30 protein-coding genes and 1 pseudogene are annotated in these 57671 nt (G+C 72.3%); 15 read left to right on the forward strand and 16 right to left on the reverse strand.

The window, feature by feature from the left end; genetic code table 11:
- Positions 1-453: 453 nt before the first annotated feature.
- Positions 454-7995, reverse strand: coding sequence for a type I polyketide synthase (locus tag BLQ91_RS29360; RefSeq protein ID WP_090101982.1), 7542 nt, complete (start codon positions 7993-7995; stop codon positions 454-456).
- A gap of 444 nt (positions 7996-8439) precedes the next feature.
- Here BLQ91_RS29360 and BLQ91_RS29365 point away from each other — a divergent pair.
- From BLQ91_RS29365 to BLQ91_RS29375, 3 genes and pseudogenes are all read left to right on the forward strand, one after another.
- Positions 8440-13614: pseudogene (locus tag BLQ91_RS29365) on the forward strand (SDR family NAD(P)-dependent oxidoreductase); the annotation flags it as partial.
- Positions 13611-17933: a type I polyketide synthase gene (locus BLQ91_RS29370; protein ID WP_090101987.1), complete on the forward strand. Its 4323-nt coding sequence runs from the start codon at positions 13611-13613 to the stop codon at positions 17931-17933. The pseudogene BLQ91_RS29365 and the gene BLQ91_RS29370, both read left to right, overlap by 4 nt.
- Positions 17934-18026: 93 nt before the next feature.
- The gene (locus tag BLQ91_RS29375; protein WP_090101988.1) at positions 18027-18956 is read left to right on the forward strand and encodes an ACP S-malonyltransferase; all 930 of its coding nucleotides are present in this window, start codon (positions 18027-18029) and stop codon (positions 18954-18956) included.
- A 4-nt stretch (positions 18957-18960) separates the two neighbouring features.
- Here BLQ91_RS29375 and BLQ91_RS29380 read toward each other — a convergent pair whose 3' ends face one another.
- The 3 genes from BLQ91_RS29380 to BLQ91_RS29390 form a co-directional block, all read right to left on the reverse strand.
- Positions 18961-19746 (reverse strand): IclR family transcriptional regulator, encoded by a 786-nt coding sequence (locus tag BLQ91_RS29380; RefSeq protein WP_176960008.1) that lies wholly within the window; start codon positions 19744-19746, stop codon positions 18961-18963.
- Positions 19747-19933: 187 nt separating this feature from the next.
- Complete coding sequence (locus BLQ91_RS43855) at positions 19934-20401, reverse strand: helix-turn-helix domain-containing protein (protein WP_090101992.1); 468 nt, start codon at positions 20399-20401, stop codon at positions 19934-19936.
- A 768-nt stretch (positions 20402-21169) separates the two neighbouring features.
- Positions 21170-21700: a hypothetical protein gene (locus BLQ91_RS29390; RefSeq protein WP_090101994.1), complete on the reverse strand. Its 531-nt coding sequence runs from the start codon at positions 21698-21700 to the stop codon at positions 21170-21172.
- Between the two features lie 544 nt (positions 21701-22244).
- On the opposite strand from BLQ91_RS29390, the gene BLQ91_RS29395 reads away from it, so the two are divergent.
- Positions 22245-23018 carry a DUF6801 domain-containing protein gene (locus BLQ91_RS29395; RefSeq protein ID WP_090101996.1) on the forward strand — a complete coding sequence of 258 codons (774 nt, stop codon included), beginning with the start codon at positions 22245-22247 and terminating at the stop codon, positions 23016-23018.
- A gap of 403 nt (positions 23019-23421) precedes the next feature.
- Here the strand turns inward: BLQ91_RS29395 and BLQ91_RS40540 are convergent, their stop codons facing one another.
- Entirely contained in the window at positions 23422-24078 is a 657-nt protein-coding gene (locus tag BLQ91_RS40540) for a hypothetical protein (RefSeq protein ID WP_143022860.1), read from the reverse strand.
- Positions 24079-24153: 75 nt separating this feature from the next.
- Here BLQ91_RS40540 and BLQ91_RS29405 point away from each other — a divergent pair, with 75 nt between their 5' ends.
- Positions 24154-24984 carry an alpha/beta fold hydrolase gene (locus BLQ91_RS29405; RefSeq protein ID WP_090102001.1) on the forward strand — a complete coding sequence of 277 codons (831 nt, stop codon included), beginning with the start codon at positions 24154-24156 and terminating at the stop codon, positions 24982-24984.
- A 391-nt stretch (positions 24985-25375) separates the two neighbouring features.
- On the opposite strand, the gene coaD is transcribed toward BLQ91_RS29405, so the two are convergent.
- Positions 25376-25786 (reverse strand): pantetheine-phosphate adenylyltransferase, encoded by a 411-nt coding sequence (coaD, locus tag BLQ91_RS29410; RefSeq protein WP_090102003.1) that lies wholly within the window; start codon positions 25784-25786, stop codon positions 25376-25378.
- A 289-nt stretch (positions 25787-26075) separates the two neighbouring features.
- On the opposite strand from coaD, the gene BLQ91_RS29415 reads away from it, so the two are divergent.
- Positions 26076-27998, forward strand: a complete 1923-nt coding sequence (locus BLQ91_RS29415) for an ATP-binding protein (protein WP_143022861.1) — start codon at positions 26076-26078, stop codon at positions 27996-27998.
- Positions 27999-28276: 278 nt separating this feature from the next.
- On the opposite strand, the gene BLQ91_RS29420 is transcribed toward BLQ91_RS29415, so the two are convergent.
- The 7 genes from BLQ91_RS29420 to BLQ91_RS29450 form a co-directional block, all read right to left on the reverse strand.
- The gene (locus BLQ91_RS29420) at positions 28277-30538 is read right to left on the reverse strand and encodes a hypothetical protein (protein ID WP_176960011.1); all 2262 of its coding nucleotides are present in this window, start codon (positions 30536-30538) and stop codon (positions 28277-28279) included.
- Positions 30535-31176, reverse strand: a complete 642-nt coding sequence (locus BLQ91_RS29425) for a peptidoglycan-binding protein (RefSeq protein WP_090102007.1) — start codon at positions 31174-31176, stop codon at positions 30535-30537. The genes BLQ91_RS29420 and BLQ91_RS29425 overlap by 4 nt, the downstream gene beginning before the upstream one ends.
- Positions 31177-31589: 413 nt before the next feature.
- Positions 31590-34706 (reverse strand): 3-deoxy-7-phosphoheptulonate synthase, encoded by a 3117-nt coding sequence (aroF, locus tag BLQ91_RS29430; protein ID WP_090102009.1) that lies wholly within the window; start codon positions 34704-34706, stop codon positions 31590-31592.
- Positions 34706-35635, reverse strand: coding sequence for a GHMP family kinase ATP-binding protein (locus tag BLQ91_RS29435; RefSeq protein ID WP_090102011.1), 930 nt, complete (start codon positions 35633-35635; stop codon positions 34706-34708). Before BLQ91_RS29435 ends, aroF begins: the two co-directional genes overlap by 1 nt.
- Positions 35632-37149, reverse strand: coding sequence for an argininosuccinate lyase (locus BLQ91_RS29440; protein ID WP_090102013.1), 1518 nt, complete (start codon positions 37147-37149; stop codon positions 35632-35634). The genes BLQ91_RS29435 and BLQ91_RS29440 overlap by 4 nt, the downstream gene beginning before the upstream one ends.
- Positions 37146-40361, reverse strand: coding sequence for an amino acid adenylation domain-containing protein (locus BLQ91_RS29445; protein WP_143022862.1), 3216 nt, complete (start codon positions 40359-40361; stop codon positions 37146-37148). Before BLQ91_RS29445 ends, BLQ91_RS29440 begins: the two co-directional genes overlap by 4 nt.
- 144 nt (positions 40362-40505) lie before the next feature.
- Positions 40506-41735, reverse strand: a complete 1230-nt coding sequence (locus BLQ91_RS29450) for an MFS transporter (protein WP_090102018.1) — start codon at positions 41733-41735, stop codon at positions 40506-40508.
- Between the two features lie 131 nt (positions 41736-41866).
- Here BLQ91_RS29450 and BLQ91_RS29455 point away from each other — a divergent pair, with 131 nt between their 5' ends.
- Positions 41867-42430 carry a GNAT family N-acetyltransferase gene (locus BLQ91_RS29455; RefSeq protein ID WP_090102020.1) on the forward strand — a complete coding sequence of 188 codons (564 nt, stop codon included), beginning with the start codon at positions 41867-41869 and terminating at the stop codon, positions 42428-42430.
- A gap of 15 nt (positions 42431-42445) precedes the next feature.
- Here the strand turns inward: BLQ91_RS29455 and BLQ91_RS29460 are convergent, their stop codons facing one another.
- Together BLQ91_RS29460 and BLQ91_RS29465 are read right to left on the reverse strand one after the other, a co-directional pair.
- Entirely contained in the window at positions 42446-43441 is a 996-nt protein-coding gene (locus BLQ91_RS29460; RefSeq protein WP_143022863.1) for an ATP-grasp domain-containing protein, read from the reverse strand.
- Positions 43442-43443: 2 nt separating this feature from the next.
- A complete protein-coding gene (locus BLQ91_RS29465; RefSeq protein ID WP_245733889.1) occupies positions 43444-45132 on the reverse strand; it encodes a class I adenylate-forming enzyme family protein in 1689 nt (562 codons plus the stop codon).
- A gap of 202 nt (positions 45133-45334) precedes the next feature.
- Between BLQ91_RS29465 and BLQ91_RS29470 the strand changes: the two genes are divergently transcribed.
- Genes BLQ91_RS29470 through BLQ91_RS29500 form a run of 6 tightly spaced genes read left to right on the forward strand, consistent with a single transcriptional unit; the run spans position 45335 to position 55203 of the window.
- A complete protein-coding gene (locus BLQ91_RS29470; protein ID WP_090102026.1) occupies positions 45335-46684 on the forward strand; it encodes a phenylacetate--CoA ligase family protein in 1350 nt (449 codons plus the stop codon).
- Between the two features lie 17 nt (positions 46685-46701).
- Entirely contained in the window at positions 46702-47001 is a 300-nt protein-coding gene (locus BLQ91_RS29475) for a chorismate mutase family protein (RefSeq protein WP_090102028.1), read from the forward strand.
- A gap of 31 nt (positions 47002-47032) precedes the next feature.
- A complete protein-coding gene (gene pabB / locus BLQ91_RS29480) occupies positions 47033-49117 on the forward strand; it encodes an aminodeoxychorismate synthase component I (RefSeq protein ID WP_090102030.1) in 2085 nt (694 codons plus the stop codon).
- Positions 49114-51246: an aminotransferase class I/II-fold pyridoxal phosphate-dependent enzyme gene (locus tag BLQ91_RS42210; RefSeq protein WP_218130451.1), complete on the forward strand. Its 2133-nt coding sequence runs from the start codon at positions 49114-49116 to the stop codon at positions 51244-51246. The genes pabB and BLQ91_RS42210 overlap by 4 nt, the downstream gene beginning before the upstream one ends.
- Positions 51243-52109: a N5-glutamine methyltransferase family protein gene (locus tag BLQ91_RS29495; RefSeq protein ID WP_090102033.1), complete on the forward strand. Its 867-nt coding sequence runs from the start codon at positions 51243-51245 to the stop codon at positions 52107-52109. Before BLQ91_RS42210 ends, BLQ91_RS29495 begins: the two co-directional genes overlap by 4 nt.
- Before the next feature lie 7 nt (positions 52110-52116).
- A complete protein-coding gene (locus BLQ91_RS29500; RefSeq protein ID WP_090102035.1) occupies positions 52117-55203 on the forward strand; it encodes an amidohydrolase family protein in 3087 nt (1028 codons plus the stop codon).
- A gap of 38 nt (positions 55204-55241) precedes the next feature.
- On the opposite strand, the gene BLQ91_RS29505 is transcribed toward BLQ91_RS29500, so the two are convergent.
- Positions 55242-56357 (reverse strand): helix-turn-helix transcriptional regulator, encoded by a 1116-nt coding sequence (locus tag BLQ91_RS29505; protein WP_090102037.1) that lies wholly within the window; start codon positions 56355-56357, stop codon positions 55242-55244.
- A gap of 530 nt (positions 56358-56887) precedes the next feature.
- Here BLQ91_RS29505 and BLQ91_RS43445 point away from each other — a divergent pair.
- A complete protein-coding gene (locus BLQ91_RS43445; protein ID WP_281199669.1) occupies positions 56888-57016 on the forward strand; it encodes a hypothetical protein in 129 nt (42 codons plus the stop codon).
- Between the two features lie 75 nt (positions 57017-57091).
- On the forward strand, positions 57092-57637 hold the full coding sequence (locus BLQ91_RS40545; protein WP_143022864.1) for a hypothetical protein: 546 nt from the start codon (positions 57092-57094) through the stop codon (positions 57635-57637).
- Positions 57638-57671: the final 34 nt, after the last annotated feature.

Here is a 57671-nt window from a genome sequence, read left to right on the forward strand (position 1 = left end):
GCGGAGCCGCGGCCTTCAGGAGCTGTTCCCGCGTCCCGGCCGCGTTCCGCGGCCGGGACGGCTGCTTGTCCTCCGTGGATTTCGTGGCCACTCCCAAGATATGTGTACGGTCAGACACAACGGCGTGAGTCTACACATGTCACCGCGCGATCGACGCGGTCACGCTTCGGTAGACGGTTGCCGGTTCTTGGTTGCGTCGCGCGCGGACAGTTGTGCATCCGGTCGATGGCGGCGGCGCTGAACTCGATTTCGGCAGACGTGACGAAGGCGAACATGCCTCAAGGCGCCGGTCATGATCACGCCCAAGGCTTGGGGGCGTTCCGGCAGTTAGCGACAAGTCTTGAAGTAGTCGCGAGCGTGCCGGCGCCGGGCGGCGTCCGGCCCGATCACCTCACAGGGTGACCGGGCCGGAGCCGTGCCGGGATCGAACGTTCTCGCTACGAGAACCGCCGATCAGGAGCTGCCGTGTTCTTCCTCGGACGCCGGGCCGTTCGCGGGAGTCTCGAACGACAGCTCGCCATCGATGAGCTCGAAGAGCTCGTCGTCGGTGGCGATGTCGAGTCCACCGCCGGGCGTGGGGGTCTGGCCACCCAGCCGGGTGAGCAGCCCCTGCAGACGCGTGACCACGTCGGGCAGGTGGTCCGGGTTCGCGGCCATCGCGGCCTCGAGCTTGCCCAGGACCGCCAGGACGTCCTCGTCCTCGCCGCGCAGCTCCTCACCGAGGTGACGGGCGAGCGCCTCGGCGGTGGGGTGCTCGAACACCAGCGTCCTCGCCAGCGTCAGGCCGGTCGCGGTGGCCAGCCTGTTCCGCAGCTCGACCGACATGAGCGAGTCGAAGCCGAGGTCCTTCAGCGCCTGGTCCGGCGGGATGAGGGCGGCGTCGTCCTCGCCGCGGACGGCCGCGGCCACGCCCTTCACGAGGTCGAGCAGGTGGCCGTGGCGCCTGTCCGCCGGCAGGGCGGCGAGCTGGTCGGCCAGCTTGGTGCCGCCCTGCGTCGTGGTGCCGCCCTGCGTCGTGGTGCCGGCGGCGGGGGCGTCCAGGAACTCGTCCAGGAGGTGGCGTTCCCTCTCGGAGGAGAACAGCGACGCGAACCTCTGGCGGTCGATGTCGGCGATGGTCAGCGCCGGCTCGTCCGCGGTGAGCGCCTCGTGGAGCGCTCGCAGCGCCGCTTCGGGGTGCAGGGCGCGCATTCCGGACCGGGCGAGCCTGGTGGCGAGCGCGTCGTCGGCACCCATGCCCTCGCCGGCCCACATGCCCCAGGCGATCGAGGTCGCGCGGTGGCCCCGGGCGCGCAGGCTCCCGGCGAGCGCGTCCAGACCCGCGTTGGCCGCGGCGTACGCGCTCTGCCCCTTGCCGCCCCAGACACCGGCGGCCGAGGAGAACAGGACGACCTCGTCCACCTGGCCCGCGACCAGCAGGTCGCCGAGCACCTGTGCCCCCACGACCTTCGCCGCGAGCACCGCGGTCAGGTCGGCTTCCGAGGTTTCGGCCAGTGGGCGGGTGACGTTCACCCCGGCCGCGTGCACCACCGTGCGCACCGGCCGTCCCTGCGCCGCGAACTCCGCGATCAGGTTCTTGACCTGATCTTCGTCCGCGACGTCGCAGGACGCGGCGGTCACCCGGTCGTCCTGGTGCGCGAGGCCGCCGGACGGCACCGCTGCCGCACCACGCCTGCTGGCCAGCACGACGTGCTCGGCGCCTTCGGCGACCAGCCAGCGGGACAGGTGCGCGCCGAGCGCACCCGTGCCCCCCGTGACGAGCACGGTGCCCTCGGGACGCCAGCGGCGGGAGCGGTTCGCCCGTTCGTGCCGGACCGGAACGACCCGTCGTACGAGCACGCCCTCGGCGCGCACGGCGAACTGGTCCTCACCGGCCGGATCCGCCAGCACCGCGAGCAGGGAGTCGACCGCGTCGGTGGTGGGTTCGGCGGGCAGGTCGACGAGACCGCCCCAGGACGCCGGCTGCTCGAGAGCCGCCACCTGGCCGACGCCCCACACCTGAGCTTGGCGCGGGTTGCGCACGGGGTCGTCCGCCGAGGTCCCGGCCGCGTGCTCGGTGAGCAGCCAGACCGGAGCTCCGAGGGTGCCGGCCGCGCGGAGCAGGGCGAACGTCGAGCGGAGCCCGGCGGGAACACCCGAGACCTGATGATCGGCCAGTCCGAGCAGCGAGACGACCCCGGTGACGGGGCCGATCCCGGCCAGTCGCGCCGGAAGGCCGTCGAGGCCGTCCTCCTCGAGCAGCAGGTGTTTGACGTGCGCACCGCAGTCGATCAACCCGGAGGCCACCGCCCGCGTCCACGCCTGGTCGTGATGCGCGTCCGCCAGCACCAGCCAGGTACCCGCGGGGCGTGCCGCCGACCGGGCCGGGACCGGCTGCCAGACCACCCGGTAACGCCAGGCGCGCGTGTCCGGCTCGGCGGCGTTCCGGCCCTGCGGCACGGCGTTCGCCCAGTAGTGCTTGTGCTGGAAGGGATACGTCGGCAGGTCGACCACCGGAGCCAGTTTGAGACCGTTCACCCGCGCCCAGTCCACCTCGGCACCGCGGACGTGAGCGGAAGCGACCGCGGTCACCGCCGTCCGGGCCTCCTCCCGGCCTCGACGCAGCAGAGGAGCGAACAGGCAGTCGTCCGCCGACTCCAGACCGGCCGCGGCCAGCGCGCTGAGGACTCCGTCGGGACCGAGCTCCAGGAAGGTGCGCGTGCCCTCGTCGGCCAGGGTCGTGACGGCGTCGTGGAACCGCACGGCGCTCGCAGCGTGCCGGACCCAGTAGTCCGCCGAGCGCAGGTCGTCTCCCGAGGCGAGGCGACCGGTCACGGTCGACACCACCGGAATCCGCGCCGGGAGGTACGTGAGCCCCTCGGCCACCCGCCGGAACTCGGCGAGCATCGGCTCCATCAGCGGCGAGTGGAACGCGTGGCTCACCGCCAGGCGCTTGACCGGACCGAACCGCTGCGCGACCGCGAGAACCGCGTCTTCCGCACCGGAGAGCACCAGCGACCGGGGGCCGTTGACCGCCGCGATGGCCACTTCGCCGGCGAGCAGGGCGACGACGTCCTCCTCCGCGGCCCGCACCGCGACCATCACGCCACCGGCCGGAAGTGCCTGCATCAAGCGCCCCCGTGCGGTCACCAGGCGGCACGCGTCCGGCAGCGACAGCACACCCGCGACGTGCGCGGCGGCGATCTCGCCGATCGAGTGACCCGCCACGAAGCCGGGCGTCAGGCCCCAGTCGCACAGCAACCGGTGCAGCGCCACCTCGATCGCGAACAGGGCCGGCTGGGCGTGCTCGGTCCGGTTCAGCCGGTCCTGGTCCTCCGCGATGATCCGGGGCAGCTCCGGGTCGAGGTGGGCGAAGGCCTCCCGCAGGGCTGCGGCGAACACCGGGAACGCCGCCGCGAGCTCGACGCCCATGCCGGCGCGCTGGCTGCCCTGGCCGGGGAACAGGAACGCCGTGCCGCCGCCGCTCGCGTGTCCGCGCACCACGTCCTCCGACAGGTCACCGGCGCCGAGCGCCGCCACGGCGGGCAGGAGCGCCGCCCGGTCCTCGGCCAGTACGACAGCGCGTTCCCGCAACGCGCTCCGTCGCCGGCCGAGGGCCGCACCGACCGCGGCCGCGGACAGATCGCCACGGTCGTCCGCGAACTCGTGCAGCTGCCTGGCCCGGGCCTGCAGGGCCGCCGGTGTCGCGGCGGACAACGGCCACGCGACCAGCGTGGTCCCGCCGGGCTCCGCCACCGGGGCGTCCGCGGCGGAAGCTTCCTCGACGACGACGTGGGCGTTGGTGCCGCTGATGCCGAACGCCGACACCGCCGCACGGCGCGGGGACCGGCCCGCGGGCCACGCCACGGCCTCGGTCAGCAGCCGCAGGGCGGGCGACCAGTCCACGTGGGGCGTCGGCTGCTGCGCGTGCAGCGTGCGGGGGAGCAGGCCGTGGCGCATCGCGAGCACCATCTTGATCAACCCGGCCACACCGGCCGCCGCCTGCGCGTGCCCGATGTTGGACTTGAGCGATCCGAGCCACACCGGTCGTTGCGCGGAACGCGCGCGGCCGTAGGTGTCCAGCAGTGCCTGGGCTTCGATGGGGTCTCCCAGCACCGTGCCCGTGCCGTGCGCCTCGACGGCGTCGACGTCGCTCTCGGTGAGCGCCGCCGCGGCCAGCGCGTCGCGGATGACCTCGACCTGCGCGAGACCGCTCGGCGCGGTGAGACCGTTGCTGGCGCCGTCGGAGTTGACCGCGCTGCCCCGGACGACCGCGAGCACCGGGTGCCCGTTGCGCCGGGCGTCCGACAGCCGCTCCAGCAGGACCAGCCCGGCACCTTCACCCCAGGCGGTGCCGTCGGCGGCGGCCGAGAACGGCTTGCAGCGGCCGTCCGGTGCCAGACCGCCCTGTTTCTCGAACTCCACGAACATGCCCGGTGTGGCCATGACCGTCGCCCCGCCGGCGAGCGCCAGGGTGCACTCGCCGGCCCGCAGCGACCGTGCGGCCATGTGCACGGCCACCAGGGAGGAGGAACAGGCGGTGTCGAGCGTGATGGCCGGGCCGCGCAGCCCGAACGTGTACGCGATGCGACCGGAGGCGACGCTGGTGGCCCCACCGGTCAGCAGGTGACCGGTCAGCTCCTCGGACGGCGCGTGCATGCGGGGTCCGTAGTCCTGCGCCATCACCCCCGCGAACACCCCGGTCCGGCTGCCGCGCAGCGCCGTGGCGTCGATGCCCGCGCGTTCGAACGACTCCCACGCGAGTTCCAGCAGCAGACGCTGCTGCGGGTCCATCGCGGCGGCCTCACGGGGCGAGACCCCGAACAGGTCCGCGTCGAACTCCGCCGCGCCGTCGAGGAAACCTCCGCGTGAGGTGGCGATGCGCACCGGGTGGTCGAGGTCCCAGCCGCGGTCGAGCGGAAGACCGCCGGTCTGGTCGGAGCCGTCGGCGAGCATCCGCCAGAGCTCGTCCGGCGAGTCGGCGCCGGGCAACCGGCACGCCATCGCGACGACAGCGATCGGGTCGTCCTCCGCGACGGCCGTCCCCGCAGACGGTGCCGCGGCGGGTGCCTGTTCGCCGCCGAGGCGCGCGTGCACGGCCTCGGCCAGGCGGGCCGGGGTCGGGTGGTCGTAGACCGCGCCGGTGGGCAGCCCGGCGCCGGTGGCGTCGTTGAGGCGGCCGCGGAGCTCGACGGCCATCCGCGAGTCCAGCCCCATCTCCTTGAAGGTGAGGTCCGGCTCCACCGAGCCCGCGTCGGCGTGGCCCAGGACGATCGCGGTGTGCGCCCGGACCAGCCTGAGCAGCTGGCGGACGTCCACCACCGGCTCGTCGGTGGCGGGCTCCGGCGGTGGGACGTCCCGGTGTGCGGCGACGGGCAGCGCGGCCGGAGCGGACGAGAGCTGGAGCCAGTGGGCCTTGCGCTGGAACGGGTAGGTCGGCAGCCGCAACCGTTCGCCGGAGGACTCGGGGAGGGCCCGCTCCCAGTCCACGGCGACCCCGGCGGTGTGCAGCGTCGCGGCGGAGCCGAGCACCCGCGACCAGTCGCCGTCGTCGCGGCGCAGGGTCTCGGAGACGGTGAGCCCGGTGCCCGCCGCCTCCGCGATCTCGCCCACCGCGCCGGTGAGGACCGGGTGCGGGCTGATCTCGACGAAGACCGAGCACCCCTCGTCGAGCAGGGCCGTGACGGCCGGGGCGAACAGGACCGGACGGCGCAGGTTGTCGAACCAGTAGGCGGCGCCGACCCGGTGCGAGCCGAGCCCCTCGCCGGTGACCGTGGAGTGGAAAGCGATCTCGGGTTCGCGCGGAGCCACGTCCCGCAGGTCGTGCAGCAGCTGCTCGCGCACCGCCTCCACCGCCGAGCAGTGCGACGCGTAGTCGACGGCGATCCGGCGTGCGCGGAGATCTTCCGCCTGGCACGCCGCCACGAACCCGTTCACGTCGTTCTCCGGGCCGCAGACCACGGTGGAGGCCGGGCTGTTGAGCGCCGCGACCTCGAGGCCGGGGAAGGCGGTCAACCGGGCTCGGACCTCTGCCTCGGGCAGCGCCACCACGGCCATCGTGCCGGTGCCCGCGAGCACCGTGAGCGCACGGGACCGGAGCGCGACGATCTTCGCCGCGTCGTCGAGGGTGAGCGCTCCCGCCACGCAGGCCGCGGCGATCTCGCCCTGCGAGTGGCCCACCACCACGTCCGGGCGCACGCCGAGCGACTCCCAGACCGCCGCCAGGGACACCATGACGGCGAACAGGGCCGGCTGGACGACGTCGACGCGGTCCAGCCCCTCGCCGGTGGTCAACGCGTCGTGCAACGACCAGTCGGTGAACGGTGCCAGCGCCCGTGCGCAGTCGTCGATCCTGGCGCGGAAGACCGGTGAGGACTCCAGCAGCGCCGCGGCCATGCCGGCCCACTGCGAACCCTGCCCGGGGAAGACGAACACCGTCCGGCCCGGCGTGCGGACCTGGCCCTGGACGACCCGCTGGTCCGGCAGCCCGTCGGCCAGCGCGCGCAACGACGGCAGCAGCTCGTCGCGGTCGGCGGCCACCACGACGGCACGGTGCCGGAACGACGTGCGGGTGAGCGCCGCGGCCCGGGCGACCTCGGCGACGCCGGCCTCCGGTGCCGCGGCGAGGTGGGAGAGCAGCCGGTCGGCCTGGTCCCGCAGCGCCTGCTCCGTCCGTCCCGACAGCAGCAGCGGCACGGCGCCGCCCGGCTCCGCCGTGGTGCCGGACCTGGCCTCGGCAGCAACCGGCGCGTCCCCGAGCACGACGTGGCAGTTCGTGCCGCCCATGCCGAACGAGCTGACTCCGGCCAGACGCCCCCGCTCCGCCGCGGGCCAGGGCTCCGCGGCCGTGACGACGCGCAGGCCCAGTTCGTCCAGAGCGATGTCCGGGTTGGGGCGGTCGTGGTTGAGGCTGGGCGGGATCTCCGCGTGGCCGAGGCTCAGCGCCGTCTTGATCAGGCCGAGGATGCCCCCCGCGGCTTCGAGGTGGCCGATGTTGGTCTTGACCGACCCCACCGCCAGCGTGCCCGCGCCCGCGCGGGCCGCTCCCAGCGCCGCTGCCTCCAGCGGGTCGCCGACCCTGGTGCCGGAGCCGTGCAGTTCGACGTACTGGACGTCGCACGGCGCCGCCCCGGCGTCGGCGCAGGCCGCGCGCACGACGTCCGCCTGCGCTTCGGCACTGGGCACCGTGAGGCCGTCGGTCGCCCCGTCGTTGTTGACCGCGGTGCCCAGGAGCACGCAGTGCACCGGGTCGCCGTCCGCGATCGCCTTGTCCAGCGGCTTGAGCACCACCACACCGGCGCCTTCGCCGCGGACGAAACCGTTGGCCCGCTCGTCGAAGGTGAAGCACCGGCCGTCCTCGGACAGGCCGCCGAACCGGGAAGCGGTCACCGCGCCGGCGCGCAGCAGGTTCAGGTTCACGCCCGCGACGACCGCCAGGCCGGACTCGCCGGCGCGCAGGCTGGTCGCCGCCAGGTGCACCGCGACCAGCGAGGAGGACTGCGCGGTGTCGACGGTGAGACTGGGACCGCGCAGGCCGAGGAAGTAGGAGACGCGGTTCGCGATGACGGCCCGTTGGGTGCCCGTCATGGTGGTGGGCGAGATGGAGTCCTCGTGCACGTGGCTGAGCACGGCGTAGTCGTCGCGCAGGGCGCCGACGAAGACACCGACGTTGCGGCCCGCCAGCGTCGCGGGCACGATGCCGGCGTTCTCCAGGGCGGTCCACGAGAGCTCGAGGACGAGACGCTGCTGCGGGTCCATCGCGGCGGCCTCGCGCGGTGAGATGCCGAAGAACTCGGCGTCGAAGCCCGCGACGTCGTCCACGAAACCACCGAAACGGGCCGCGGCGTCCTGGGGCGCGAGCGTGGCGTCCCAGCGCTCCGGCGGCACGGTCGAGATGGTGTCCTGCCCGGTCCGCAACAGGCGCCAGAACTCGTCGAGGTTTCGCGCGCCGGGTACGCGGCACGCCATGCCGACGACGGCGATCGCACCGCGCGGGTGGCTCTGGGCGACCTTCATCAATGGACCCTCGTCAATCTCGCTGGGCAGCGGGTATCGCCCGATGTAAGACGACGGCCGGGCGCGGCGGCCAACGACCGTTCCGAATTTCGGGACCCGTGGCCGCTTCCGCGTCGAGCTGGACGTCGCGCGTACCGAAAAACGGAACAGCCGTTTGGGAGGCGTCGCGGGAACTCCTAGCTTGACGTCGGCACACCCCTGCCACTCGCCGCGGAATGCGCTTCCCCGGCGGGACCCCGTCAGGACGTCGTACCGGTGCGCGCCTTCACAGCACGACCGGGTGGAACGCGTCGGTGCGGTGATCACCGCACCGAGCACCCGAAGCCGGAGAAATTCCCCCGTGAACCGCGACCCCGACGTCACCCCGCGACGGCAGGCCTTCGGTGCGAGCACCGAGCTGCCGGGCCGACCCGCCACCGTCCGAACCGAAAAGGGTGACCCCCGATGACCGACGAGAGCAAGCTCCGCGACTACCTCAAGCGCGCCACGGCGAACCTCCAGCAGGCGCGCGAGAAGCTGACGGCCGCGGAGAACCGCAACCACGAACCGGTCGCGATCATCGGCATGGCCTGCCGCTACCCCGGTGGGGTGTCGACCCCGGACGGCCTGTGGGAGCTCGTGCGCGAAGGCGTCGACGCGGTCGGGGAGTTCCCCGCCGACCGCGGCTGGGACGTCGGCTACGACCCCGAGGGCGAGACGCCCGGCACGTCCAGCACCCGCCGGGGTGGTTTCCTGGCCGACGCCGCGGGGTTCGACGCGGACTTCTTCGGCATCAGCCCTCGCGAAGCCCTCGGCATGGACCCGCAGCAGCGGCTCCTGCTCGAGGTCAGCTGGGAGGCGCTCGAACGCGCGGGACTGGTGCCCGGGGAGCTGCGCGGCACGTCCACCGGCGTGTTCGTCGGTGCCGTGCACAACGACTACGAGTCCCTGCTGCGCGGGGTGCGGGAGACCGAGGGCTACCTGCTCACCGGCAACGCCACCAGCGTCGCGTCCGGCCGCATCTCCTACACCCTGGGGCTGCGCGGACCGGCGATGACCATCGACACCGCGTGCTCCTCGTCGCTGGTCGCCATCCACGAGGCCGTGAACGCCCTGCGCGGCGGTGAGTGCGGGCTCGCGGTCGCGGGCGGTGCCACCGTGATCGCCACGCCCGGCACCTTCGTGGAGTTCAGCCGGCAGCGCGGGCTCGCCCCCGACGGGCGGTGCAAGTCCTTCGCCGCCGGAGCCGACGGCACCGGGTGGAGCGAGGGCGCCGGGATCGTCGTGCTGGAGCGGCTGAGCGACGCGATCGCCCACGGCCACCCCGTGCACGCGGTCATCCGCGGCTCGGCGATCAACTCCGACGGCGCCAGCAACGGCCTGACCGCGCCCAGCGGTCCCGCCCAGGAAGCCGTCATCAAGCAGGCCTGCGCGAACGCCAGGCTCCTGATGTCCGATGTGGACGTTGTGGAGGCACACGGCACCGGCACCACGCTGGGCGACCCGATCGAGGCGCGTGCCCTCGCGGCCACCTACGGCCGGGGGCGTGAGCACCCGCTGTGGCTGGGATCGCTCAAGTCCAACATCGGTCACTCCCAGACGGCGGCCGGCGTCGGCGGCGTGATCAAGATGGTGCAGGCGCTGCGCCACGGCGAGCTGCCGCGGACGCTGCACGTCGACCGGCCCACGCCCGACGTGGACTGGTCCGGCGTCGCGTTGCTCACCGAGAACGTGGCCTGGCCGCGTACCGGGCGACCCCGCCGGGCGGGGGTGTCGTCGTTCGGCATCAGCGGCACGAACGCCCACCTGATCATCGAGGAAGCACCCGAGCAGGCAGCCGCGCCCGCGGCCTCGACGTCATTTCCGGCCACGCCCTTCGTGTTCTCCGCGAAGACCGACGACGCGGTGCGCGCGCAGGCCGAGCAGCTCCGCGCGTTCGTCGTCGGCCACCCCGAGGCGGACCTGACCGGCCTGGCCGCGGCCCTGGCCACGACCCGCACGCGGTTCACCCGCCGCGCCGGGGTGACGGCCTCGAACCGGCAGGAGCTGCTCGAGGAGCTCGCGCAGGTCGAGCCGAGCGGCCGCGACGGCGCCCTGGCGTTCCTCTTCTCCGGGCAGGGCGCGCAGCGGCTCGGCATGGGAGCCCGCCTCTACGAGAAGTTCCCCGTCTTCACCAAGGCGCTGGACGACGTCTGCGGTCAGCTCGACGTGGACGTCAAGTCCGTGATGTTCGGTGACGACCCGGACCTGCTGAACCGGACGGGGTACACCCAGCCCGCCCTCTTCGCGTTCGAGACCGCGCTGTACCGGCTGTTCGAGGACTTCGGAGTGGTTCCCGCCCAGGTCCTGGGGCACTCGGTCGGCGAGATCACCGCCGCCCACGTGGCGGGTGTGCTGTCGCTGACGGACGCGTGCAGGCTCGTCTCCGCACGGGCCCGGCTCATGCAGTCGTTGCCCGAAGGCGGCGCGATGCTCGCCGTGCAGGCGGCCGAGGACGAGATCGACCTGTCCGGGCTGGAGGACCGGGTCTCCGTCGCGGCCGTCAACGGCGAACGCTCTGTCGTGCTGTCCGGGGACGAGCAGGCCGTGGCGGGCCTGGAGGAGAAGTGGCGGGCCGAGGGCCGCCGGACCACCCGGCTCAAGGTCAGCCACGCTTTCCACTCGCCGTTGATGGACCCGATCCTCGCCGAGTTCGAGGACGTGGTGCGCTCGATCGAGCACTCCGCCCCGATCATCCCGCTCGTCTCCAACGTGACCGGCCGTCCCGTCACGGCCGAGGACTTGGCGAACCCGCGCTACTGGGTCGACCACGCGCGTGGCGCCGTGCGGTTCCACGAAGGTGTTCGTTCGTTGGTGGACAACGGGGTCACGACGATCCTGGAAATCGGCCCGAGCACGGTGCTGACGCCCCTGGCCGCCCAGACCGCTGACGGCACGGTGGTCGGCGCGGTGAAGGCCGGGCAGGCTGAGGACGCCGGCGTGGTCAACGCACTCGCGGTGATGTACCGGCACGGGCACGACGTGGCGTGGGAGCGCCTCTTCCCGGAACGCGCGGCCGCTGTTCCCGGCCTGCCGGTCTACCCGTTCCAGCACCAGCGCTTCTGGCCGTCGGGCCAGGCGCGGCCCGGTTCCGCGTCCGGCCTCGGCCAGGACTCGTCCGACCACCCGCTGATCCGCAGCGTGGTCGAGCTGCCGGACGGGACGACGGTCTTCACCGGCGTGCTGTCGCTCGACACGCCGGCCTGGCTGCCGGACCACTGCGTGCACGGCAAGCCGATCCTGCCGGGCACCACGTTCGTCGACATGACGCTCTGGGCCGCACGCCGGCTCGGCTGCAGCCGCGTCGACGAGATCAACCACCACGTGTTCGTCTCCGGTGAGCCGGGACGGGTCCGCCAGCTGCGGCTCGTCGTCGACCCCGCCGACGACACCGGCCTGCGCGCCTTCACGGTCCACTCGCGCTTCACCGACGAGGCCGCACACGAGTGGATCCACCACGCCACCGGGGCCATCGCCCGCGACGGCGCCACCCCGAGGCCCGTCGAGCAGTGGCCGCCGATCGGGGCCGAGGTCATCCCGATCGCCCCGTTCTACGAGCGGCTGGCCGACGCCGGGCTCGGGTACGGGCCCTACTTCACCGGCATCCGGGCCGGGTGGAAGGACGGCTCGACCCGCTACGCCGAGGTCTCCCTGCACGCCGAGGCCGACCTCGACACCTACGGCGTCCACCCGGCACTGCTCGACGCCACGCTGCAGCTGGCCGCCGTCGGCTCCGAGCCCGGCTCCGAGCACCAGGTCCGCGTTCCCTACGCCTGGTCCGGTGTCACGCTGCACACCACCGGTGTCAGCTCGGTGCGCGTGCGGCTGACCCAGCAGGGCGTCGACACGATGGCCATCGACATCACCGACGTGGAGGGCAACCCCGTCGCGACGGTCGACTCCATCACCCTGCGGCCCGTCTCGTCCGAGCAGCTGCGCGCCTCGACCTCGACCAGTGGCGGGATGCTGCAGGAGCTCGCCTGGCAGCCCGTGCCGGTGGGGGCGGCACCCGCGGGTGAGGTGCCGCCCGTGGTGCGGCTGTCCGCCACGGGCACCGACCCCGTGGCGCGGACCCGTGAGGTGCTCGACCTCGCGCTCCGCACGGTGCAGAACGCCGACGGCCCGGTCGTGTTCCACACCACCGGTGCCGTGGTCACCGGCTCGGACGACGGTCCGGCCGACCCCGCCGCGGCCTCGGTGTGGGGCATGGTCAGGTCCGCCCAGTCGGAGAACCCCGGCCGGTTCGTCCTCCTCGACGCCCCCGGCGACGAGGAGTTCCACCGGAGCCTGCCCGCCGCGCTGGCGACCGGGGAACCCCAGCTCGCGCTGCGCGCCGGCCGCGTTCTCGTGCCCCGGCTGGCGCCCGCCCGCACCTCCGCCGCGGCCGGGACGCTGCTCGACCCCGACGGCACCGTGCTCATCACCGGCGGTTCCGGTGGCCTGGGCCGCCTGCTGGCCCGCCACCTCGTCGAGCGCCACGGTGCCCGGCACCTGCTGCTGCTCAGCAGGCGCGGTGAGGCCGCCGACGGCTTCGCCGAGCTCAGGACCCGGCTGGCGGAGGCCGGTGCGACGGTCACCGCCGCCGCCTGCGACGCGGCCGACCGCGACTCGCTCGCCGCGGTGCTGGCCGCGATCCCGGCGGAGCACCCGCTCACCGCTGTCGTGCACGCCGCCGGTGTCGTCGACGACGGTGTGGTCAGCGACCTGACGAACGAGCGCGTCGACGCGGTGCTGCGTCCCAAGGCGGACGCGGCCTGGCACCTGCACGAGCTGACGAAGGAGCACGACCTGCGCTCGTTCGTGCTGTTCTCCTCGGCCTCCGGACTGCTCGGCATGCCGGGACAGGCGGCGTACGCGGCCGCGAACACGTTCCTCGACGCGGTGGCCCACCACCGCCGTGCGCAAGGACTGCCCGCCACCTCGCTCGCGTGGGGTCCGTGGGCCGGTACCGAGCAGGACGGCGGCATGGCCGCCCGGTTGAGCGACGTCGACCGCAACCGCCTGCTGCGGCTGGGCGTCGTCCCGATCTCCGGTGACGAGGGGCTGCGGTTGTTCGACGACGCGGCCGGCTCCGGCACCGCGCTCCTCGTGCCCGCCCGGCTCTCCGTGCCCCAGGACGGCACGGCCTCCCCGCTGCTGCGCGGCTTCGTCCGCGTGAAGCGGGCACCCGCGGGAAGGGCGGTGACTGCGGAGGGCCCGACCCTGGCGGAACGCCTGGCCTCGGCACCGCCGGAGGACCGCGTGGACCTCGTGGTGGCGGTGGTGCGCGAACACGTCGGTGCCGTGCTCGGCCACGCGTCGCCGGGCTCGGTGGAACCGGACCGCGGCTTCATGGAGAGCGGCTTCGACTCGCTCACCGCTCTGGAGCTGCGCAACCGGCTCAACAGCGCGGCGAAGCTGAAGCTGCCCGCGACCGCGCTGTTCGACCACTCGACGCCCAGGGCGCTGGCCGAGCACCTGGTCGGCCTCCTGTGCGCGGACGAGCAGACCGCGCCCGTCGCGGCCGCACCCGCGGCGAGCTCCCTCGCCGACGAGATCGACTCGTCCTCCGACGACGAGCTGCTCGCCCTCATCGACCGCGAGTTCGGGGTGTCCTCATGAGCAACGACGACAAACTCAGGTCCGCGGTCAAGAAACTGGCCGTCGACCTCCACCAGACGCGTAAGGAGCTGCGCGCGGTCAAGGACCGCGCGAGCGAACCGATCGCCGTCGTCGGCATGGCGTGTCGCTTTCCCGGCGGCGTCCGGTCGCCCGAGGACCTGTGGCAGGTGCTCGTGCAGGAGCGCGACGTCACGAGCGAGTTCCCGGACGACCGCGGCTGGGACCTGGAGACGTTGTACGACGCGGATCCCGCGAAGTCGGGCAGCAGCTACGCGCGCCGGGGCGGGTTCCTCGACGGTGTCGCCGACTTCGACGCGCCGTTCTTCGGCATCTCGCCGAAGGAGGCCCTGGCGATGGACCCCCAGCAGCGGCTGCTGCTGGAGACCTCCTGGGAGGCCGTGGAGAGCAGCGGCCTCGACCCGCGCTCGTTGCGCGGCAAGCAGGTCGGCGTCTACGCCGGCGTGATGTACCACGACTACGGGCCGCCGTCGCACCTCGCGCCGCCGGACGTCGAGGGGCAGCTCACCATCGGCATCGCGGGAAGCATCGCCTCCGGTCGCGTCTCCTACGTCCTCGGGCTGGAGGGCCCCACCTCCACGGTCGACACCGCCTGCTCGTCGTCACTGGTCACGCTGCACCTGGCCGCCAGGGCGCTGCGGTCCGGCGAGTGCACGATGGCGCTGGCGGGCGGCGTCACGGTGATGGCGACACCGGGCTCGTTCACCGAGTTCAGCCGTCTGCGGGCGCTGGCGCCCGACGGCCGCTGCAAGCCGTTCTCCGACGACGCGGACGGCATGGCGTGGGGCGAGGGCGCGGGCATGCTCCTGCTCGAACGCCTCTCCGACGCCAGGGCCAACGGCCACCCCGTGCTCGCGGTCGTGCGTGGCACCGCCATGAACTCCGACGGTGCCAGCAGCGGCCTGACCGCACCGAGCGGCCCCGCCCAGCAGCGGGTCATCCGCGCGGCGCTGGAGGACGCCGGGCTGACCAGCGGTCAGATCGACGCCGTGGAGGCGCACAGCCCCGGCACCCAGCTGGGCGATTCCATCGAGGTCCAGGCGCTCGACGCGGTCTTCGGTTCCAGCCGGGACCGGCCGGTCCTGCTGGGCTCGGTGAAGTCCAACCTCGGCCACACCCAGGCCGCGGCCGGGGTGGCCGGCGTGATCAAGATGGTGCAGTCCCTGCGCCACGGCGTGCTGCCTCGCAGCCTCCACATCAGCCGTCCCACCTCCCACCTCGACTGGTCCACCAGTCAGCTGGAGCTCCTCACCGAGGCGAAGCCCTGGCAGCGCGGAGCCGAACCGCGCCGGGCCGGTGTGTCCGCGTTCGCGATCAGCGGTGCGAACGCCCACGTCGTGCTGGAGGAGGCGCCCGAGGGTGAGCAGCCACCGGTCGAGCGCGTCGCGACACCGTTCGTGCTGTCCGGGCGCACCGCGCAGGCCCTGCGCCTGCAGGCCGGCCGCCTGCGCGAACACCTCATCGCACACCCCGGCCTGCACCCCGGCGATGTCGCCGTGTCGCTCACCGGGCGGACGCAGTTCCGGCACCGGGCACTCGTGGCAGGAGAAGACCCGCTCGCGGGCCTGGGCGCGCTGGCGGCGGGAGAGACCGCGCCCGGCGTCCGGACGGGAGTGGCCGGGTCCGTACCGGTCGAGGTCGTGTTCCCCGGACACGGCCCGGGCGTGGAGCTCGGGCGCGAGCTGCACGACGCGCATCCCGTGTTCGCCGAGGCGTTCGACACCGCGTGCCAGGCGTTCGACGCACTCCTCGGACGCCCTCTGCGTCCGGTCGCCCTGGAGGAGCCCGAGCAGGCGCGGGAGATCAGGTTCGCCCTGCCCGTGCTGTTCGCCTTCGAGGTGGCGCAGTTCCGGCTCCTGCGTTCGTGGGGTGTGCGGCCCGGCCGGCTGCGGGGCGAGGGCGTGGGCGAGATCGCGGCCGCCCACGTCGCCGGGCTACTGGCGCTGCCGGACGCCGCTCGTCTGGTCACCGCCATGACGGTGTCCGCGGCGGAGTTCGCCCGGACCGGCGAGTCGGTGGGCTACCGGGGTCTTTCGTCCCCGCTGGTGCGGGACCTCGCCAGCGTCGCGGGCTGGAGCGCGGCGGCCGAGCCGGACGCGCCGGCCAACCGGGTGGAGCTCGGTGCGGCGACCGCGCGGCGGGCGCGGCTCTGCGCGGCTCTGGCCGCGCTGTTCGTCGACGGTGCCGAGGTCGACCTCGCGGCCGCGTTCGCCGGTACCGGAACCACGGTGCCGCTGCCGACCTACGCGTTCCAGCGACGCCGCTACTGGATCGACGGCGTTGCGGCGGCCGGCGACTCCGCCCTCCTCACGTCCTCCGTCGACCTCGCGACGGGCGGCAGCCTGCACACCGGCCACGTGTCGGTGGAGCGCCAGAGCTGGTTGAACGACCACCGCGTCGGCGGCGAGGTGGTGGTTCCCGGCACCGCGCTGCTCGACCTGGTGCTGCGGACCGACCCGTCGGCGCGCGTCGCCGAAATGGTGTTCACCGCCCCGATCACCGCTCCGGCCGAGGTGCAGCTGCAACTGTCCACACCGGACGAAAACGGCGACCGTGCTGTTGCGGTGCACTCGCGGGCCTCGGCGGAGTCGCCGTGGACCCAGAACGCCCGTGCCACGGTGACCGGTGCGAGCGCGGCCCCCGCACCGCTCGCCGGTGTCTGGCCACCGGCCGACGCCGTGCCCGTCCCGGTCTCGGGCCTGCACGACCTGCTCGCCGGGCGTGGTCTGTCCTGCGGACCTGCCTTCCGCGGTCTGGAAGCGTTGTGGCGCCGGGATGACGAGCTGTTCCTGGAGGTGCGTTCGCCGCTGGGAGCGGGGGAGCACCTGGTGCACCCCGCGCTGCTCGACGCGGCTCTGCACCCGCTGGCGCTCGGCTTCCTGCTCCCGGACTCCGCCGGTGCGCGGCTGCCGTTCTCGTGGAGCGGTGTCGAGGTGCACACCGCGGGTGCCACCGCCCTGCGGGTGAGGATGACGGCCACCGGCGAGGACTCGGTGTCCCTGACCGCCTGGGACGGCACCGGCGCTCCCGTGCTGACCGCGGACGAGCTGGTCGCCCGGCCGGTCGTCCTCACGGCGGCCGGTACCGGCGTCGAGGTCCCGCACCGGGTCGAGTGGGTGCCGGCTCCGCCGGTCGCCGCGGACGACTGCGTGCGGCCGGAGTCGATCCTGTCCACTGTGGACGGCACCGCGCCGCTGCCGCTGCGGGTGCGCACCGTCCTGGGCACGGCGACGCCCCGGCTGACCGGTCTCGGCGCGGACGAGCTCGTCGACGCGATCACGGCGACCGCTGCGGACCTGCTCGGCTGTGCCGTCGAGGACATCTCGCCGGACGTGGCCCTGTTCGAGATCGGGCTCACCTCGCTCAGCGCCCTGGGACTGCGCAACTGGATCGAGCGGGAGTCCGGCCTGTCCCTGCCGGTCACGACGATCTTCGACCACCCGGCGCCGCAGGCGCTCGCCAAGCACCTGCGCCAGAGGTTCGAGGCGCCCGCGGCCCCCGCCACCTCCGCTCCGGTGTCGCTGGCGGGAACCACCGTCCTGCTCACCGGCGCGACCGGCGGACTGGGCCGCCTGTTCGCCGAGACCCTGGCCGAAGCCGGCGCGAACCTCGTCCTGACCGGCCGCGACGGCACGGCACTGGCCGGTGTCGCGGAGCACGTCAGGGCGCTGGGTGGCCAGGTGCGGCACGAGATCGTGGACGTCATGGACGCCGAACGGATGTCCGCCGCGGTGCAGCGCGCGGTCGACACGTTCGGCAAGGTCGACGTGCTCGTCAACAACGCCGGTGTCTCCGGCCCGATGGGGCCGATGTGGGAGACCGACGAGGGCGAGTGGTGGCGGGCCATGGAGGTCAACGTGCGCGGCACGCTGAAGGTCTGCCGTGCGGTGCTGCCCGGCATGGTGTCCCGTGGTGCCGGCCGCATCATCAACGTCGTCAGCTCCGCGGGCCGGCACCGCTGGCCGAACCTGTCGTCCTACTCGGTGTCGAAGGCGGCCCTGATCAAGGTGGCCGACAACCTGGATCCCGAGCTGCACGGCACCGGCGTCTCGGTCTTCAGCTTCCACCCCGGCCTCGTGGACCTCGGGCTGACGAAGCAGCACCTGGACCGGGGACCGACCGGGGACGCGTGGGGCGACCAGGTGCGCGAATGGTTGAGCGAGCAACGTGAGCACGGCCGGTTCTCCGCGCCGGAGCAGGCGGTGCGGCTGCTGCTCACCCTCGCTTCCGGAGCCGCGGATTCGTTGTCGGGCCGATACCTGACGCCTGATGACGACCTCCGGGCACTGCTGGGCGACTAGAGGCCGGGTCCGGTGCCGGCCGGACCCGCCTCCGGGACCCGCGCGGATCCCGGACCACCACCGTCGACAAGCCGGAGACCGGAGGACGACCTCATGAACCGAGCACCCGCCAACCCGGCCTTCTTGTTCCCGGGGCACGGTGGCTACCTGCCGGGAGGCCTGCAGGAGTTCGCCGACGACTTCGCGGGCCTGCCGTCCGTGCTGGAGCGGATCACCGCGGCGTCCCGCGCGGCAGGCGGTCCCGACGTCGCCGAGCTGCTCACCGACCGCGCGGCCCCGACCCTGCGCAGCCTCGTCGACGACGATCCCGGCAGGCTGCACCTGGCGATCTTCGCCACCGAGCTCTGCCTGCACGAGATCTACACCCGGAGCTGGGGGCTCGCCCCGGCGGTCCTGGTGGGGCACAGCCTGGGGGAGTTCGCGGCTCTCGTGGCCGCCGGATGCCTGTCGCCCGAGACCGGTGTCCGGCTGGTCGTCGAGCGCGACGAGGCACTGCGCTCCACCGGTCTGCGGCAGGGCGGCATGGTGGCGTTGCGCGCTGATCGCCGAGCAGCCGAACGGCTGCTCGCGTGGCTGGCCGACGACCACACCGTGCTCGCCGTCGACAACGGGGAGGACCAGGTCGTCGTGTCCGGTCTCGCGGAACCCCTGCGGCGGCTCGCCGGGCGTGCCGCCGACGCGGGGGTGGAGGCGACCTGGCTGCGGGTGCCCTACCCGTTCCACAACGCGTTGCTCGCCGAGGCGGCGGCGCGGTTCTCCGCCGTGGTGGACACGATCGACTGCCGGGCGCCGGAGGTTCCCGTCCACTCACCGGTGCTCGGACGCGAGGTGCGGCGGCCGGCGGACGTCCGCGAGGTGCTCGCGAGCCACCTGGTGCGCCCGGTCGGTTTCCGCGACGCGCTGAAGTCGCTGAACGCGCAGGGCCATCGGGTCTACCTGGAATGCGGCGGGAAGGCGGTCCTGACGAACCTGGTGCGGTCGGCGCGGGAACGCGACGTCGTGGCGACGCCCGGTGCGGCGTGAGCGCTCATCCCGCCGGTCGTTGCTCGACCGGTCCGCAGTGCTGGGCGGTGGCGATGGCTCCGGCCGTCGCCACCGCCCGCCGCAGGGCGAGGGTCGTGCGCGGGAGGTCGATCCGGCCGGGGTAGGCGACCCCCAGGCTGATGAAGGGGCGGTCGGCGCCGATGCGGACCGGCATGGCCACGGCAGCACCGCCGTGGGCGGAGTTCTTGGTGACGACCGCGAGTCCGCGTTTGCGCACGGACTGGAGATCGACCAGCAGCCGCGTGGGTGACGTTCCCGTGCAGGCGGCGAACTCCTCGACGCGGTCCAGCAGGTCCGGCCGGAACGCGAGGAGCGCGTGCCCGGTCGCGGTCGCGGACGCGGGGTGCACGAGCGGCTGGCTCTGCACGTAGTCGCTGAGCTCACCCCGGTAGAGCAGCTCGACGTAGCGGACGTGCGTTCCGTCGAGGACGCCCATGAGGACGACCCCGCGGGTGCGGTCTTGAAGGTCCATCAGCAGGGGGGTGAGAGCCCGCCGGAGCTGCTCGGCTCTGGCGTGGTCGCTGTGCCGGGTCATGTCGGAGAGGTAGTCCCCGACCACGAAACCGCCGTCGGCCTGGGCCGCGAGGTTCAGATCGGTCAGCACCCCGAGGATGCGGTGCACCGACGACTTGGGCTCCCCGGTGCGGCGGGCCAGGTCGGACAGCGACATCGGCCCGTCAGCCCTGGCCAGCACCTCCATCAACGCCAGCGCCCTGCGCAACGGCCGTCCGGCGGCGGTCTCGAGCTTCGGCAGCGGCTCCGCGATCACCCCCGTGGACCGGTGGACGCCGCATGACCGTGCCGATCGTCGTTCGTGCATCACCCTGCAACGACCTCACCTTCGAGAGGGAACTTCCTGATGTGTCGGCGTATTCGGCCAAGCAGGCGCACCGCTCAGCCGACGAGTGCGGAGTTCGCGACCGGTGCCGCTCCGGAGCACAGCTCACGCGAGGCCATCACGGCCTGTCCCGGCCCCGGACCGGTGCCGCCGCACCGGTGACGTCGCGGGACCACTCACCACGGCTGGAAGGCGATCCCGCACCTGCGTACGGTTGCGAGCTCGGCCGGCAGGTGTTCCTGGGACGTGGTAGTTGCGGGTGTGCGAGCCGTGAGTCCTCGCGCCCACAGCTGGCAGCAACCTCTCCCCGCAGGCGGAGGGGCAGGCCATGTCGACGGGGCTCTGCGGCTCGCCGGGACCAGACCGTCCGGTGGACCGTCGACCTCGGCAATCGGCTGCGGCGGACCAGGTCCGCGAGGGAGGCCGCATCTCGGCGACTGCGGAAGGACTGCAGAACCGACAACACCTTTGTCGCCGCGGTCCGCCGTGAGACCTCGGGATCGTCGGGCCTCAGCACCGCCTCCACGGCGGCGGGCGGTTCTTCGGCACAAGGTGGTTCGTCGATCAAGGCACCCTCCCCGTCCATCGGTCGTATCGACGATATGGGCGTTGTGGTCAGGCTTTACTGCGGATTTCCGTAACGTCCGCGAACGCCCGTGTGTGAGTCGCCACAGCCAGGAGTGCGATCACCCCACGGGTTTCCCTCGTTCAGCCAGATCTTGTGCGGCCTCTGCGCCTGTTGTGGGAGCGCGACCACATTTCCGTATCCGCGACATCAGTCAGCGTCTGTGATCGCCTTCGGAACAGCGAGCGGCGTTGCTGCCAATCGTTGGCGGAGCCGCGTCCTCCGGACGACTTCGGGGTTCGTCTCGACCAGCTCGCGTTCAGCACTTGGTCCGGCAAAACCAGTCCGCCGGACCGATGATCTGGACGTACTTCGCGTTCGAGCGCATTTGCTCATCGGGAAGGGGGAGCAGTGCCGTTGGTCTGATGTGGACGGTGCCGTCGGTTCACGTGCCAAGTTCCGCGGCGCGAGGCGACCCGCCAGGTTGTGGGCCTCCGCAGTGGAGGCAGCTCTGCGTCTTTCCGGAGGTGTCAGCGCAAGGTCAACCGCGCCGTCGTCGATGCCGGGATACCGCTCGTCCGCGACGGCTCCGGCGTTGTGCGCCGCAATCTGTTCGGTAGACCCGCGCACTCGGTCACGTCCACGCAAGTGCTCTGCGGACCTGCGGGGTGGCGAAGTCGAATGATCCAGCAGGACGTTGTTCGCGCCTCATCCCGAAGAGATCTGCCGTTGAAGCGGAATCTCTTGGCGGATCTCTCGGCGGCACGGTTGACGCGAGGGGCGACGGCGTCAGGCGGGTCCGATCACGGAGATGGCTCCCGGCAAATCCGTCCGGGTCCCGCACCGGTGCAGCCACGACGACGATGCGACAGGACCACTCGCCGCGGTCGAAGGCAACCCCGTACCTCCGCAGGTGTGCGAGCTGCAAGTCCCGCCGCTGTGCAATGCGGCGGTGCAGGACTCCGGAACTTGACGGCGACGTGGCTGGATTGCCTGCCGTGCAAGCGCTTCACGACGCGCGCCACGTTGCCGCAACGCGTGGTGCGGCAGGTCCAGCGGGACGGCACTGGACAGCTCGGGCGCCCTCGAGGTGAGGAAGAACCAGTTGTCGACCATGTCGACGAGACCTTCGACCCGCAAGAATCCAAGCATTCGGTGGACCGTCGCAGTCGCCGAAGATTGCAACACGGACAGCGCTTTGGTCGCCGCGGTGCGGTGCGCTGTGGCCGTGGGGTCGTCGGTTCTGAGCGCCGGGTCCACAGCGGTAAGCGGGTCCTCGTCCTGCGACAGCTCGGCGATCAGGGCTTCCTCCTCGTCCATCAGCTACCCCGCAACATGAGAGTCACTGTCAGCTCGCACTGTGGGTTTCCGCAGGAACCTGCCTGGGCTCTGGTGTGAGTGGTCACAACCGTGGATCGATCACTGCACGGTGCGAATTCCTCCGACAGACTTCGACGTTTGCCCGGATGCGCTGCTCGGGCAAGCAGGATCGGAGGGGACCGATCGGTAGCAGCCGGTCGATCCCCTTCCAGCGTTCTTGCTTCGCGAGAAGGACGGTCATCGGCGCGAGCGCGTCTCTTGCTCGGCACACGATCAGCGGCATGAGAGTGCATTCGTTGTGGCGTGGGAGTTCGGCATTGCTCGGACATCGCCCCCACTTCGCTGCGGCTGAATGGTCGACGCGTACCGACGTTGATGTGCGGGACACTGTCCGTGGTCGAGTGAACACGGAGAGGATGTAGAGGTGCGCAAGAGAGGGAAGCCACTCCGCATCACCGCTTCGTTGCTGGCATCTGCCCTGGCGGCCGTCGGGGCGCTGACGGGAGCCACAACCTCGGCGTCGGCCCAGACGACCGCAGTGCGGATGGACTACACCTGCACGACCTCCTTCGGGTCGAGTGCCCGGATGACCGTTTGGGTCGTCGGCGGTCTGCCGGACGAAGGCGCGGGCCTGAACACCGTCGCCAGGCACGAACCCGCCTACATCGACGTGGACCTGGACCTGCGCGAGCTGCGTCCGGTCCTGACGATGGCCGGCGGGGTGCGCCTGGACGCCGACAGCACAGCGACACTCGACGCGCACATCACCGGCCCGGACGGGACGCGGACCACCCAGGCCTCGTTCACCGTCGCGCCCACGTGGCTGACGACCACCCAGGGGACCGCGGTGCGGGCCGCAGGCTCCTTCCCGGTGCAGTTCCTGACCACACAGGGCTACTACGACCTGCACGTGGACGACCTGGCCTTGACACTGCGCCCCGAGCGCGCCGACGGCACTCCTATCGGCACGGTTACTGCGTCCTGCTCGCACGACCCGGCGCAGAACGACCTGCTGGGCACCGTGTGGTCGCAGTCCGCCGTCTTCGAGCGGCCGCCGCGCCCGAGCGGGTTGCGGATGGTCTCGACGACCCCGACGTCCGTGACACTGACCTGGGAAGCCTCCTCCTGGTGGAATCCGACCCTGGGCTACGAGGTGTACCTGGACGGCGGGCACACCGGCTTGGTCACCGAGAAACAGGTCACGCTGACCGGGCTGACCCCCGACAGGCAGCATCGGGTGAAGGTCGTCACCACTGACGTGCAGGGCATCCGCTCGACCATGAGCCAGGGCCTGATCTTCACCATGCCGCCGGCCTGACACCCTGACCCGCCGATCGCGGGCCCGCGATCGGCGGCCCCTGATGCCGCGACAGGGCAGTCGTCGCGGGTGCGCCGCCCACGTGGAATGCCCGGCTGTCGGCGGCTGGACCGGACTCCGGTCGCGAGGAGGGCCGACGCAACGAACATGGATTCCAGCGTCGTGCCAGGACGAGGATCAAGCGGTGCCTGCGAAGTGGCTCTCCGCCGCTAATCGGCATGAGTGTGCTCGAACAAGATGGTCAGCGGCGCAGACGAGAGCGTGTTAGATCACCAACCCCACTCAAAGCGACGATCCACCGCGCTGGTTGGCCTGCGGGGGTACCAGCCGGACGGACAGTCGGACGTCGGCTTCCACTGGGCGAGGCTGTTGCGGGCGCCCAGCGTGTCTGGGTGGTCAGCCCTTAGATGGTGAATGAGGGTGTCACGCAGCTCCGCGTAATGGTCTCCGGCTTTTGTGACCAGGCCGCTGTCACCGAGGCTGCCTCCCGAACGGAACAGCGATTTGTGGCAGTTCGGCTGCCATAGGTGTCCGCCGCCAACTGTGTTGAGCGCGTCGGTGTGGCGCGCTGCACGAGCGCGTGTACCGCACCGCCCGCGACGGCGAATCGAGGTTCACCGTAGCCAGCCTCAACCGGGCCGAACACCCCAGCCCGTCCCGCGCATCGTGCTCGTCGATGACCCGTCCGGCCGTCGCGGTGAGCAAACTCAAGCACGGCGAGAGCGGTGAAGACCTCAAGCGGAATGCCGTTGGCGTCCAGCACACTCGCCACCTCCAGTAGCGGACGCGCCACACCCTCTGGTATCAGCAGGTCGGCCTGCCGCACCGACAACGACCACGTCGCCGCCACAGTGGCCCGATGTTCATCAGACAACCCGCCGGGCTCGGGCACCACGCTCGCCAGTCGCCGCCCGGCCAGCCGAACCCGATACGCGGCATACGACAGCTGCCGGTCCAGCATGTAGGCGGCGGCTTGCGCCAAGGCCAGTGGCAGACTCCCCAGAGCCCGCACCAGCTCAGCAGCATCGTTGAGCAACCCCGGCCGGCCGATCTGAGGCAAGATCGCCGAGCTGGCGACCCGCAGATCCGCCCTGCCGTTGCCCTACTGTCACGGGTGTGTTCTCCGAGGTCCTCGATGACTGATCCCGTGCTCGACCTCAGTGCCGGCCTCGCCGCAGCCCCACAACCGCGGACGGCCGTGCTCGTCGTGGACGACGGAACGGAGATCGCGTACCACCGCTGGGAGCCCGATCCCGGGGTCCGGGCACATCCCGCTCCGGTCGTCCTGCTGCACGGGTTCACGGCGAACACGATGGTGGACTGGGCCAGCACGGGCACCGTGACGGCACTGACCGCGATGGGCCGCACGGTGGTCGGAGTCGACGCCCGCGGCCACGGCCAGTCGCAGAAGTCCCCGGACCCCCGCCGCTACGGTGAACCGCGCATGGCACGGGACCTGCGCGCGGTGATCGATCTTCTCGACGCACACGAGGTAGATCTTGTCGGCTACTCGATGGGATCCATCGTCTCGTTGCTCGTCGCGGCGGAGGAACCGAAGGTGCGCAAGCTGGTCGTCGGCGGTGTCGGCGCCGGGGTCGTCGAGCTCGGCGGGGTGGACACGCGGGTGTTGCCCAACGACGTGCTCGCGGAGGCACTGCTCGCCGACGACCCCAGCTCCCTCCCACCGGAGGTCGCCGGCATGCGCATGTTCGCGGAGGCGGTGGGCGCGGACCTCCCGTCCCTGGCGGCGCAGGCACGAGCGGTGCACACGGGAGGAGTCGCGCTCGCGCGCATCACCGCGCGGATCCTCGTCATCGCAGGCGATCGGGACCCACTCGCAGCCCGGCCCGAAGTGCTCGCCGACGCGATTCCGGACGCCCGCCTCGTGCTCGTCGCCGGCGATCACACGATCATCGGCAGCAGCCCCGACTTCCGCACGGCGGTGGCCGACTTCCTCCGGGACTGATCGTCAGCGTGCGCGGCGGTAACCTGCGAGCGAGATCGAGCGGCTGCTAGGGGAGAAGTTGGGTTGATCGTCGGCGCGATCGCCTGGAGCCGACCGCCGTAGTGCGGAGCCGGGCCGCGGTCGCACGCGATTGCTGCATGAAATCCTCGACTGAGCGGGACGAACTCGTGCGCACCGACAGGGTCACGCCACTGCCAGCGAGTTCCAGCCCATCGATTTTCCATGGTGAAGGCACTCTGGTCGCTCATGTGCCGCTCTCACTGCATGAGCACCCGAGGGTTCGAACGCTCGCTCCGCGGCATGTGAGTGCGTTCCGGGGGGACGCCGTCTGGTCCGGATCCCGATCCGAAGGGCGTTGGAACTCGCGTCGAGCTGATCGTCGAACGGGGTGTTACCGCTGGGCCGTCGCCGCGATGAGGGTTGAGGAGATGTACGCGTGCGCGGGATCGGCCGGGACGAAGAGCGTTTCGATGCCGCTCAGGTGACGGTTCGCCTGGGCCATCGGGAACTCGTGCTCCAAGTCGCCTGGTGTGCGCGTTCCTCGCACGATGACACCGATACCCGCTCGGTGGCAGTAGTCGACCAGCAGCTGGCCGGCGCTGGAGTCCACTGTGACGTTGTCCAGGTCGCTGGTCATGTCGGTCAGCAGGGCCAGTCGTTCGGCGAGGGGGAGACGGCCGGTTTTCTTCGGGTTGGTCAGGACGCACATCACGACTTCGTCGAACATGCCCGCGGCCCGGCGCACCACGTCGAGATGTCCCTGCGTGGCCGGATCAAAAGAGCCGGGGAATACAGCGCGCATGGCTTGTCATGGTAGCGATCAGCGGTGATCCGCAGGGCGGCTGGTGGCAGGAGTCTCTCCCCGCAACGGAACAGCTCCACCAGGCCGACCACGTACTGGATGCGGAGCTCGGCCGATTGCGTCATCCCGCTATACGAACCATCCTCGCCCGCTACGAGCGCTAGCGTGCCTGCACGCGAAGTCGCAGCAGCACCGTCAACGTCCGCTCATCGGCATGAGGGCGTCTTCACTCGGCATACGATCAGCGGCTTGACAGTGCGTTGTCGGTGAATTGCGGTACAACGGTTTGGTGCGCAACGAACTGAGAGGTGAGGTGCACGGCGTCGCGATGCAGGCGCGCGACGTCTACCTGAACACGCCCGTGCCTGCACCGACAGCCCTCGCCGGGCTGCCTCCGGTGGACGTGGGATTCACCGGCCGTTCTGCTGATCTCGCGTTGCTCGCTGAGGCGTTGCGCTCGCCGCAGCCGGTGGTGGTATCGACGATCATGGGACTGGCGGGTATCGGCAAGACCACTCTGGCGATCAAGGCCGCGCACGATGCAGTGGCGGCGGGCTTGTTCTCTGGCGGCGTGTTGTTCATCGATATGCAGGGCTACTCAGACGAGATCAAAGTCGAACCGCGGATCGCACTCTCAGTTTTCTTGCAGGCGATGGGCGTCCCCGCGAGCCAGGTGCCGGCGGAGCAGGCGGCGCGAGAAGCGTTGTACCGAAGCAAGCTCGTCGAGTCCACCAAGCCGGTGCTGGTCGTGCTTGACAACGCGTCGTCCGCCGACCAAGTCCGGCCGCTGCTGCCTCCTGGCATCACTCACCGCGTGCTGGTCACCAGCAGGCACACCGTGAGCGACCTGCATGGCGCCCGGAAGATCACGCTGGACGTACTGCCGGCTGCGGATTCGACTGCCATGCTGGGCAACGCTCTGCGAACCGCCAACCCAGACGATGACCGGCTCACTGACGACGTCGGCAAGGAGATCGCCGATCTGTGCGGGCACCTGCCGCTCGCGCTCAGCATCGTTGCGGCGTTGCTGAGTGATGACCCGAACCGCCCGCTGGCCGACGTCGTGATGTCGTTGCACGACGCCGCCACACGGCTCGGTGAGCTCGAGTACGACAACCTCGCGGTGCGGGCGGCGTTCGATCTGTCCTACGAACGGCTCAGCGAGGACGAGGCGAGACTGTTCCGACTGCTGTCAATCAACCCCGGAAGGCAGGTGAACACCGGCGCCGCTGCTGCGTTGATCGACCTGCCAGAGCGCGAGACGAGGAAGTTGCTCGGCGGGCTGCGGCGAGCGCACATGATCGAGCACGGCGAACCTAATGGCTGGTACCGATTTCACGACCTACTGCGCCTCTACGCCGCCGACCGAACCAGAAGGGAGGAAAATTCCGAAGGTCGTGAAGCCGCGACGATCCGGCTGCTCGACTACTACGTCGAAGCTGCCGAACTCGCGGAGAGCCAGCGCCCCTCGACCGAGACCCGACAGCGCGCGCTTGCGTGGCTGAGTACCGAACGCGGCAACCTGGTCGGTGCGATCGCACTCGCGTACAAGCGCGGGCAGTACCGGCGTGTGCTCCGCCTCGCGTTCGCAATGGGGACGTTCCTGTTCCGTCGCCGCGGTCAGAGCGATGACGGGCTGATGGCGTACCTACTGGCTCTTGACGCGGCACGCCAGCTCGCTGATCAGGTCAGCGAGGTGAAGGTGCTGCTAGGCCTCGGTCGTATCCACCGCGACCTGGAGGATGGTGCTTCCGCATGGAAACGGTTCGAGGCGGCCGCAGCCGCCAGCCGCACGCTTGGTGACCGTGATACCGAGGCGCGGGCGCTGCACAACATGGGGTCCATCGCCCGACGCCGCAGGGACTATCAGCTGGCGGAGGCCATGTACGACCGGGCACTCAACCTCTACGTACTGACCGGCGACCGGGTCGGCGTTGCGGAGATCCACTGCAGTATGGGCACGTTGGCCAGGCGCCGGCTGAACGACGACCAAGCGACCGAGCACTACATGACGAGTATCGCCATCTGCAGGGAGATCGGGCATCACGGTTTTGAAGCGCGGGCACACAAGCGGCTCGGCGTACTGGCCAAGGTCAACGGTGACCTACTCATGGCTAGGGGACACCTGGAGGCAGCCTTGGCTGCATACCAGGTGGCGGGCGACGACTACCGAGCCGTCGAGGTGCGGCGCATGTTGCGTCAGTTGAGGTAGCGGACCTGTCACCGTGTGGTCGTTACGGAACTCGCCGACGGTAGCGTCGGACGTTCGCTCATCGGCATGAGCGTGTCTCCGCTCAGCACACGATCAGCGGCATGAGCGGACGTTTGAGCGGCGAGGATCGTGCGTAGGTTGGATTGAGGTGTCCCACTGGACGGGCGAGGGCGGGCGCGGCTCGTCCGGCGACACACCACTAGGTAGGGCCTTCAACGCCCGACGAGCCGACGGCGACCGGTTCCGGCTCGCTGTCGGCTCGTCGGGCATGACCGGGATCAGGTGGAGGGGACTGCGCTGGGAGGTGACGTGACCGTGGTCGTCGGCTCCGCGGACGACGGTGGCGTGGTCGTCACGGTGGTGCTCGGTGGCGTGGTCGTCGTGGGGGCGTCGGACGAGGTGGTCGGACGGGGACTTTCCGCCGACGTGGTGCTGGGCGGTGGTGTGGTGGCCGGCACGGTGCCGGGCAGGGGAACGCCTTCCTGCCGAAGCACGTCGAGGATGCGGGACTTGGCATCCTCCAAGGCCTGCTGGATCTGTTGTGCGGTCAGGCCCGCCACGTCCTCGGCCAGCCGGGACAGCTCAGCCCACACCGCTTCGAGCCGGGCTTTCGCCTGGGGGCTCAGTTCTTCGGGAAGGCTGACGACCAGTTGTGAGGCCAGCGCGTACGTCACGCACTCGACACACGAGTGGTTGACGGCAACGGCGACGTTCTGCGGCACCACCACGTTCGCCTGGCCCACCACGAGAACCACCTGGAAAGCGACCGCCACCGTCGTGCAGCCTCGGCACGAGGCCAGCGCGTATGCCTCGTTCCTGTTGTCCACCACGCCATCGGTCTCCCACACCAGGGCGAAGGACACCTTGTAGCGGACCGCGCCGTCGGTCGTGTTGACGACCAGGACCTGGTTGTCGCCCGGCCCCGGGGGTTCCGGCCGGTCGAACGGGAAGACCCACGTCGGGGCACCCGGCGAGACCGGTTCCAGGACCATCGCCAGGACCGGCTTGTCCTTGCTGGGCAACGGTTTGCCGGCGGGCCACACGGTCTGGGCGGACACCGGTCGCGCCGGTTGGACGGGAGCCGGACCCGACGCGGCGGCGGACGCGACATCGGTGATGGCGCCGCGCTCGTCGGGCCGGATCGGCCGGTACCGGTCGGATTGCGGCCACCAGGCCCACGCCAGGCCCGCGATCACAGCGATCCCGCACAGCACCACGAGCGCGCGCCGACCGGGCCTGCTCTCGGTGGAGCGCCAGGTGCGGGCGACCAGCTGACCCGTGAGCCGGGTCAGCAGCAGGCCGATGCCGAGCACGGGCAGCGCGATGGCGGCCACCCCGAGCACCCGCACCAGCACCAGCGCGAGGTCCCCCTCACCCAGCGCCGCGTGCGCAGACCGCCACTGCTCACCGGCGCTGTGCCACGCCGTTCCCACCACGCGCGGGAACGCCAGCACCAGCAGCGCCGTGCTCGCCAGCAGGACCGGCACGACGACGAGCACCCACGTCGTCACGACCGCCCGCGCCCACGGCTTGAGGACCTTCGACTCCGGCTTGCCCCAGCGGTGCGGCAACAGGCCCAGCAGCGTGGGCTTGATGTGGTGGAACAGGTCGGGGACACCGGTCAGGTCGGCGAGCACGTGGTAGCCGTCGTAGCGCACCAGGGGCGCGAGTTGGCGCACCATCTGGAGGATCTGCGTGGCGATCACCAGCAGCAGCGCGTCCCAGCCGGTCAGCCACCAGGCACCGTGGACGGTGACCGCGACGAGCGCGTTGAAGTACAGCCCGCCCAGGTCGGTGCGCAGCCGGCCGGCCCGGCCGAGCCGGTAGCTGTCGGTGACGTCGGTGTAGAAGGCGGGCCACAGCAGGTAGACGCCGAAGCCCATCGCGCCGGGGGTCGCGCCGCCGTACCGCGCGGCGGCAGCGTGGCCGAACTCGTGAAAACCCGCCGAGAGCACTGACACGCCGAACACGAGCAGCAGCAAGGTGGGTTGGTGGAACGCCTGGTGCGTGGCGCCGGCCAAGCCCTTGACGAACAGCACCCAGAACGACACCGCCGCGAACGCCACCAGCACCGAGGCCACCACCAGCGGGTGGAACAGCCGTGCGAACGGCGCGGTGACCCGCCGGGTGACGCCGGGCTCGCTGATCACGCGGCGCAGGCGCAGGCCGAGCAGCGGTTCGGCCTTGCGGTGCGCGGGTTGGGAGCCGTCGGGGAGTTCGAGCACCCCGAGCGGGCGAAGCCTGGTCTCCAGCAGGACGCGCACGTCTTCCGCGGTGACCGAACGGCCGATGGCCGGCCCGACGGCGGCGGCGATCCCGGCGTGGTCGGTGCGCCCGTCCACAGCTTCGAGCACCCGGTACAGCAGCGGGGTGAGTTGGAGGACCTGGCCGTCGGCGCGGCGGACCAGGGCCGGTGGGCGGCGGTAGCCGGAGCCGCGCATCTCGCCGATCAGTTCGACGTCGCGCGCCCGGCGCGGCGGGGTCGTGGTGACCACGTCCCCGCCGGCCGGGTGCGGTGAGGCGTTCACGAGATCGCTCACTGGTCGATGTCGGACCTCTGCTCGGCATTCGCCTCGGCGGTGCCGTCGATGGTCTGCTGGATGATCGCCTGCTGCTGCGCGACGGCGGTCGCCTCCGAGCCGACGGAGCCGAGGTTGGCGGCCACGGCGGCATCGATCGGGGCGGCCACGTTGGCGTTGAGGGCCACCGCGCCGTTGATCGGGGCGGCCAGGTCGAGGTCGGCGGCGAGGTCGACGTCCACGTTGAGCAGACCGCCGTCCAGCGCGCCGGTCAGGTCCGTGGGCGTCGGGACCTGCGCCCCGCCGACCGGCGGCTGCGGGGCAGGAGCCGGGGACGTGCCCTGCCCGATGGCGCTGTCCTGGTCGGAGTTGGCCACCGCCTCGCCGGTGATGCCCTGCTGGATCGCGACGCCCTGGTCGGCCATGGCCTGCGCGGTGGAACCGTCGGACAGCACGTTCGCGCCCACGGCGGCGTCGATCGGGGCCGCGATGTTGGCGTTGCCCGCGACGGCCAGGCCGATCGGCGCCGCGAGGTCGAGGGCGAGGTCCAGGTCGACGTTCAGGTCGAGCAGCGAGTACACCTCCTTGTCCGGCAACGCCGTGCCGCCCTCGGCGGCCAGCTCGTCCATCGACAGCGGGGGCAGCTTCGCCTCGCTCATCCGTCACTCCACTCCGTCGGCACGCCGACCGGACCTCGGCCGGCTGGTGGTCCGGACCTTTGCCGCTCTTCGTGGCCCTGAAACGGCCGGAGCCCGTTGTGAGGGCGAAATCGTCCTGGTGGCGGCTGTTCGTTGCGCCGAATGGCCGACGGTGGAAGTGAAATCCTTTCAGGACAGCGCAATCCGGATCCAGGGCGGTTCGAAATCCGCTTCGAGGCTCGAGATTCGGGATCGAGGCAGCCTTCCACCGGAGCCGCACCGAACTTCCTTGCAGTCCCTGTTGCCCGAGCGAGGAGAAGCACCTCCGTGGTTGAGCGTCGGACCCCTTCACCCCGGCCTCGGCGCCCGGGTTGGCGCACAGGCGCTCCACGGCGGAGACGCCCTGGAGGCCCGCGCCACCACGCGGAGCCGGATCACCGCACCACGCCGCGCTCCGGGTCGAGCAGCTGCCGGGGCAGGCGGCCGGCCAGCGCGGCCCAGTCCTCCAGCTGCCCGGCCAGGCCGGACAGGTCGGACGAGGTGAGCGCCTGCGGGCCGTCGCACAGCGCCGACGCCGGGTCCGGGTGGACGTCGATCATCACGCCGTCCGCGCCCGCCGCCACGGCGGCGCGGGCCAGCGGTCGCACCAGCTCACGCCGCCCGGCGGCGTGCGAGGGGTCCACCACGACCGGCAGGTGCGAGCGGGCCTGCGCCAGGAGCACCGCCGACAGGTCCAGGGTGTTGCGGACCGAGGGTTCGAAGGTGCGGATGCCGCGCTCGCACAGCACGATGTCACTGTTGCCGCGCAACGCGATGTACTCGGCGGCCAACAGCCACTCCTCGACGGTCGCGCTCATGCCGCGCTTCAGCAGCACCGGTTTCCCGCTGTCGCCGACCGCTTCGAGCAAGCCGAAGTTCTGCATGTTCCTGGTGCCGACCTGGAGCATGTCGGCCCAGCCGGCGACCAGCTCCACATCGCGGCTGTCGACCACCTCGGTGAGCACCGGCATCCCGGTCTCCGCGCGCACCTCCGCGAGGATGCGCAGCCCGTCGGCGCGCAGGCCCCGGAAGCCGTAGGGGGAGCTGCGCGGCTTGTACGCGCCACCCCGCAGCAGCACCGCGCCCGCCGCCTTGGCCATCCTCGCCGCCTCGATCGTCTGTTCCGCCGACTCGACCGCGCAGGGGCCTGCGACGAGCGTGAAGGTGTCCGGTCCGATGGCGACCCCGCCGACCTCGACGGTCGAGCGGGTCTCCCGCGCGGCGCGGTCGACCAGCGGGTGGGTCGACGCCGGTCGCGCCTGCGGCTGCCGCAGCCGGAAACCGATCAGCGCGGCGGCTCGGTCCAGGGTCTCGACCAGCTCGGCGCGCGTGGGCGCGGTGGCGATCACGTACCCGGCCCTGCCCCGGAAGTCGACAGGCGGGGCCACCTGTTGCCCCGGCTGGGCGGTGATCGTCACCGCCCGCACGCCGGGCAGCGCCTCGACCAGCGCCACGCCGGTCACCTCGTCGAGCACGCCGGCCTTCGGCGGCAGCAGGAACTGGATGCCCGCGTGGCCCTCGACCGACTCCGGCAGTTCGACCTCCGCACCCGCCGCGGCGCGCACCTGCGCGTCGAGCAGGTCGACGCCGGTGGCCAGCCGGAACAGCTCGGGGATCATGCCGCCCGCCAGCCTCGGGTTGATCTCGACCACGGACGCGCCGTCCGGGCCGATCTTGACCTCGGTGTGGCTGGGACCCGCTTCCAGTGCGACCGCGGCGAGCGCGGCGCGCACCGTCGAGGCCACCTCCTCGGCCACCGGCGCGGGCAGCGCGGCGGGCAGGACGTGCCGCGTCTCCACGAAGTGCGGGCCGGGGGTGACGGTCTTCTCGACGATTCCGAGCAGCCGCTGTTCCTTGCCGGTGCCGAACATCTCGACGCTGTACTCCGGCTGGTCCAGGTACTGCTCGACCAGCGCGGCCCGCCGGGTGGCCTGGCCCCGGACGTTCGCGGTGACGGCGAGGATCGTGGCGGCCTGCGCTGCTGCCTCCGCCGTGGTCGCGCACCGCAGCACGTTCGTCGACCCCGAGTCGCCGACCGGTTTCACCACGCACGGCAGTCCGGCGACGGCGACGGCGTCGCCGGTCGTCGTGGGTTCGGTGACCACGGCGAAGCGGGGCTGCCGCACCCCTGCGCCGGCGAGCGCGCTCCGCAGCGCGGCCTTGTCCCGGCAGCGCTCCACGGCGTCGGCGTCGGCGGCGGGCAGGCCGAGCCGGGCGGCGAGCCGGGCCGCCGTGGCGAGGTAGAACTCGCTGGTCGTCGTCACGGCGGCCACCGGGTCCCGGCCCGAGACCCTGGCGACGGCGAGCGCCAGCGCGGCCTCGTCGTTGGTGTCGCAGGTGACCACGGTGGCACCGGTGTCGGCCAGCCCGTGGTAGCGCTCCGGCTGGTTGGTCACCAGCACCGCCCGGTAGCCGAGTTCGCGGGCGACGCCGAGGGCCCGCATGCCCGTGCCCGTGGTGTTCGCCTCGACGAAGACGAACAGCGGCGGCCGGTCGCTGTCGTTGACCCGGAAGGACCAGCTGGACACCTGGGCGCCCGCCGCGACCCGGTGCGGGGTGGTCGCGAGCGGCAGGCCGGGCAGGCCGCGCTCGGCCCAGTACGCCTCGTCGTGCACGGTGTCGGAGTACCTGTCGCCCCGGTCGGGGAGGATGCCGACGACGCGGGTGCCGGGCAGCGCGGTGGCGGCGAGCCAGGTGAGCACCCGGTACACCGAGCCGGAGGTGTTGCCGCCGAAGAGCTTCTCCTCCCGGGTCAGCGCCCTGGTCGCCTCGAACGCCTCGCGGTCGTTGAGCCAGTGCACCTCGTCGATGACCGCGTGGTCGAGGTTCGGCGGGTGCAGGCTGTTGCCCAGCCCGCTCTGGAGCCGCTGCGGCCAGTCGTGCTGTCCGAACAGGACGCTGCCGACGCAGTCCACACCGATCACCCGCAGGTCGGGCAGGCGCTCGCGCAGCGCCCGCGAGGTGCCGCAGAGCGAGCCGCCGCTGCCGACCGCGCCGACGAGCACGTCGACCTCGCCCAGTTCGGCGACCAGCTCATCGGCCAGTGCGCGGTAGGCGGCGGGGTTCTCCGGGTTGGAGTACTGCCTCGGCCAGAACGCGCCGGGCAGCGTGGTCATCAGCTCGTCCAGTTTGGACAGCCGGGCGCCCTGCCAGCCGTTGCCGTCCATCTCGGTCACCACGTGCACGGCGCACCCGAGACCGGTCAGCTTGGCCATGGTGATCTTGTCGATGCGCGGGTCGGTGACGATGTGCACCGGGTGCCCCAGCAGGGTGCCGACCAGCGCGACGCCCAGCGCCATCGTGCCGGAGGAGCTCTCCACGATCGGCGCGCCCTCGGCCAGCTCGCCGGACCTGCGAGCGCGCGTGATGATGTTCTTGGCGACCCGGTCCTTCATCGCGAACAGGTTCTGCATCTCCAGCTTGGCGTGGACGAGCACGCCGCGCTCGGAACCGGTCCGCAGTCGCACCAGCGGGGTCCCGCCGATCGCGTCGATCAGGCTCTCGTTCAGCATCAGCGCCGCTCCAGTCCGTCGAAACTCAAACACCGGTACACCGCGACGTTGCCCGCGATGGACGAACACGCGCCCGCCGCCGCCGCGACCTGGTCCGGGTAGCCCGGCACCGCCGGGTCCAGCAGCACCCCGAGGCTGGTCCCGCTGTGCGCGGCGACCACGCCGAGCCCGCCGACCTCGCGGCACACCTCGAGCACCCGCTCCAGCAGCGCCTTGGGGCGCAGCACCTGGTTCATCAACGCGCTGCGGGTGGCCACCCGGCCCACCTCGGCGAGGTCCCCTCGGCCCACCGCGTCGGTCACCCGCGCCAGCAGCCCGGCGTACTCGCGCCGGTCGGCAGGGGTGAACGGCTTGGGGATGCGGTTGAACTCGACGGTGTCGACCTGCCCGCCCTCGTCCACCCCGACAACGGTCATCGCCGGCAGCGAGCCGAGCACCGAGTGCAGCGCCACCCTGCGGTGGTAGAAGGCGACCACCCCGGGGTAGAGCACGCCGTCGGTGGGTTCGATGCCCGCCAGGTAGGTCTCGAGGCGCCGGGGCGGCAGGTCGATCCCGAAGGCGGTGGCCACGGCGCGGGCGGTGGCCACCAGGTCCGCGGAGGAGCTGGCCATGCCCTTGCCCTCCGGCAGGCCGCTGTCGATCCGGATCTCGCCCGCGACCGGGCGGCCCGCGTCCCGCAGAATCATCCCGGCCAGCCGCAGCGCCTTGGTCTTGTGCGGGGGCCACACGGTCAGCTCGCCCGCCTCGGCGCTGCCCCGGAAAGTCGCCACGGACCAGCGCGCGATCGGCAGCGTGACCAGGAAGTCGCCGTCCCGCTCGGGCAGCACGCCCTGCAGCAGTTCGCCGAACACCCCGAAAGCGGTGCCGACGCCGGTGACGCCCCGGTAGAGCGGGCCGGGACCGGCGAGACTGCCCACCGCCCCGTTCACGACCGCACCCGCGTGTCCTGCCGCGCCTCGGCGAGCTCGGCCGCGAGCGCGGTGTCCGCGTCGGCGACGCCGGCGCGGCGCGCGGCCCAGTCCGCCGCCAGCCGGTCGAGTTCGGCGTCCTGCGCGGCGAGCAGGTCGCGCACCGGCCCCGGCCCCGTCGACCCGGCGGTGCGCTTGGCCGCGAGCGCGGTGGTGACGTCCATGGCCTCGCGCAGGATCGCGGCCGAGTGCGGCGTGCGGTACCCGTGATCGGCCAGGGCGGCCTCCAGCAGTTCCGGGTCGGGATCGGTGGGCGCTCGCCCCGCGTCGACGGCGGCGACGACATACCGCCCGGCGACGACCTGGGCGGTGCGCCACGGCACATCCGCGCGCAAGGTCAGCTGGTTGGCGAGGGTGAAGCCGCCGAAGTACTCCGCCGCGCACGCCGCCGCGAGGCGCTCTTCGGCGAACGAGAGCCGGTCGAGCACGCCGGTGAGCAGCCGCGCGATCGAGGCGAGGTGGTCGAACGCGGCGGGCACCTGCGCGCTCGCCTCCTTGGACACCTCGACGGAGTTGCTGTAGGACGTGGCGCGCTGCGCGGTGGCGATGCCGTGGTAGGCGGCGTGCAGGTGCGCGGTGCGGCCCCGGATCCGCTCCAGCACGGGGAAGTTCTTCTTCTGCGGCATCGCCGAGGAGATACCGGACCAGTCGTCCGGCAGGTCGATGAAGCCGTAGCCCGTGCCACCCCAGGTCATCAGGTCGGTGACGAAGCGGCTCAGCGCCACGCCCAGCATGGAGAACTCCGCGCACGCCTCCAGCGCCCAGTCCCTTTGGGACACCGCGCGCAACGCGTGCCGCTGGGCGCTGTCGCACCCGAGCAGCCGCGCCATGCGTTCGCGGTCCCAGACCAACTCCTGACCCGCCATCGCGCCCGCGCCCATCGGGCAGGTGTTCGCGGTGCGGTACACCGCTTCGAGCCGCGACAGCGTGTGCAGCAGCTGCTCGGTGAGCGCCGAGAAGTAGAACGCGGGGCTGACGAGCTGGGCGGCCTGGGAGTGGGTGTACCCGGGCATCACCAGGTGCGCGGTGCGGGCGGCGAGCCTGCTCGCCGCCCGTCCCAGCTCGAGCAGGAGGTCGGCGGTGTCCAGCAGGCGGGCGCGGCCGTGCAGCAGTTGCGCGGACGCCTGCAGGTCGTTGCGGCTGCGGTCGACGTGCCAGGCGGGCGGTACCCCGGGCAACCGCGCGGTCACGAACCGCTCCAGGCCGAACGCCAGATCGCTCATGGCGGCCCCGGCGACGCGCCCCACCGCCTCCGGCGTCGCCGCGTCGAGCGCGGCGTCGATGCCCTCCACCTGCGCGCCGGTCAGCAGGCCCATCCGCGCGTACTCGACGAGCAGGACCTTCTCCAGCCGCACGTACTGCGGCAGCAGGGCGGCCAGCTCGAAGCGCAGCTGCGGTTCGAGGACCTCGGTGCGCAGCAGGTCGTCGGGCCCCGCCGAGATCCGGCCGGTCAGCTCCACGTGGTCGGTGCTCACACCAGGCTCCTCGGGCTCGTCGGGCGTGGACAGGCCCCCAGCACGATCCGGGCGACCTCGGCGGCCCGGCTGCTCGGGAAGTAGTGGCCGCCCTCCGGCAGCTCCCGCAGGGTCAGCACGTCGCTGAGGCCGGCCCAGGCGGGCAGGCGCTCCCGCGCCCCGGCGGTGTGCGGGTCGTCGGCCGCCACGACGATGTCGACCGGTGCCGCCACCCGGTGCGCCCCGGGCGCGCGGAGCACGTCGCGGAAGAACCGGTTGGCGCCGCGCACGTCGTGGCGGTAGGCGGCGCCGACGACGCGGGCACGGCGCGGACTGCCGCCGTCGACCTCGATGTAGCCGCTGTCCTCCAGCATCGCGGTGACCAGGTCGCGCTCGTCCAGGGCGGCCACCCGCACGTCCTCCGCGCGCAGCTCCGAGTCGGTGGAGGGCCGGACCGCGCCGAGGAACACCCGCCGCGCGGGCTCGCCGTCGTGGTCGAGGAGACGGGCGAGGGCCAGCGCGGGCGCGGCGCCGCTGCTGTGGCCCCACAGCAGCAGCGGGTCGTCGGCCCCGAGGTGGGTCCGCAGTTCCGCCCGCACCGCCTCGGCGATGGCGGGCACCTCGGCCAGTTGCCCCGGTTCCGCGTCGAGGTCGTGCCCCGGCAACTCGACCGCCAGCACCCGCACCCGGTGCGCACGCAGCTCGCGGGCCAGCTCGTGGAAGTTGACCGAGTTGCCGCCCGCGTGCGGGAAGCAGACGAGCGTCGCGACCGGTTCGTGGTCCACATCGGACAGTTGGTGCAGCAGTGGTGGCGCAGGCGGCGGGCGCTGCTCGTCGATCACCGCCGCCAGCTCGGAGAGCACCGGGTGCGCGAGCACCTGGCGCAGCGACACCAGCCCGTCGAGCCGCAGCAGCAACCGCACCACCGACAGCGAGGTGCCGCCGAGCCGGAAGAAGTGGTCGGCGTGCCCGATCCGCTCCAGCGGCACGTGCAGCACCTCGGCCCAGGCCGTGGCGAGCGCGCGTTCGGTCGGTGTGACGGGCGCCGCGTACGGCCCGTCGGCGTGCCCGAGCGTCGCCGCGACGGTCGCCAGGACCACCTTGTCGATCTTGCCGTTCGCGGTGAGCGGCAGCCGGTCCAGCCGGTGCACGTAGGTGGGCACCAGCTGGTCGGGCAGTTGCTCGGACAGCCGGGCGCGCACCGCTCCGCCGTCGAGCGCGGCGGACCCGGTGAAGAACGCCACCAGGATGGGCCCGCGCCCCGCGCCGCTGTCGACCACGACCGCGCCCGAGGTGACCCCGTCGATGCCGGCCAGCCGGTGCTCGATCTCGCCGATCTCGACCCGGACGCCGCGCACCCGGATCTGCTCGTCGCGGCGGCCCAGGAACTCCAGCCGCCCGCCGGGTAGCCAGCGGCCGATGTCCCCGGTGCGGTAGAGCCGCCTGTCCGGCCGGTGCGGGTCGGGGATGAAAGCCCGCGCGGTCTGCTCCTCGTCGTCGAGGTACCCGCGACCCACGCAGACACCGGAGAAGGCGATCTCGCCCGGCGCACCGAGCGGCAGCAACGACTTCGTGTCGTCCAGGATGGAGACGTCCACGTTGCGCACGGGACGCCCGAGGGTCACCTGCTCGTCCGCGTGCCGCAACACGGCGTGGGTGGTGTCGTCGGACAGTTCGGTGGCGCCGTAGGCGTTGACCAGCGTGGTGCCGGGGCAGCAGGCGAACCACCGGCGAGCCAGGTCCGGGCGCAGCACCTCGCCGGTCACCGACAGCGCCCGCACGGCACCCAGCCCGCCCGGCCCGCTCTCCAGCCGGGCCAGCAGCACCTCGAAGTAGGACGGCACCAGCTGGGCGACCCGCACGCGACCGGTGGTCAGCTCCTCGACCAAGGCGTCGGCGTCGAGCAGCACCTCCGTGTCCACGATCCGCGAACTGCCCCCGCACAGCAGCGGTGCCAGCAGCTGCCACAGCGAGATGTCGAAGCTCTGCGCGGCGGTCTGGGCCACCACCTCGCCCGCCACGAGCTCCATGTCGGCGATCTTGGCGAGCAGGTGGTTGAGCAGGCCGCCGTGCTCGCACATCACTCCCTTGGGCGTCCCCGTCGAGCCCGAGGTGAAGTAGACGTAGGCCAGGGCGTCGGGGGAGACGGGGACCGGGTCGGCGTGGGCGCCGGTGCCGAGGAGTCCGTCGATCGGCAGCACCGCGCGCCCTGCCGCCCACGCACCGGGCTCGACCCCCGGCCCGGTCAGCACCACCCGGCACCCGGCCCGGTCGAGCACGGAGGCGATCCGTCCCGCCGTCGCTCCCGGGTCGACGGGGAGGTAGGCGCCGCCTGCCCGCAGCACGCCGAGCACGGCGGCGGCCCAGCCGAGGCCGCGGTCGGCGACGACGGCGACGATCTCGCCGACCGCCTGCCCGCGCTCCAGCAGGGCGGCGGCCACCTCGGCCGACCGCGCGTCCAGTTCCCCGTGGGTCCAGCTCCGGTCGCGGTGCGAGACAGCGACCTCGTCCGGCTCGCGCGCGGCCCGCTCGGCGATGAGCTGGGCGGTCATCCGGTCACCGAGGGGGACGCGCGGCCCCGACAGCTCGTCGAGCTGGTGGCGGATCTCCGGCTCGTCCAGCAGGTCCTCGACGCGGTGGACGGCGTCCGGGTCTGCGCACAGCAGCCGCGCGGCGGCCAGGTGGTACCCGGCGATCCGAGCCACCGCGTCGGCGGAGAGCAGGTCGGAGCGCGAGGTCACGGTGAGCGTGCCCGCGGTGAAACGCACTCCGAGCACGGCCTCGTGGCGCGCACCCTCCGGTGACAGGTCGAGCACGGTCTCGACCGGCTGCTCACCGCGTGGTGCGCCTCCGAGTGCCTGGCCACCGGGCGGTGTGCCGCCGCGCACCTCGGTGGCTCCGCTCACCACTTCGGTCCAGCGCCTGCCCGCGACCTCCGACGAGACCGCGCGGACGGCCGCACCGGTGACGAGTCCGGTGACGGGAGCCGGTTCGGCGGTGAGCGCCCGCAGCACGGCCAGGTGTGCGGCCAGCACCAGCGCGTCGACGGTCGTGCCCAGGGCGTCGGCCGTCGCGCCCAGTCGGTGCCGCAGCGGCGCCGGAACCTCCCGGTGGCAGTCGACCGGGACGGCGGGGCCGGGAGCGGGCCAGCGCGGCACGGCGGTGACGACCCCCGGTGACGGGCCGGTGCTCGCCACCCGCTCCGAGGCCGGATCAGGCGAACTCAGGTACACGTGATCTCCCTGGGCAGCACGCGGTCCGCGCCGGAGACGACAGCGCGGATCCCCCTTTTCCTTTCCACACTAGGCATCGCGTGGACGCACCGAACCGGCTTTGTTGCGCACGGACACAGCGGTTCTTGCGGACGGCATGCGCTGTCAGCCCGCCGCCTCGACGCCCTGCGCGGCCGGCACGTCGTCCATCTGCCGCCACACGGGGAAGACGAACGGGCACAGCGCGGCCAGCAGGCACAACCCGCTGAACGCGTAGGCCGCGCCGTGCGGGCCGATGCCGTCGAGCAACACCCCCGCCACCACCGAACCGATCGGCATCGCCGCGCTGCCGACGGCGTGCAGGGCGCTGAAGACCCTGCCGCGCAACGGTTCCGGCACGCGGTCGTACTTGACCGCCGAGATCACCGGGTTGATCGCGCCGTTGGCGAGCATGCCGAGTGCCAGCAGTCCGATCAGCACCACCGGCGCCGGGTCGAGCGCCACCACCAGGTACACCGGTGGCCCGGAGACCAGGCCGCAGAACGCGAAGGTGCGCCAGCGGTGCGTGCCGGAGCCCCAGAGGGCGTAGCAGGCGGTCCCGAGCACGCTTGCGCCGCTGGCCGCGCCGATGATCACGCCGACGAGCGTGCTGTCGTGCCACACCAGCACACCGAAGGCCGGCAGCAGCACCGAGAGCAGGCCGGTGGTCAGCGCGTTGGCGCTCGCGTTGCTCGCGCCGAGCACCACCAGCAGCCGGTCGCGGCGCAGGTACGCCAACGCTTCCCGCAGCTCTTGGAGGTAGCTGGTGCCGCCGCTGCCCCGCGTCCGGGTCACGCGCACGAACACCGCCACCAGCACGGCCGCGACCAGCAGCGCTCCGCCGTCGGCCAACAACACGGTGGTGGGACTGGTCGCCGCGATGAGCAGGCCACCGAGCACCGCGCCGAGCAGGTCGCCGACCCGTTGCGCCGCCTCCTCCGCGCCGGTGCCCCGGGACACCTTGGTGCCGGTGGCGGCCAGCACGGCGGGCATGAGCACCTGCTTCGCGCTGCGGGACGGCGCGCGTCCGGCACCGACCCCGAACGCCAGCACCACCAGCAGCCACAACGGCACGCCGATCGTGTGGTGCACCAGGGGAATCGCCGCCACCGCGACGCAAGTGAACAGGTCGGCGGCGATGCTCGCGCGCTGGGCGCCGTAGCGGTCGATCAGCGGTCCGGCCAGGACGACCGACAGCACCAACCCGAGCGTCTCCGCGGCGGCGACCACACCCGTGGTGAGGCCGCTGCCGGTGGTCTGCAGCACGAACCACGGCACGGCGATCAGCGTCATCGTCGAGCCGACGGTGGCGATCGCGCCCGCGCCGATCAGCGCGACCAGCGGGGTCCTGCTCATCGGCCACACCCCACCCGCGCGGCCGCACCGCTCCGCCGGGGACTGCTAGCATCGCACCGCCACGGCAGCGCCCGGCACCACCGCGCGCCGTGAATGTCTAGGCGAGCCAACGATTCGGAGCTGCTCCAGCCATGCGACCCGTTGTGACGGAACGACTTCTGCTCCGTTCGTTCACCGAGTCCGATCTCGACGACCTGCACGACATCCAGCGCCGCCCCGACGTCGCGCGGTACGTGTTCTGGCACGCCCGCTCGCGCGAGGAGGTCCAGGCCGCGCTCACCACCAGGGTGGGCCAGACCGAGCTGCGCGCCGAGGGCGACAACCTGGCGATCGCGGTGGTGCTGCGCGAGACCGGCAGGCTGATCGGTGACTTCAACCTGGAGTGGATCAGCGCGGAGCTGGGCCGGGCCGAGATCGGGTTCGTGATGAACCCCGAGCACTCCGGCCGGGGCTACGCCACCGAGGCGGGGCGCGAGGTGCTGCGCCTGGCCTTCGAAGAGCACGGCTTCCACCGCGTGGTCGGGCTGTGCAACGGCGAGAACCACAGCTCCCAGCGGCTGATGGAGCGCCTCGGCATGCGCCGGGAGGCGTTCTTCGTGCAGGGCGAGATGCTCAAGGGCGAGCGCGTCGACCTGGCCGTGTACGCGATGCTCGCCACCGAGTGGATGGCGGCCGAGCGGGCCGTGCGCGGCTGAGCGGGACACCCCGCCTCAGTCCCGGCTGCGCTGGTCGAGCAACCGGCCCGCCCAGCGGAAGAAGGCGTCCGCCAGGTCCGTTCGCGCGGGCTCGGGGAACTGTGAGAAGTTGGCCATCACCGTGCACCACTCACCGAACACCGGACCGCGCTCGGTCATGAGGAAGTCCACGCACAGGTAGTCGGCGCCCAGCGCCCCGACCACGCGCAGGCAGTCGTCGAGCACCCCGGAGAGGTCGGTGTCGGGGGTGGCCTCCCCGCCTTGGGCGATGTTGGACAGGTACCGGCCGGCGACCTGCTCGCGCAGCATCCCGGTGACCACCTCGCCCTCCACCACCGCGACCCTCAGGTCGCCGGTGTTGGGCAGGAACTCCTGCACCAGGTAGCCCTTGCCGGTCTGCGCCGCGATGTCCACCGCGGACCGCAGCTGTTCGAAGGTGTCGACCTTGAGCACACCGAACCCGGTGCCGGACTCGCGGGCCTTGAGGATGTAGGGGCCGTCGCCGATCTCGCGGCGCACCACCGCCAGCCCTTCGCGGGCGTGCCTGCGGAACGGCAGGGCGACCGTCTTCGGCACGGCCAGGCCCAGCTGCGCCGCCCGCCCGATCATCGCGAGCTTGTCGCGCTCGAGCCATTCCGGCGCGGCCATGGCGTGGTTGAGCACCAGCGAGTCGCTGGCGTCGATGATCCGGGAGATCCCGTGCAGGTAGGACACCGCCTGCTGGTCGTTGCCGATGTCGTCGACGATGTAGCACTGCCGGGTCTCCAGCAGGTCCACCCCACCGCGCCACAGCCGGGGCCGGTCCACGCAGGTCGGGGTGAGTTCGCTCGCCGGGATGAACCGGAAGCCGAACCCGTGCCGGGCTGCCTGGGCGTTCCACCGGTCGGTGATGTCCGCGATGATCTTGTCGAGGTGGCTGGGGTTGAAGTCGTCCGGGTTGTAGACCCAGTTGACGACCCGCTCCACCGGTGTGGTCGAGGACGGGTCGGCTGGGCGCAGTGGTGAGTACACGATCACGCCTCCGCGAGGGTCGTGGCGAGCTTCGAGGTCGAGCCCGCGGCCAGCAGGTCCTCCAGGGCGGCGTACTTGTCCCGCAGCTGCCGCTTGAGCACCTTGCCGGTCACGCCCTGCGGTATGTCGCCCTCGTCCGTGGCCAGCTCCAGCACGGCCAGCTCCAGCAGTCCCGCCGAGCGCAGCGCCCGGTTCGCGGTGTCCAGCAGGGTGTCCGGGGCCACGCCCGCGTCGGCGGTGGCGACCACGGCCACCGGCACCGTCCGGCCCCGGTGGCGCCCGGCGACGACGGTGCAGTCGGAGATCATCGGAACCTCGCTGAGCAGGAACTCCTCCAGCCGCACCGAATGCGCGGTGCCGTGCTCGGTCTCGATCGCGTCCACCGCCCGGTCTACCTGGTAGAAGTCGCCGTCGGCGTCCTGGTAGGCGAGGTCTCCCGAGAGCCACCAGCCGCCGAGCCTGCTGCGGTAGGTGGCGTCGGAGTCGTTCCAGTAGCCCGCGGTGATGGTGGGGCCCTTCGCCCCGAACAGCCCGATCTCGCCGGGCTCGGCACGGGTGCCGTCGGGTCGCAGCACCGCCACCTCGGCTACCGCGTCGGGGCGGCCGACGCAGCGGTCGTTGCGCTGGGAGGTCAGGGACCGGGGCTGCACCATGATCCCCCAGCCCAGCTCGGTCGCGCCGAAGCGGTCGTAGAACACCGCCGGGGGCAGCTCCGGGTCGCGCTTGGCGAGGATCGCCCGCAGGTGCGCCTCGTGGATCGCGTCGCCCATGGTGACCCAGCCGTCCACCGAGTCGAGCGCGCCGTCGGCGACCTCGACCTCGGCCAGTTCGGCGAAGGCGTGCGCGAACGCCATCACCGTGGTGGGCCGGTGCTCGGCGATCGCGCCGGCCAGCTCGGCCCCGGTCGGGTCGTAGAGCGGGACCAGCGGGGTGCCCGCCAGGATCGCGTAGTTGGCGTACATCACCGAACCCAGGTGCGACTGCGGCTGCGCGGCCATCATCACCGCCTCCGGCCCGTCGATGAAGTCGGTGAGCCTGAACCTCGGCCCGGCGATGCTGGAGTGGTGCGTCTGGATCACCGGCTTCGGGAAGCCCGTGGTGCCGGACGAGTGCAGCACCGACACCGGGTCCTCCGGCGCGTGCCGGAACCGGGCGGAGTCGGGCAACCGCGCCGGTGGCGGGGCGGGCAGGTCCTCTGCCGTGAGCGTCCACCGCAGACCGTCCACTTCGGACAACTCGGGTCCGAGCGCGGCCAGCCGGTCGCGGGTGGTGTACAGCCCGACCGGCGTGGTGCGCCGGCACAGGTGCAGCGCCGATGCCTTGGGGGCCTTGCTGTTGACCAGCACCCCGATCGCGCCGATCTGCGCGAGGGCGTGGAAGTGCACCGAGTAGGCGAAGGAGTCCTCCAGGTACACCAGCACCCGGTCCCTCGGCCGCACTCCGAGTTCCAGGTAGTGCACCGACCAGCTCTGCGCGAGCTCGTCGAGGTCCAGCAGGCTGAACTCGATCCGCCACTGCCCCCGCGGCGTGGCGATCGGCCTGCCGGAGCTGATGAAGGGCAGGTCCGGGTGCGCGGCGACGGCCAGCGCCGACCGCAGCACGTTCCCGCCACCCAGGTCCTGGTCCGCCGCGAGGGCCGCGCGGCCGTCCGGGGACAGCAGGGTTCTGGCGGACAGGGCCATCGCAGACATTGGGTGCGCCTTTCGGGTCCGTGTGCTCGCCCCGATCGTGCTCACCCACACCCGCCGCCGCGAGGGATTTGTTGCGGTTGTCCTCCGTCGCACCGGGGCACGCCGCGTTTGTTGCCGGTCACCGCCAGAACCGGTCCCGGCGCCGGGAGTGCGGGGTATATCTGGGAAACCCGATCACCGCAGCGCCAAGAGGAGCACGCCCATGAACGCGGTCGGTACCCCGGGAAGCCACCGGGCGTCGCGGATCCGGCTCGCCGACGACCAGGACGTGGTCGACCGCACCGAGCTGGATCGGTTGCGGGAGCTCAACTTCACCGCGATGGTCGACGCCGCGCTCGCCACTCCGGCGGTGCGCCGCCGCTGGCCGGACCTCGCGCCCGGCATGACCACCGCCGACCTGCGGCGGCTCCCGCTGCTCAGCAGCCGCGAACTCGCCGACGGCAGCCCGCCGCACTCGCCGGAGTTCCGGCTCGGCGGCGACGGCCCCGGCATGGTCCTGCGCTCCAGCGGCACCGCGAGCAAGCCCAAGATGATGTACCACTCCTGGGAGTTCAACCACCAGGTCGGCACGCTGGGCGCGCGGGGGCTGCTCGCCGCGACGCGGTCCGCGCCCGCCAGGCGGGTCGCCAACTGCTTCTACCCAGCCGAACTCAGCGGTGGCGCGTTCCTGTTCACCCAGGACGTGATCCGCCTCGCGAACGCCCGCTCCTTCCCGCTCGCGAGCCAGACCAGCCCGGCGGAGACAGCGGCGGTCGTGGCCGAGCACGCCGTGGACGCGCTGGCGGCCAACCCCGGCTACGGAGTCGAGGTGCTGACCGGGTCCTCGCCGAAGCTGATCGCCTCCCTGCGGTACTTCTTCTACATCGGCGAACTGCTCGGCGAGGCGCGCCGCGCGGCGATCGCGGAGGTCGCGCCCCGGCTCACCGTCCGCTCGCTCGCCTACTCCACCTCCGAGACCGGGCCGATCGGCTACCAGTGCGAGCAGCTGTCCGGCGCGACGCACCACGTGCACGAGGACGCGGTGGTGGTGGAGGTCGTCGACGAGAAGACGGGGGAGCCGCTGCCCGACGGCGCCACCGGCGAGGTGGTCATCACCGCGCTCAGCGACACCGGGATGGCGCTGTTCCGTTACCGCGTAGGCGATGTCGGCGCGTTCCGCACCAGCCCGTGCGCGTGCGGCAGCGCCGCACGGCTGCTGACGTTGCACGGCCGCACCGCGACCTCTCTCAACATCGACACCGAGGTGGTCTCGTCCGACCTGCTGCTCGGCCAGCTCGGCAGGCTCGGCATCACCGAGCCCGCCGACTGCCAGCTCCAGGTGCTGCCCGAGCCGCACGGGCACCGGCTGCGCCTGCTGCTGTCGAGCCGCACACCCGAGTGGATCACCACCCAGGCGGTGGTGGACTGCCTCAGCGACGCCCAGCAGCTGCGCGCGGTGCTCACCAGCGCGCAGTGCCTCGGCTTCAGCGTCGAGCGGGTGCCCACCGAGCTGTTCGCGCGCACCGACCGGGGCAAGGTCCCCGTGCTCTACACCCACCCGAGTGCCGGATGACCCAGGAGGAGCGAGACATGTCCGATCCAGACGCCCGGCTGGAGGCACTGCGGGCCGAGCTCGACGGCATCGATCTGCGCCTGCTCGACGTGCTGCGCGACCGCATCCGGTTGTGCGTGCGCATCGCCGAGCACAAGCGCGAGTTCGACGTGCCGATGATGCAGCCGCACCGCATCGGCGTCGTGCAGGAGCGCGCCGCGCGCTACGGCGCGAGCCACGGCATCGACCAGGCGTTCCTGCGGTCGCTCTACGACCTGGTCATCGGCGAGACCTGCCGGGTCGAGGACGAGGTCATCGGCGCGCGAACGACACCCTGAGCACGGCGGAGGATCTGGAGGACGGGCCGCGATGCGGACGCTGCTGATCGACAACTACGACTCGTTCACCTACAACCTGCACCAGTTGCTGGGCGAGGTGACCGGCCGGGCGCCGGTGGTGGTGCGCAACGACGAGGCGATGCCCGCCAGGGTGGCCGACGACTTCGACGCGGTGGTGGTCTCGCCGGGGCCGGGGCGGCCCGACCGCGGTCGCGACGTCGGCATCAGCGCGCAGGCCATCAAGGAGTCCGGCCTGCCGGTGCTCGGCGTCTGCCTCGGCCACCAGGGCATCGCGCACCTGCTCGGCGGCACCGTCGACCTGGCTCCCGAGCCGATGCACGGCCGCACCTCGCTGGTCTACCACACCGGCACCGACGTGTTCGCCGGTCTGCCGTCGCCGATCTCCGTGGTGCGCTACCACTCGCTGACCGTCACCCGGCTCTCCGACGAGCTGGAGGCGTTGGCGTGGACCGAGGACGGCATCCTGATGGGACTGCGGCACCGCAGCGAGCCGTTGTGGGGGGTGCAGTTCCACCCCGAGTCGATCAGCAGCGAGTACGGCAGGCAGCTGCTCGCCAACTTCCGCGACCTGGCGCTGTCGTGGGGCTCGGCCGGCCCTGCCCCGGCGGTGGCGCCGGAGCGGGCCGCGTGGAGCGTGCACGTGCGGGAGATCGACCGCGAGCCCGATGCCGCCGTGGCGCACCGCGAGCTCTTCGCGGGTGCGGAGCACAGCTTCTGGCTGGACACCAGTGATGTGCGGCCCGGCCAGTCCCGGTTCTCCTTCCTCGGCGACGACCGCGGCCCGCACGCGGAGACGCTGACCTACCGGGTCGCCGAGCGGACCGTGCGGGTGCGCCGGGCCGACGGCAGCGAGCAGCACGTCCGCCAGGACTTCTTCGGCTACCTGGACGAGCAGGTCGAGCGCCGGGCCGTGCCGGCCCCGCCCGGTCTGCCGTTCGAGTTCGGCCTCGGGTACGTCGGCTACCTCGGCTACGAGCTGAAGGCGGAGACCTCCGGCTCCGCCGCGCACCGGTCGCCGACCCCGGACGCGGCCCTGCTGTTCGCCGACCGGATGCTCGCGATCGACCACGCCGATCACCGCTCGTACCTGCTCGCGCTCGCCACCGCCGAGACCGAGGCCGCCGCCCTGACCTGGCTCGACGAGACAGCGACACGCCTGCGCGCGCTGCCGGCGGCCGCCGGCGGGGACTCGGTGGCGCAGGCGCTCGACGCCGAGGCGGGCACCGACATGGCGCGGCTGGACACCGTGCGGCCCAGGCACGACCGGGCCGCCTACCTCGACCGGGTGGCGACCTGCCTGGAGGAGATCCGGCACGGCGAGTCGTACGAGATCTGCCTGACCAACGCGGTCGAGGTCGACGAGCGGATCGACCCGAGACGCACCTACGAGGCGCTGCGGCGGATCAGCCCGGTGCCCTACGGCGCCTTCCTCGACTTCGGTGACCTGGCGGTGCTCAGCGCGTCGCCGGAGCGGTTCCTGTCCATCGACGCGGCGGGCGTCGCGGAGTCCAAGCCGATCAAGGGCACCCGCCCGCGCGGCGCGACACCGCAGGACGACGAGCTGCTGCGGCTCGACCTGTCCGCGCACGAGAAGGACCGCGCGGAGAACCTGATGATCGTCGACCTGGTGCGCAACGACCTGAACCGGGTGTGCGAGATCGGCTCGGTGCACGTGCCCGTGCTCTTCGACGTGGAGACCTATGCCCCCGTGCACCAGCTCGTCTCCACGATCCGGGGCACGCTGCGGGCGGGGGAGACGGCGGTGAGCTGCGTGCGCGCCGCGTTCCCCGGCGGTTCCATGACCGGCGCGCCGAAGGTGCGCACGATGGAGATCATCGACCGGCTCGAACAAGGGCCGCGCGGGGTGTACTCGGGTGCGATCGGCTGGTTCTCCCTCTCCGGCGCCGCCGACCTGAGCATCGTGATCCGCACCCTGGTCGTGGACGGCGAGCGGCTGAGCTTCGGGGTCGGCGGCGCGGTGGTGGCCATGTCGGACCCCGTCGCGGAGTTCGAGGAGACCGTCGTGAAGTCCCGTGCTGTGCTGACCGCCGTGGCGGAGACGGCACTGCGGCCCGCCGTCGGCGGCGCGCTGTGAGCGGCGTCCGGTCGCTGCGCCGCTGCCTCGTGCTCGGCGGCGCGGGTGCGGTGGGCGGACTGTTCGCGCGGGCGTTGCGGGAAGCGGGGGCCGAGGTGGTGGTCGCCGACCCGGCGACCGGCTGCGGTGATGCCACCGCCCCGGACGCCGCCTTGCGCGCCGAGATCAGCACGGCCGACCTGGTGCTGCTCGCGGTGCCGGAACGGGTCGCGCTCGCCGCGCTGCCGGTGCTGGCCGAGCACGTGCGGCCCGGCGCGCTGGTCGCCGACACGCTGTCGGTCAAGAGCGCGGTCGCACCGGTGCTGACCGGGCTGCGCGAGGTGGAGGCGGTGAGCCTGAACCCGATGTTCGCCCCGTCACTGGGGTTCGCGGGCGAGTCGGTCGCCGCCGTCGTGGTCCACGACGGGCCGAAGGTCACCGAGCTGCTGGCGCTGGTGGGGGAGTGGGGCGCCCACGTGGTGCGGCTGTCCGCCGCCGACCACGACCGGCTCGCGGCCGCCACCCAGGTGCTCACCCACGCCGCCGTGCTGGGGTTCGGCCTCGCGCTCGCCGGGCTCACCGACGGGGTCGGCGAGGTGGCGCCGCTGGCCACGCCGCCGCACCGCACCCTGCTGGCACTGCTGGCCAGGATCGCGGCGGGCACACCGGAGGTCTACTGGGACGTCCAAGCCGCCAACCCGCGCGGGCCGGCCACCCGATCGGCGCTGGCCGACGGCCTGCGCCACGTGGCCGATCTCGTCGACCGGGGCGACGAGGCGGGTTTCGGGGCCGCGCTCGCCCGGCTTCGCGACTACTTCGGCCCGGAGTTGTCCCCGCACGCCGAGCACTGCGCCCAGCTCTTCGGATCCACCCCCCACCGGGGATCTACCGCCAAGCGAGGAAGCATGACCCAGCAAACGGCGACCCAGACCGCGAACTGGGTCGAGTCGAGGATCAGCCGGACCTCGGACTCCCTGGACCGCGCCTTCGAGCAAGGCCTGACCGGGCACACCATCACCGCCCGCCGCGGCAAGCGGGTGTGGCTCGCCGAGGGCGGGGAGGCGTTGGAGTTCGTCTCCTGCTCCTACCTCGGCCTGGAGGAGCACCCGGCGCTGATCGAGGCCGCCGAGGACGCGCTGCGCCGGTTCGGCGTGCACTTCTCCTCCTCCCGCAACCGGATGCGGCCGCACTACCTGCCGGAGCTGGAGGACCTGCTCGGCACGGTCTACCGGGGCAACCGGGCGGTCGCGTTCACCTCGGTGGGCACCGTGCACCTCGGGGTGCTGCCGCTGCTGGGCAGCGGCGCGCTGCCGAGCTACCCGATCGCGCCCGCGGGCGCGGCGTTCCTGGTGGAGAAGACCGCGCACTCGTCCATGCAGATCCTGCGCGGCCTGCTCGGCCAGATCGGGCCGGCCCGCCGGTTCGACCTGGAGGAGCCAGGCTCGATGGAGACCGCGCTGCGGGAGGTCGCGGCCACCGGCCGCACCCCGATCGCGCTGGTCGACGGCGTCGGCTCCATGGGCGGGCTGATCGACGTGGCCGGCGTGCTGGAGGCGCTGCGGCCGCACGGCGGGCACCTCTACGTCGACGACGCGCACGGCATCTCCATCGCGGGCCCGCTGGGCGCCGGGTACGCCTTCGACACCTTCGGCGACCGCCTGCCGGACAACGTCGTGATCGCGGGCTCGCTGTCCAAGGCGTTCGGTGGTTCCGGCGGGTTCGCCCTCGTACCGGGCGAGGCCGACGTGCGTGTGCTGCGCAAGTTCGCCAACCCGCTGGTGTTCGGCCACTCGATCATGCTCCCGCTGCTCGCCGCGAACGTGGCCGCCGCGCGGCTGCACGTCGACGGCGAAGTCGCGCGGCTGCAGGAGCGGCTGTGGCGCAACGCGGCCGACTTCGACGAGCTGACCGGGGGCCGGCTGGTCAACGCCGGGCTGCGGTCGCCGGTGCGCGGGGCGCACTTCGCCACGGAGGCGGAGGCGTTCGCCACCACGGCCGCGCTCAAGGACGCGGGCGTGCTGATCCTGCCCGCGTTCTTCCCCACCGTCGCCAAGGGCACCGGCCTCGTCCGCTTCGCGCTCTCGGCCCTGCACGAGCGCGCCGACCTGGAGACCGCGGCGAAGATCCTGGAAGGGACCCGATACGCATGACCGAGGCGCCGACACTGGCAGAGCTGCTCGACGACGCCGAGAAGACGCTGGCCGACGCGGGTGCCTGGGCGCCGCGCGCGGACGCCGAGGCCCTCGCCGCGCACGCGCTCGGTCGTCCGGCCGGGGCACTGCCGGGCGACACGCGGCTCGACGCCACCACCGCCGAACGGGTGCGGGACCTGGTGGCGGGGCGTGCGCGGCGGGTGCCGCTGGAGTACCTCACCGGCCGCGCGCGGCTCGGCGGCATCGAGCTCGCGGTGGGACCCGGCGTCTTCGTCCCGCGCAGGCACACCGAGCCGCTGCTGGCGTGGGGGCTGGCAGCCATCCGGCAGGTGGCGAACCCCGTGGTGGTCGACCTCTGCTCGGGTTCGGGGGCCATCGCGCTCGCCGTGGCGCACGCTCGGCCCGACGCCAGGGTGCACGCGGTCGAGCTGTCCCCGGAGGCGCTGGTCTGGGCCAGGCGCAACGCGGCGGTCAGAGCCGAGGCCGGGGACACCCCGATCGTGCTGCACGAGGGTGATGTCACCGCTCCCGACCTGTTCGCCGAGCTCGACGGCGGGGTGGACCTGCTGCTGGCCAACCCGCCGTTCGTGGTCGAGAACCGGGTCCTCCCGCCGGAGTGGCAGCGCCACCAGCCGCACCCGGCGCTGTTCTCCGGGCACGACGGCCTCGTCGTCATCCGCGCGGTCACCTCGGCGGCGGCGCGGTTGCTGCGCCCCGGTGGTGGCGTGGCCGTCGAACACGACGACGAGCAGGCCCCGGCGGTGATGTCCCTGCTGGGCGACCTCGGGGTGTTCGAGAACATCACCGACCACACCGACCACAACGACTTGCCCAGGTACACCACGGCGCGGAAGGCGTAGGACGCACATGGAGATCTCTCGACGCGGAGCGCTGAGGCTGGGCGGAGCGGCCGCGAGCGCGCTGTGGCTGGCGACCGGGCCGATCCCGGCGTCGGCGCGGCCGGACGGCGCCCCGGGGAGCCGTGCGGTGACCGTCTCGGACAGCGCCAACCTCGGCGTCGCGGTCTCCCCGGACGGGCGCACGCTCGCGATCGACGTCTCGGGCGGCATCTGGGTGCTGCCCGTGGCGGGCGGCGCGGCCAGACTGGTCACACCGCTGGAGCACGACGCCTCGCGCCCGCAGTTCGCCCCCGACGGCCGCCGGATCCTGTTCCAGTCCTTCCGCGACGGTGCCTTCGACGCCTGGACGGTCAACGTCGACGACGGCGCGCTGACCCGGCTGACCTCCGGGCCCGGGTACGACACCGAGCCCCGTTTCAGCCCGGACGGCACCCAGGTCGCCTTCTCCTCCGACCGCGACCACGTCAGCCGGATCTACGTGCTGAACACCGCCTCCGGCGCGCTGACCGCCGTCACGGAGACCGACGAGGTGCACACCAGCCCCGCGTGGTCGCCGGACGGCACCAAGCTCGCCTACCTCGTCGGCGACACCGCCATCGAGGTGCTGGACCTGGCCTCCGGTGCGCGCACCCGGCCGGTCGCGGGTGAGGTGGTCCTCGCCGCGCCCGGCTTCACCCCGGACGGTGCCGGCCTCACCTACGTCCGCATCGACGGCGCCGCCACCGACCTGGTCGTCGGAGATCGGGCCGTGGTCACCGGCGAAGACCTCGCCCCGCTGCCGGTGGCGTGGGTGTCGGCCCGCGAGTTCCTCTACAGCGCGAGCGGGAAGGTGCGCAGGCGCGCGCTGGACGGCGCCGCCGTCGACGTCCCGTTCACCGCCGAGCTGGCGTTGGCCGCCGCCCCGTACCGGCGCGCCCCGCGCGACCTGCGTTCCGCCGAGGCCAGGCAGGCCAAGGGGATCGTCGGCCCGGTGCTGTCCGCCGACGGCACGCAGGTCGCCTTCCGGGCGCTCAACGCCCTGTGGCTGCTGCCGGTCGGTGGCACCGCCCGCAAGGTCGTCGACGACGGCTACGTCGCCACCGACCCGGACTTCGCCCCGGACGGCCGCTCGCTCGTCTACGCGAGCGATCGCGCCGGAACGATCAACCTGTGGCGGCTCGAGCTGGGCTCCGGACGGTCCGAGCGGCTCACCGACGCGCCGAACGGCCAGTTCCTGCCCCGGATCTCCCCGGACGGCACCAGGGTCGCCTACCAGGACGAGTCCGGCGCGACCTGGGTGCTCGACCTCGCGGCCCGGACCACGCGCCAGGTGCTGCCCGCCCTCTACCAGCCGGGCAGGCCCGCCTGGTCGCCCGACGGCGGCAAGCTCGCGGTAGCGGCCCTGGTGCCCTACTCCCGGCGCACCGCGACCGGCCACAACCAGATCCTCACCGTCGAGCTGTCCACCGGAGTGCTGCGCTACCAGGCCATCGCCCCGGAGCGCTCGATCTCCACCCGCGGCGACGACGGTCCGGTGTGGACACGGGACGGGTTCGTCCTCGTGGCCGAGAGCCTCGCCTGGCGAGTGCCCGCCGACGCGGCGGGCACCATCACCGGAGCGCCGGTGCGGTTGACCGACGAGGTGACCGACTCCGTCGCGGTGACCCCGGACGGCCGCACGCTGCTGCACCTGAACAACGGCGCCCTGCGGCTCACCCGCGGCGGCACCACCCGCACCCTGCGGGCCGACCTGCGGTACCAGCCCGCCAAGGCGCAGGGCAGGGTGGTGCTGCGCGCCGGGGCGGTGTGGGACGGCACCGCGAGCGCGCTGCGGCGCGACGTCGACATCGTGCTCGACTGCGACCGGGTGGCGGCGATCGTCCCCACAGGCAGCCAGGGCACGAGCGGCGCCCAGGTCGTCGACCTGTCCGGGCTGACGGTGCTGCCCGGCCTGATCGACACGCACAACCACTGGCACATGCGCGGGCGGCAGTGGGGTGACCGGCAGGGCAGGCTGTGGCTGTCCTACGGCGTCACCACCAGCCGGTCTCCCGGCGACCCCGCCTACCAGATGGTGGAGAACCGGGAGGCGATGGAGGCGGGCACCCGGATCGGTCCCCGCTACATCGGCTCGGGCGAGGCCCTCGACGGCACGCGCGCCTCGTACAACTTCGTGCGCACCGTGATGTCCGCGAAGGCGCTGGACCGCGAACTCGACCGCGCCGCCGCCCTGGACTACGACCTGGTCAAGCTCTACATGAGGCTGCCCGTGCCGTTCGAGCGCCAGGCCGTGCAGCGGGCGCACGCCGAGGGCATCCCGGTCGCCTCGCACTACCTCTACCCGGCGGCGCACAGCGGCCTGGACGGCATGGAGCACCCCGGTGGCGGGCACCGCCTCGGCTACTCCCGCACGCTCAGCCACAACGGGTACCGGCTGTCGGAGGAAGCCGTCGCGGTGCTCGTCGCGAGCGGGATGTGGGTCTCCTCCACGATGATCTTCGCCTCCGAGCTGCTCGCCGAGGACCGTTCGCTGGTGCTGGACGAGCGGACCAGGACGCTGTACCCCGACTGGGAGTACGCCCGGCTCGTCGCCAAGGCCGACGGCGCGGCGGGCCCGTACGCCCCGCTGTACCAGCGGATCACCGCGGGCATGGCCGACGCGCTGCTGCGCGTGCACAGGGCGGGCGGTCTGGTGGTGTCGGGCACGGACGCGCCGCTGGACGACATCGGCATCAGCGCGCACCAGAACCTGCGGGCCCTGGTCAAGTACGGGTTCACCCCGCGAGAGGCGCTGATCACCGCCACCGGCAACGCCGCGAAGGCCCTCGGCTACGCCGGCACGCTCGGTGCGGTGGCGCCGGGGCACCTCGCCGACCTGATCGCCGTCGAGGGCGACCCGCTGACCGACATCCGCGCGGCGGCCGCCGTGCGCGAGGTGTTCGTGGGCGGGGTGCGGCACACGGTGCCCGGCCTGCTGGCACCCTTCGCCGGCACGGCGAGAACGGCCGCGTCGGGTGGCGCGGTGTCCACGGCCGCGCCGTTCGCCTCGGCCGCGGTGCGGCCGGAGCACTACTGGCACCGCCCGGAGTGGGCTCGGGAGCAGTGCTGCGACTGAGGTGGCCCGCGGGCGGCTCCCGATCGGGAGCCGCCCGCCTACCGCCCGGCGGCGGCGCGGTAGGCGGAGGCGGACATGTCGAAGCGCTTCTTGAACATGCGCTGGAAGTGGCTCAGCTCGCGGTAGCCGACGGCGCGGGCGACCTCGGTGATGGAGATCGACGACTCGCGCAGCAACAGCCGCGCCTCGTCCATCCGCAGGGAGGTGACGAAGTCGATGAAGCGGTGCCCGGTCTGCTCGTGGAAGCTGCGGGAGAAGTGGTAACGGCTCATGTAGGCCACGCTGGCCACCCGGTTCAGCGTGAGGTCCGGGTCGGTGAAGCAGGTGCGCAGGTAGTCGACCGCGTACCTGATGCTGGGGGACAGACCGGACACGTCCGGTTCGGTGCCCGCGTCGGCCGCCGGGGCGGGAACCACGCGCAGGTGCACACGCTGCCTGGCGTGCCGGTAGCCGGGCAGCGCGTGCAGCAGCTTGCCCGGCGGGCTGATCACGACGTCGTCCACGCCGACCACGACGCGGCACTCGGGGAGGAACGGCTGCAACCGCAACCAGGCGAACCGCGTGTCCTCGCCGCAGAACACCGGGGTGAGCATCGCGCAGACGCGCGCGGCAAGCGATTTCCACCGCGCGGGTTCGAGCACCTGCGGGGCATGCACGTCGCCGATGAGCTCGCGCAGCCGCCGGTGGACGGCGGGGTGGGTGCGGCGCTCCACCCGGACCGCGAACAGCGCGCCGATCACGGTGTCGTTCAGGCGGTCCGCGTCCAGCACGACCACGTCCGCCGGGTCGATCCCCGGGTTGGGACCGAAGTAGCTGGAGAAACCGGACACCCCCAACGCCTGCCCGGTGTGGTGGGCCACCAGGTCCCGCAGCGGGTTGTCGCCCCGGTGCAGGTCCACCGCCTCCGGACCGGGCAGCACGGCGAGCCGCTCCAGGACGTGGTCCACCTGGTCGTCGCTGGTCACGCACATCACGCTGCGGCCGCGCGCCATCGCGTCCGCGCCGATCAACGAGGCCACCACCACCGGGTCGTGCCGCTCCGGCAGCGGCAGCTCGACGTCGGCCTCGCCCCGGCGCGGGAAGTAGCGCTCCAGCGAACTGACCTCCGCAGGCCGCCGCGACCAGCACGGTGCGTCCGGGTGTACCGCGGTCATTGCTCCTCCAGTTCGCGTGCGTGTTCTGCACGCGTCTACATGTGACTGCATGGGTGCACCGGCGAGCGCGAGGTCCACTGACGAGCGGGCGTGCCCGGAACTCCGGCTCCGGCTCCGGGACTCGGGCGAGCGTGCCCCGCACGGACGCGCACGACTACGTTCGACGAGCGCTCCACGACGTCGCTCGAGCGGACCGCGCGCCGCGCGGTCGTCACCGCGGCGGAGACCCGTCCGCCCGGTCGCGTGCCGAGATCAGCTCGGAATGACCTGGGACGGACAACCAGCCCGTCCACAGAGATCAAAAGTGTGAATTACCGTGCTCACGCTTTGCGCGCCCCCCGACACTCGCATGCTTCGAACACTAGGAGGCCATCCATTGAGGGTCAAGAAATTCCGGATCGTGTAGACATGTTCACCTGAGTGGACCAACGGCGCCGGATTCAAGCTGAATTGTCGCTCGCAGCGATCGGTTTTCGTCGCCTTTGACCCGATTGGCCCAGCATTGAGCTGATCTCAATGAGTTCAGTGAGTTGATCGTGTTTGAAAAGTGTGAAGCCGAGGGCGGCTTTGCCGTGGTGGCCGAATTCGCGGGACGTGTCCGGCCGCCGGAGGAGGCCGAGGTCATCCCGCGCGACTTTACCGAAAAAGGAACTGCTTGAAGACGGTATAATCATCGCTCGACCGTTCGCTTCGGCTACCTCGCCGTCTCCCGGACTTCCGCCGCGTCATGGCTCTTGCGCAGGACCGAGCGCGAGAAGAGCGTTGAGATCTTCGCGCTACGCCCTGTCGTGCTCGTGCTCTTGGCTTGGGCGGGGTTGCGCCGGTTCCGGCTGCTGATCAGCCTGGATGCGGTGCTGCGATGGCATCGCGACCTGGTCAAGCGGCGTCATGCCCGTGCGAGTGTGAACCGAAGGCCTGGACGTCCGCGCACGGTCGCTTCGAGCCGCCAGTTCGCTCTGCGCCCTCGTGGGGTTGTCGGCGCATCCACGTCGAGCTCGCGCGCTCTTGGGGTCGCGATCACAGCCTCGACGGTGGAAGATTCTCCAGGCTACGGGTGTCAATCCGGCCCGCGCCAGCCAGCCGTTATACGGGTCGACTTCCCGCGCTCGCAGGATGAGGCGATCCTGGCAATGGGCTTCGTCGAGATTGTCGCGCTGACCGGGCAGCGTCAGCACATCCTCGCCACCATCCACCACGCCGACAAACGTGTACGCGCACTCGGTACCACCGCACACCCCGTCCATGCCTGGGCATTCAGGCCGTCTGCACCCTGCTCGTGAACCTCGAGGACGCTGATCACCTGGTGCGGGCCAG

The organism is Lentzea jiangxiensis (assembly GCF_900104175.1).
Taxonomy (GTDB): domain Bacteria; phylum Actinomycetota; class Actinomycetes; order Mycobacteriales; family Pseudonocardiaceae; genus Lentzea; species Lentzea jiangxiensis.

Bases quoted from the DNA above. Each gene is read 5' to 3' on its own strand.
- BLQ91_RS29390 (WP_090101994.1), bottom strand. From the start codon at position 21,700: ATGGACGAGGAGGAAGCCCTGATCGCCGAGCTGTCGCAGGACGAGGAC.
- BLQ91_RS29465 (WP_245733889.1), bottom strand. From the start codon at position 45,132: ATGTCTGCGATGGCCCTGTCCGCCAGAACCCTGCTGTCCCCGGACGGC.
- pabB (WP_090102030.1), top strand. From the start codon at position 47,033: ATGCGGACGCTGCTGATCGACAACTACGACTCGTTCACCTACAACCTG.
- BLQ91_RS29450 (WP_090102018.1), bottom strand. From the start codon at position 41,735: ATGAGCAGGACCCCGCTGGTCGCGCTGATCGGCGCGGGCGCGATCGCC.
- BLQ91_RS29500 (WP_090102035.1), top strand. From the start codon at position 52,117: ATGGAGATCTCTCGACGCGGAGCGCTGAGGCTGGGCGGAGCGGCCGCG.
- BLQ91_RS29495 (WP_090102033.1), top strand. From the start codon at position 51,243: ATGACCGAGGCGCCGACACTGGCAGAGCTGCTCGACGACGCCGAGAAG.
- BLQ91_RS29505 (WP_090102037.1), bottom strand. From the start codon at position 56,357: ATGACCGCGGTACACCCGGACGCACCGTGCTGGTCGCGGCGGCCTGCG.
- BLQ91_RS43855 (WP_090101992.1), bottom strand. From the start codon at position 20,401: ATGGACGGGGAGGGTGCCTTGATCGACGAACCACCTTGTGCCGAAGAA.
- BLQ91_RS29405 (WP_090102001.1), top strand. From the start codon at position 24,154: ATGACTGATCCCGTGCTCGACCTCAGTGCCGGCCTCGCCGCAGCCCCA.
- BLQ91_RS29395 (WP_090101996.1), top strand. From the start codon at position 22,245: ATGGACTACACCTGCACGACCTCCTTCGGGTCGAGTGCCCGGATGACC.
- BLQ91_RS29425 (WP_090102007.1), bottom strand. From the start codon at position 31,176: ATGAGCGAGGCGAAGCTGCCCCCGCTGTCGATGGACGAGCTGGCCGCC.
- BLQ91_RS29375 (WP_090101988.1), top strand. From the start codon at position 18,027: ATGAACCGAGCACCCGCCAACCCGGCCTTCTTGTTCCCGGGGCACGGT.
- coaD (WP_090102003.1), bottom strand. From the start codon at position 25,786: ATGCGCGCTGTATTCCCCGGCTCTTTTGATCCGGCCACGCAGGGACAT.
- BLQ91_RS29360 (WP_090101982.1), bottom strand. From the start codon at position 7,995: ATGAAGGTCGCCCAGAGCCACCCGCGCGGTGCGATCGCCGTCGTCGGC.
- BLQ91_RS29470 (WP_090102026.1), top strand. From the start codon at position 45,335: ATGAACGCGGTCGGTACCCCGGGAAGCCACCGGGCGTCGCGGATCCGG.
- BLQ91_RS29455 (WP_090102020.1), top strand. From the start codon at position 41,867: ATGCGACCCGTTGTGACGGAACGACTTCTGCTCCGTTCGTTCACCGAG.
- BLQ91_RS29475 (WP_090102028.1), top strand. From the start codon at position 46,702: ATGTCCGATCCAGACGCCCGGCTGGAGGCACTGCGGGCCGAGCTCGAC.
- BLQ91_RS29370 (WP_090101987.1), top strand. From the start codon at position 13,611: ATGAGCAACGACGACAAACTCAGGTCCGCGGTCAAGAAACTGGCCGTC.
- aroF (WP_090102009.1), bottom strand. From the start codon at position 34,706: ATGCTGAACGAGAGCCTGATCGACGCGATCGGCGGGACCCCGCTGGTG.